The organism is Tenacibaculum sp. E3R01 (genome assembly GCF_003318185.1).
Classification (GTDB): Bacteria; Bacteroidota; Bacteroidia; order Flavobacteriales; family Flavobacteriaceae; genus Polaribacter; species Polaribacter halocynthiae.
In genome coordinates, this window is record NZ_QOCC01000017.1 from 1 (window position 1) to 57,671 (window position 57,671).

The window sequence follows — 57,671 nt, forward strand, 5'->3', positions numbered from 1 at the left end:
CTGGTTCTACTAAATTAATAGAAGATACTTTGGATTTGTTATTATTCTTATCCGTAACTTCTAAATTATAAACTCCAGATACCTCTTCTATAAACGTTGAAGTTGAAATTACCTTTCCTGTTGAATCTGTCCATTTATAACTATATGGTAAAACTCCTCCAGTTACTTTTGAGCGTAACTGGCCTGTTCCTCCATTACATAAAATAGATACTTCATCTACTTTTGCTTCTAATAATAGTGGTTCCTTGATTGTATGAGTGCTGGTTGATGTACAATTTCCTTTGTCTGATACAACCAACGTATATGTTTCGCCACTTATATTTAACAACTCATTTGTAGTGCTTCCTAATACTTTTCCTGTTGAATCTTTCCATTGGTAACTATAACCTGGTGTTCCTCCATTCACTGTTACCTTTATTGATCCATTTGATAATCCAAATCCAGTTACATCTTTCTCCTCTTCAGTTCTTATCGATAATCCGGTAGCTGGAGTTGTTACTTTTATTAATTTACTTATCTCACATAAATTCTTATCGCGAATCGTTACTGTGTAATCTCCTCCTGTTAATGAACTTATACTTGAACCTGTTGCTCCATGTTTCCAACTATATGTATAAGGTGCTGTTCCGCCTTTAGCTTCAACTGAAATACTTCCTGTTGCTCCTTTGTAACATAAAACATTTTGTACATCTACTTTAGAAAACTCAAGCTTCAAAGGTTGATTAACCACGTATTCCTTTTCAGTTTTTATTAAATTTTTATCAGTAACTTTTATTACATATGTTCCGCCAGTAATAGCATTTAAAGCATTCTTAGTTGATAAAACTGTAGCACTTCCTTTTTTATACCATTTATAGGTATAAGGAATTGTACCTCCCTGTATAGAAGCTGTTAAGTTTACATTAGAGTCTCCAAAACATAAAATATCATTTACCTGGGTTATTTTTGATACTTCTAATTTATTAGGCTGTGTTATCTTAAAAGTTTTAATCAGAGAACAATTATTAATATCTTTAATTGTTAATTCATACTCTCCAGCTTTTAAACTATTAATTGATTTATTACTACCAATTTTAGGTGTTTTCCCTTTTTCTCTCCATTCATAACTATAATTAGGTGTTCCTCCAGATACTTCAACTGAAGCTTTTCCATCATTAGTTTCAAAACCTTTTAAATTTTCTGAAGTAAAACTATCAATTGTAAGTTTTTTAACTGGTTGTTTTACTTCTATGTTTGTTAAAGTTATTTTACAACTATTTGCATCAGTTACTTCAACAGAATATACTCCTTTAGATAAATTTGATAGGCTTTTAGAAGTTGAAGAAAAACCAACATCCCCTTGTTTAGACCATTTATATGTGTAAGATGAAACTCCACCTGTTACATTTATAGTAATTTCACCATCAGTTCCTCCAAAACAACTAACATCTTTAGAAGAAGATAAATTAATTTTTAACTTTGTTGGCTCAGTTATATCCAATGTAGCAAATGCTCTTTGTCCTTTACTATCATTTACTTCAACTCTATAACTACCTCTTAGTTTATTTTTTAATTCTGTTAATTTAAAATCAGAATTTAATAAAGTTTTAGATCCTCCATTTACCAAATACCATTTATAAGTAAAATCTGAAGGAACAGAATTTAAAGGATATCCTCCTTTTACTTCAGCTAGTAAAGAAGCTGAACTTTCACCAAAACATAAAATATTTTTTGTTTGTTTTATCGTTACACTTATAGGCTTAGGTTCTTTAACTTCAAAATCTTTATTTTTTTTACATCCCTTGCTATCAGTAACCTCTATTTTATATACACCTGCATATAGACTGTTAATGTTTTTAGCTGTTTTTATAAACGCTGGAGTTCCATTTTTAATCCATTTATAAGTATAGCCTCCATTTCCTCCAGTAACATTAATAGCGATACTACCGGTTTTACCCCCCGGCACAGAACAATTTACTACTGATGTAGATGCTATATTTATATCTGATGGTTCATTTATAGTTACTGTTTTAGCTCCAACAATTACACACCCTTTTGAGTCTTTTAACCAAACAGTATAGTTTCCTTTCGTTAACCCTACTATAGTATTGTTTGATAAAGTACTTGTACTCTTATAACTTGCTTTATTATCTATTGAATATAAGTAATTCCCTGATCCTCCATCAGTAACTAACTTAATTTTACCATTATTGGCATTAAAACATGTTATATCTGTTTTTATTATACTTAAAGTAACTTTTGTCGGTTCTGTTAATTTAGTTGTAGCTGTTTTGTTAGTATGACTATCATTTACAGTTACAGAATAATTTCCTTGAATTGTATTCGTTAAAACATTTCTTGAATTTGACAGTAATACACCATTTCTTTTCCACTTATAAGTATAAGAACCAGAACCTCCTGTTACGGTAGCTTGTAAATTACCTTTACCTCCATTACAGGTAATTGCTTTAGTAACTTTTAATTGTAATTTTAATTCTGGTAATTCTTTTACTTCTATTTGTCTTGAATTAATAGTACAACCATTAGCGTCTTTAATTGTTGCTGTATAAAAACCAGCTTTTAAACCTGTTATAGTTTGACCTGCTTTTGTAAACGATGAATTTTTCTTTTTCCAAGTAACCAAATAAGGACTAGTACCACCACCTAATGTTAATGTAATTTTACCAACACTACCATTAAAAATTTTATTATCAACTACAGAAATATTTGTAACCGCTAAAAGAGCTGGTTGCGAAATTTTTCTAACGCTAGAAATTACTGAGGTACATGATGTAATATTTCTATCTCTTATTCTAAATCTATACCCAGAACTGGTATTAGCACCTAAACTAAAGGTATTACTATTTTGCCATACAGTGCTTGATCCTTTCCAAATAGCATATTGATAACTTCTAGATTTTCCTCCTGTAGCTGAAATCCTTACTGTTGATTTACCATTAAAACATTTAATAGGGCTAATATTTATATTAGAAATTTTAACTTGAGATTGTGCGTCTACTGTTATTCCTTTTTCAAGTTTTCCTTGTCTTGTATCTTTTATTAATACTACATAATTTCCAGAAGTAACATTAACGAAAGTACTGCTAGTAATGTTTGATAATGTTTTTATTGTACTTCCATTTTTCTTTATAATAACTGTATATTTCGGATATCCTCCTGAAATACTAGCTATATTAATTCTCCCTTGTCCTTGATAACAATCAGGAGTTACAGCAGATACAGAAAATACAATTGGTTTAGGATCTTTTATTTCTGGTAATGTATATTGTTGAGTACAGTTATTTTTATCCTTATAAATTATTTTATGTATTCCTGCTGGTAAACCTAATAGCATTCCTCCTGATGCTAAAATTATTCCTGATTTAATTTCTCCTCCAGATGAATTATAAATTTTATAACTATAACTAGTACCGTTTATTGAACTCCCACCAAATACCTTATTTATTCTAATTGATCCATTACTTACATTCGGTGCTCCAGTATTAGTTACCTCTCCAATAGTATGATTTATTTTTGATATTGCATTAATTCTTATATTTTTTACTAAATCAATACCTCGATTATCTTTAGCAAAACAACCTTTAGTGTCTTTAACTTTTAATTTATAATCACCTGGTGCTAAATTTTTAATTAAAGTTTGTCCAGAAAAAGTGCTAGAGCTTTCAACTCCATTAATAACATATTTTAAAGTCCCTGAACCTCCAGAGGCTATAATTTTTATTTCACCGTTTTTAGTATTATAACATGTTTCATGTTTCTCTAATAAAGCTTTACTAAAAACAATTGGTGCTGGAGTTAATATTTCAAAAAACTTATTATTTTCTTTCGGGAACTCTAATTCCTTACAAGTACCTAATAAATCAGCTGGATCAATACCTGTTCTATTTCCTGAAACTTTAATCCTATATTTACCTTCTTTAAGCTTATTCCCTCCATTATAAACCCAAGTATATTTATATAAATTATCATTTACTTTCGTAAAACTAGTTATACCTGTATTAACATTCCAAGTATTAAAGGTAGTTCCAGCATCTAATTTTCTTAATAAAGCGATGTCTATTGTTTCACCTGTTACGATTTGTCGTTTAAAGTATAATGTAAAACCATTAATTTCGTCATAACTACAATTTGGAGAATTAAAAGTAGGTTCTTTAGCTACTTCAGGTAATTCAGGTAAAAATTGTACACTTATTATATCAGATATATCTTTTTCTCCATTACATTCAGGATTAACCCGTATAGGAATTACAATATTATTTATCGCTTTTTTTTTATCTGCTTCATTTGTATATAAGTCAGATAATTGTAAATTAATAACTTCTTTACCATTCATTGATGGTATTGGTTTCCACTCTGCTACTTGTTCATATTTATTGGGGTAATTATTAGCTTTTTCTCTTACTATTCTAATTCTTTCAAACCAATAATTACAATTTCCGTCAATAGGTGCTGATGGTCTATTACCTACTGTTTCTTTCTTTTCTTTTTTACTCTTAGTAACAGTTCGCAATTCACCTGGTCCAGATCCACCTGATAAACATTCTTCAAATCGTTTATGTAAGTTTTCAATTTCATCTAACAATAATTGATACCCTAGAGTTGGTCTTGTTATCGGATTTACAGTATCTTTAAACTCCCATTTGTATACCTTTAATTTATCTTTAAATCCTTTGGTTGCAGCAATTTTAACCCCTCCTGTTTCACAAACGATTTTTGTTTTTTTTATTGATGATCCATCTTCATATTTTAAATTAACTATAGGATACACAAAATACTGTAACCAACTATATATAGTTCTTAAGTCTTTCCTCATAAAACTATGATTAGATTTACCATCTGTACATGGATAATCTACATTAAACTTAATTGGGTTTGTACGCTCACCTAAATTACATCCATCCCAACTATTTCTATCATTTACATATGAACTAAACTCTAGATAATTAACTTTCTCAGAAGCTTTAAAAGTTATGTAATCAGGATTCTTTTTATCTAAATTAGTATAATTAACAAATGTAGATGATGGTCCAAATTTATGTAAATCTTTTGTTCCTTTGTCAGATACCGCTCTCAAAATAAACCTATTACTACTTCCACAAGTTCTATGAGCCTTAGTATGTTCTATTCTAAATCGATAATCCAACCTATACATTGGGTCATCTTGAGAGAGAATTATATTACTCCAAAAAATAAAAATTATTAATAGTAAAATTCTTTTCATAGCTTAATAGTTTAATTCAATTTTTTTTAAGGGAGATTTGGCACCAGACATAAAAACGGCTTGTAATAAATAAGTATATTTCGTATTAATTATTAAGTTAGTATCCTTAAAAGTGTTTTTACTAGCATTAAAAACTCTATACATTGTTGGTTGTTTCCCTTTTTCAGCTTTATATAAAATAAATTCATTTAATTTTTTTTCTTTATAGTTCCAACTTAATTCTATAAACTTTTCCTCTCGATTTACATTACCAACAAATTTTTGTATTAATGGCTTTGAAGCGTTATTTGTTACCTTTACTTTAAGAGGTGTTATCGGTTTTGATTCTAAGCCTGAATCATCAAGAGTTAATAATGTGTATAAATATATTTTACCTTCTTTCCCTGTTTTATCAACATATTTATTAACTGGTATTGGAAATTCATCTAGTAATTGCCAAGATTCATTTACTCCCTTTTCTTTTCTGTATAACATTGTTGATATTGCATCTTTACTTGAACTTGTTATCCAAGTTAGTTCAACATTTCCTTTAATTACTTTAAACGAAGAAAACACTGGTTGTGTTGGGGGAATTATATCTGGCCTTTTTAATTTTAAAACTTCTGAATATTGTGATGGATTGTACCTTTTATCAAAAGCTTGAATTTTATAGTAAACATATTTGTTTAACGTTTTTATATTAATGCTATCTATAAAATTACTTTTATATATTGGCTCAAACGTACGTTGAATGAATTCATCATTTTTTAAATTCGCTCTAAATACTCTGTACCCTAAAAAATCTATTTCAGCATTTTGCTTCCAATTTAGCCTTACCACTCCTAAAGAATCTATAGTTCCTTGTATAAAACCTGGAACAGCAGGTGGTATACTATCATCAGTTTGAATCATTTTTGGAAAAGATTCTCTTTTAGAGCCATCAGTACCGACGGCTATAATTTTATAATAATTTACAGCTTGTAAATTGTCTATTATAATACTTCTATTATTCTTTGATATAGATTCATTTATTAATACGTAATTACCTTTGGCTTTATTCGCTCTTTTTATTTGAAAAGATTTTAATGTACTTAAGCCTTCAAAAGGAAACTCCCATTCTAATAAAGCACTTCCATTTGCTAAAAGTTTAGATTTAGTTATAAAAGGATTATGTAATAATGGTGAAACTCCTTTACCTTGAACAACATTTGAATATGGCCCTTGAATACCAAAAGGAGAAATTCCTTTTATTCGATATTTATAACCTTTATTATTTTGGAAGAGGCTATCTACATACATCATTCTATTAGAAGGCTTTATTTCTCTTTCTCCAAAATTTGCTACTGGGGTATTTGTTATAGGCTTAAAAGTTAATCCGTTATTATCTGACTTCTCAATTATGTAATTCGTGTAGTACTTTTTTAAAATAGAATAGTTCCAGCTTAACATTGCTGTTTTATCTTTAAAAACCCCAACAAACTCTAATGGTTTTGGTAAAGGCTTATAATCAATTAACCCAATATAAGCTCCTCCAGATTTAATTTGGTATTTTTTCTCTTTAGGCAGCGCTACTTTTACTGTATATAGGTAACGCTCATTTTCTTTCACAGTAATATCTACAAATCCTAATCCTGAAAATTTTGCAACTTCAAAATCTTGATCAGCTGCATATAAAGCAAAAACAAATCGTTGTTCAAATGCTTGTGCTTGATTCAAGATACTTAACACTCCATTTCCTCCTTCATTCATGTTTACTTCAAACTGATCACCATATAAAGCTTGAGCTGCAATAGCAGCATTAGTATTTTTTTTAGTAAATTCTTTCCACTGCATCATTGGTTTAGGCTTTAATGGAACAGTAGTTATTGTAATTGTTTCTGGTTGATTTACTACTTTCTTATCTCTAACAATAGTTTTTCTTTCTATTATAAAACCATATTTATTTGCATATTTCCATGCTGTAGGAGTAGTAACTCCCCAACGTAACATTATTGCTTTTTTTGTAGCAGTAGCCATTACTTTTACTGCCGGTTTGCTGTTACCGATTTCCTTTTGAGCAAAAGCAGATAAATTACTTATAACTGCTATTAATATTATCAATCTCTTCATCTTCTTTTACTTATTAATAGGGTTAATATATTTAACCACTCTATTCTTTCCTTTTTGCACTTGTCCTGGTAAAATGTATTGTAATGAAGTTTTATACTTACCTTTTCTCATATACGGAAAAGCTTCTAGAATAAGTTTATTATAACGAGGATTTGTTTCCCATGAAATATTTGAATTAAGAAGTTGAAATCTTAAATCTTCAAAATCATCTAAGTAATAATTTGTTAAGTTATATCTATAAGGGAAATATAAACTTGTTTCTCCGGTATATTCATTTTCTAAATATGTTAAATACCATGATAGAGGTTCAACTCCTTCTACTGGAGGTATTCCTACTTTATCAGTTTCTCTTGTTACAGAAATAACACCTTCTAAAGGATAGTTTTGGTATATTAAAGGGTAAATCTGTTTTTTATAATAAGAGTTATCCATCGATGCTCTAGCAACTATTAATGGAGAATTGGCTGTATATTGATTTCCAACTAATTCTGATAAATCAAAAGGTTCATTCGTATCTATAGAAGATAGTAAGCTGATTCCATAAGGATAAACCACATGTTCATATAAGTCTTTATTTTTATTAATTGCGCTCATTTTTTTATTGAACGTTTTATAAGCACTTGTTTTAAAATCATATGTTAATAATTCTCTTTCTCCATCTTTAGTTATATCTCCATTAGCTTTTCTAGATTTAACTTCAGCTGTGTTATCAGAATTACCGCCAATATTTTTCTGATTATATGACTCTTTAACATTACTATCTACTGAACCAGCTTTAGAAACTAACTTAATACTAGTTTTATATTTAGTTTGAGTAATAATTTCTTCCGGCAACTTGTATATTAATTGTTTCTTTCCTGAATTATATGTATAGTTTTCATTTAATGTAATACCAGTATCTGAGGTCATTATCATTTTTTTATCCCAATCTGGTACTGCATCAAATAAATAAGTTTGCCCTCTTTTAAGATTAACATACGCTGTTTTATATTCATCAATAAAAAAGTTGTTTTGTCCTAAAACAGGATACATATACTCAATATTATTTAATGGAATTGTTTTTGGAGCATCTCCAGTAGTAAATGTTGTTTCTTTTGTTTCAAGTGAAGGCTTCCCGTCAGATTTAATTACTTGCCAACTTCCATTTTTAAATTCTTCAAAGTGCAATTGAACATATGCTTTTAACTTTGAATGAGGTGGTAAAATTTCATGTGAATAAAAAGCAGCTGCATCATTATTGTTGCTCCATTTAACTTCTCCCTCTAATTTTTCCCCGTCTTTTGTTACAGAAAATTCATCTAATAATATTTTATATTTTCTATCACCTGTTTCATCAGGTAACTCAAATATTTTATTAATTTGTAAATTAAAAATTGCTTGTGGTGCAGCAAAAACATCCACATCTACACTTCCTTTTTTAGGCTTTAAATCACTTATTACTACAATTCCATCTAGTGGGCTTCCTCCAACAATTTCACATTGTTCACCTAATTCTATTTTAAACCTAAAACTACCTTTAATTAATCCTCCTAACAGATTGAACCTTCCTCCTAAATACCCTCTAAACCAAGCAGGATTAGGCAGTTTTGCTTGTAGTAAAACTGCTCCACCACCACTTATTATAGGTATTTTTGTTTTTGAACCAAACAATCTAAAAGTTAATCCTAACTCTCCTTGTAAATATGCATATGCTTGTCCGTTTGCATACCATCCATTCATTCCAATAGGTTCTGAAGATCCCTTACAATGAGCTTCCCCATAATCTTTTATCATTATATCAAAACCTACACCTGCATCAAAACGAGCATAGAATATTAAGAATGTTAAATCTCCAGTTGTTACACTTACACTAGCACCAAAAGCCAATCCTTTTCCAGATTCTAACATATTTAAATCACGCATGTAATCTAAATCTGCTATGTCTAATCCTAAAATATCAGCTACTATTAATGGAGGTGGTGGGCTTCCAGGTAAATTATCCCCAGTCATAAAATAGGCATCCATACTCACATTTAGAATTCCTAAATCTAACTTAATACCAATTCTATCTTTAGGTGTACCTATTAACAAATGCCATTCATCAGGTGACGCGTAAAAATCTAACCAACCAGCTCTACCATAATCACCTACACCTTTAATTAATCCTAAATTAATATATACTTCAGCTGTAGTTTGAAAAGTATCATTTACAAAATCAAACCCTATATATAAATTTGCAGCTATAGCCGCTGATGTTGGTGTTGCAGGCAAGTATGGATTTTCAATATCTTTAGCAACCTCTTTTAAATTTTCGGCTACTTTATCATAAAAATCATTAGGCATTGGAGCAACTAACTCTCCCATTCCTTTAAAATATATTTCTTGTAAACCACCTGATTTTCTAAATGCCATGCCAAACTCAACTGAAGCATGGAATAAATCTTCCGAGTTTTGAGTAATAATACCAATAGAAGCTTTCATTCCAAAAGCATTTTCTTCATAAGGCTCATAAATGATTCCTGAAGTTGACGCTCCTATTTCATTAAAAGCTGCATCTTGTCTTTTACTTACACCAGCCATTCGCATTTTATTATAAAAACCACCTCCAAACGTATTAATAGCGAACCCTGTAAATATTGGTACTCCTGAAGGTATTGTTACCTGTCCGTCAGCAAACCAATATCTAAATTTCTTAGTTCTTCCAAATAATGCTTTTACACTTACTTCAAAACCACCCAAACCTTTCTTAAATTTAGCTCCTACAGCACCGGCAAACCCTGTTCCATAAGTAGGATCTCCATCGAAAATAAAAATGGCTCCTTTTAATTGTGTCCCAGCCACATCCATTTTTATAAAAAGCTTTTCTAAAGTTACTCCATCAAACTTCCACTTATTACCAGTTTCATCTAACTTTCCTTTTATAGCTAACTGTGTTGACCCACCGTTTCCACCATCATTAGTAGAGGTTAAGTTTACTTCTAAATCAAAAAATAATTCAACGCGATTATCAGTAGGGGTTCTTAACCCTATTTTATTAATTGACACTGGAAACCCTGCCAGTCCTAACTTTCCTTTAGTTCCAAAATAAGAAACAGAAAACATGGGGGATTCTGATTGTAAAACCATATTTTCAAACTCTATTCCTTCAAAGTTTACTGTACTTTTTTCATTAGAAGTATTCTTTTTTGAAGGTTTATCATTTTTATTTGTGCCAGTTTTAATAGTAATATCACCATGAAGGCAAGCTTTAGGTTTAAACTTACCATTTTTCACCTTCATTTCTATATATGAATCTTTAGTTAAATGAACATCAGCAGCATTAAACACATCAAAATCTATATCTTTCTCTGTTCCAACAACTAATTTATATTCGTCTGGTTGAAAAACTGCATGATACTTTAAACTATCTAATTGAGATACAGGAAGTACTAATTTACCTCTAAACTCTCCTGCTTTTAAACTATTTGTTTCAATATCTAATAAAAAATAATCAAGAGAAAAATCCCAACCAGATGCATCTCCCTCTTTTAAACCAATTATATTTTCTCCTATAAACTTACCAGTAACTCCCTGTCCATCAATAATTAAATCTGTTGCACCAAAAGCTACCCTTTTATCGCTTTTTCCTTTAATTTTAAATTCTGGTGGAAGTATTACTTTTAATGATTTTACATAAACACCTCGCCATAGTGTTGGTGCATCATTATAATATTTATTTAGATAATATGAAGGCGTAGCTTCATCATTTCTCAAATCACTAAAATCAAAAACAGCAGTATTTAACTGAAATGTAGTCCCTTCTAGTCCTTTTACACCAAATTCAGGTAATGATATGTTTACCACCATATCGTTCCAGTCAGAGATTGTAGTTTTAAAATCTGCTTCAACATATCCTATTTTCTTTTTCCCGTTTTTATCAACCGGATGTAATAGTCCATTGGCAAACTTTATGTTCGCATCTATTCCCATTTCTTTAAATCCAGAACAATCAACAATTGCATAAGTTCCAGGCTCTTCAAAACTACCTCTCAATGTTAATAAAACTGCTCCATTGTTAAAATTAGTTGTAAATTGAGATATTAAATGAAGCTTAGCATCACCAATTATTCCTCCTTCATACGATAATTTAACATTAGAGGCTCCTAATATTAACATTTGATCTCCTTTGGTTGGACTGGTAGGTAACTCAACTTTTAAAAAGACTGTTAACTCTGCATAGGCTGGTTTAAAAACAGCTTTTGCTATTCCCATAGTATATTTAACATTACTAATACTAACAGGTTTTATTGCTACTGGTAATTGCCCTAAACCATCTTTAGTTAAAAACTCAATATAATTACCAAGTTCTTCAATTTTTTCAAACGTATTTGTTGCTTTATCTAACCATTCTTTGTTTTTAGCGGAATCTTGTGTAATAAAATTGTATCCACTTTTAGTAAAACGATCATTCTTAACAAAGGTTTCAGGTTTATCAAATTTTTCTAATGATGAAAAATTGCGAAGCATTTTTTTAGCTGAAAAGGTTGAAACCTTTTCATGTGTTTTTTTAGTTTTTATGCTATCTCTTTCATTTTTATCTTTTTCTATACTAAATGAAGTATTTGAAAAAAGATTAATACTTAGCAATACAATTATAAAAAAACTTAAGGGTAGTTTTTTATTCATATTTATTTAATCTTATTTTTTCTTTTTATAACTTTAAATTAATGTTTTTTCATTTACTTTATTCTATATATTCTTTTAACTTTTCTTTATTATTCTTTATTATTTTTAATAATTTGAAAATATCAATTAACCCTTCAGGATTATAAGCCTTATTTATAACAAATAATATTTTGTCAGGAATTTTTGATTTATCTTTATTTAATAATTCATAAAAAGAAGATTTCATTAAACTAAAAAGTTCAAATACGACTTTAGATACTTCTTTTGGTTCTTTTTTAATTAACCACTCTTCATTTTTAAAATAAAGCAAAGAAGTTTTAATACTTAAAACATTATCACGAGATTTTAATGAATATTTATAAATAGAATACTTTATATTATCAGTAAAAAAAACGTATCTAAATATGGGTATAATTTCAATTTCGTTATTAACTGTTATCAATTTATTAATATCTAATAAATTATTATCTAATTTTGCATCTGTATAAGTATTCTTAACATAATTGAACATTAATTGATTGGAAATTTCTTTTAAAAAACTAGCTTTTATGGGATCTCCTTTTAGCTTAGAATATTTTGCCTCTTGTGAATAGGTTTTAACACATACAAAAAAAACGATTATACTAAATATCTTCATTTTATTTAATTAATGGATCTAAAATTAATTTTAATTCTTTATCTGACATTTGTAGACTACTTGTTGAGTTTATAGCTTTTGAAAAGTCTAAAACTCCTGTTGAGTAAATATCTTTTACTTGCTCATCAAAGGCTTCAATTCCTATTTTTTTATTTCTAAAAATTGCATCCAATGCGTTTACAGATAAATAATAAAACATTAAATAAGCTTTTGATAAACTTTTACTAGGTTTAATTATAAACCATTTTTCATTCTCTTTTTTTAAAATACTACAACCAGGTTTTTTATTATTATTTTCATTTACATGATATTTTATTATTGAATATTCATTACCATTGATAGTAAAAGAAACTTTCATAAGTAATAAAAAATAGTTATCATTTTTATTATTAGCATTGTTTAATATAGCATACTTCTTAGGATTCTCTTTAATCAAATAATTATAGTTTTTTTTATCCCATTCATAATTTCTTGCAGATAATATAGATTTTAAAGTCTGTTCAGGATATTGATTTTTACATACTTCATACGATTGACAATCTCCATATAATCTATAACTGTTAGAATATTTTTTATAGTAAAAAACACCTCCTTTGAGGTTTATAGCAAAATTTGGATAACTTTTTAAATACCTTTCTTGTGAAAGAAGCAAGGTTATAGTTAACATAAAACAAAGTGTGAGTATTTTTTTTAACATTCTAATGCTTTTTTATGAATCTAAACTTATTAAAATATATTATAGGTATTATTATTACTATTATTAAACTTAAATAATCCCATTTATAATAGTAGTCCTGAACTTTTTTTCCATTTTTCTTTATAATTCTTACACTATTATTATGTAAATTTCTATAACTGACTGTATCATTCTTTTCTAAATAAAAACCATCTTTTTTATGATACTCACTAGAGTGATTTACTCCATCAAAATCTATTAATTTAACATCAACCATAGAATCATAACCTTCATAATCAGAATAAACTTTTGTGTTTTTAACTATCGCCTTGTTAAGTGTTTTATTATTAAAATGTAAAACATTCATAACCAATCTTTGAAGTGAAAAAAAGTAAAGAATAAAAAGTAAAGAATAAATAAATATTTTTTTAAAACTTATCATTTTATCAAATCTGCTAAATTAAATTCATAAATTTCAATAGAAGATTTAGTATTAACCTTAAAAAGATCATATCTAAAATCATTAGTCACAAAAACACTTGCATCTTTTGAAATATCAACATACCCATACATATCAGATGTGTAAAAAATTACTCCTACCGTACTTTTACTGTTTTTATATGGATACTCAAATGAAATACCGGTTTCAACATCTATTTTTCCATTAACACCAGCAACTGTTAATACAAATTTTGGCTTAACATAACCTCCACCACTTACTTTACTTCCTTTGTAATTTACGTTATCTGTTTCAATTTGTTTACTCCTCTTTATTTCTATTTTTCCTTTTAAACCTACACCAATCTCAAAATTGGCTCCTACAATTGTTACTTTTTTGGATGTAAAAGGTATAGGAACCGTAACATCTTTTCCACATTTTAATTTAAATAATTCAGCTCCTTTAGCTTCAAATTTAAATTTTTTAATTTCATTATAATACCTAGACACCTCATCCTCTGTATTATACTTTTCAAATGACACCTTAAATTCATTTCTACCAATAAGTCTATCTATATTTTCTAATATTGTTAATTCACAAGGAAACCCATATTTTTTTAATGGTTTAGTAACATAATTAATCTTATCAAAAGCTTTTAACAAAGGACCTAATTTATTTGCTACATCTATTCTTTCTCTACCTTCCTCAATCCATTTAATATTGTTTTTCTTTTTATTTTTATTTAAATAACCTCCTTCAACTTCGGTTTCAAAATCAACTTTACTTTCTCTAACTGGGATTCTTAAATTAACCTTACCAAATTCATGCTGTTTGACTCCATTCTTTCTATAATTCCAAACTATATCATTAGATTTAATTTCTTGAATCTTTAATTTAGGAAACGTCGTAATAGAATAATCAACGATTCTTGTTCTATCATTGGGATTAGTTATTCCTGTTGCCTTAACTAAATACAAAACCTCACCACTCTTAGCAACCCTTTTCTTATTATTAGCATCACTGGCATATAATTCTAATAATTCAAATTTTTTGCGAGGTACTTTTAACATAACTCTTATTTTTTTTGAATTTTCTTTAGGGAAATCTGATGCTTTTTTCCAATATTCAACTTGTAAAACAATACTTACGTTAATATCCTTTTTAACATTTATATTTTTACTATTTCCCTTACCTAGTGCTTTTGTAGCTGATATTGCCTCAAAATCTTTATGAAAGCTCCATTCAACCCTTGAACCTTCTTTCGTATTAACTAGTTCAAAATATTGATTAGGTAAATCATTTTTAAATGGTATTGTTATTTCATCTTTATGCTTGTAATTCTTTTCCTTATATCTTAAAAATACTTCTTCATTTTCACTTGTTTCAACATCTGTATCACCTTCAGGAGTATTTTCATCTATTCCAGGATCTTCATTACTATCAGGTGTTTCATCTGGTGTTTCTTCTCCATCTCCAGGAGTATCTGGAGGAGTATCTTCATCTTCAGTATCTTCATCTGAATTTGTATCATCAGTTCCTGAACTATCTTGATCGTTTGTTTCATTTTCTGAACTAGAATCATCAGGTAAATCAGTACTATTATCAGTCTCTGAAACATCATTAACAATCCCATCAGATCCAATATTTATATCCACAGTCATAGAAGCTCCTTCTCCGAAATTTGGATCATAAAAAGTTACTATTTCTCCTTCCGCTAACTGATTTGATGAATTTACTAGGATACCATTGTATGTAACACCAAATTTTGCAAAATTTAAATAAGGTACAACAACATATCCTTTACCAGATATAACTCCCTCCATTTGGCTGTCTATTTCAGTTAGTACCACTCTAAAATCACCTGCAGTAATTTCATTCCCTACATTTAATCCAGGGTGAGGTTCTCTATTACTAATAGCGATAGCATCTGGTACTATACCACAATTATAGTTTGCATTATCATTTTGCGTAAAATCTGTTCTTACTTTTTGAATTTTAGAATAGCCACTGTACTGAAATCTACATTTTCCTTTTACCTTATATTCATAAGTAGTACCTGGCTTTAAATCCCAAATTGTGGCCCAACCACTATTGGTTCTTTTAGTAAACCAATGAGCATCTTGCTTATCAGCTTCTCTATATGCTATAATAAACTCAGAATGTATTGTTGGATCTTGATTCCAAAATACATTTATTTTAGATGTTCCTTTAGCCTCTGCATTTACATCTTCAGGAATTTGACAGGGAGCTGTTCTTGAAAACCAAAAAACTTCACTATATCCTTGATTTTTAAAAAGCCCTATTTCTTCTAATCCTTGTAATGCTTTCGCTCTTACTCTCCATGCATACCTCTTTCCTGGTAATAATAACGGTTTATCTGGTCCGTATACTAAAGTAGTTGTTCTGGTAGTTGTTTCATAGATTGGAGCCTGTGATAAAAATGCTGTTCTAGGATCAATATGATTATCCCATACCTCAACTAATGCAAACTCATATTCAACATTACTAACATTTATATGTCTTGGCGTCCATTGAAAAACAATATTTTCAAAATCTTGAGGTTCAATATTTGCCTTATTGAAAGGCAGATTTAATATTGGAGGTTCGTTTTTAAAGATAAAAACAGTAGCGCATTTTTTACTTGACAATTTTGCTCCTGATAAATAATCATATACTTCAAAACAAAAATTATAACTTCCCTCTGGTATTGTTTGAGCATAAGTTGCTGTATTTATACCTTCTATATTCTCATATTTATAGTAAGGAGCTAACTCTTGATTTCTTAAAGTTAAAGGAACTCCACCTTCTAAATACAAGTTCTCAGCACCTAATACAAAATCTTTACTTCTAAATTGTATATTTCCTCCTTCAAAATAGGTTCGTAAACGAATTTGCCTATTACTAACAGTTATATCATTTAAAAATATTTGAACAGTTATAGGACTATTTAAACTTGTTTCATCTGCATAATTATAAAAATTCACTGGAGCAGGCGCACTAACTCTTGGTACTATAGTTACTGGATACTGTTGTGAATATAAATTAGCTACAAGTGAAAATAATGCAAAGATTAGGGGTAATATTCTTTTCATACAATAGGGTTAGTTAGTTTTTATAGATACTTTAGTTGAAGTTTATTTTTATCTATATTTTTTTCTGATTCATTTGCTAAAAACTCAATACTATTTTTTAACAAATATAATTTTATTTTTGATTTATCATCATCATTTTCAATCATTTCAAAAACTCTATTTCCAAATTTTTTATAAAATTGATTAAGATAGTTTTTGTCTTTTTTAACACTTTCTAGTGTTTTATAGTTCTTCAGCTTTGAAACAATCCATCTATGAGTTACTAATTTTTTTAATGATTTTTTTAATTTCTTATCAATCTCACTATATTCTTTTTGTAATAACTTAGAATATTCTTTTCTATCCTCTTTACTCTTATTATATAATGAATGTTTTATAGCTTCTTTTTTATCTTTTAAATATTCTAACTCCATTCTATAATCTAATCTATTAGCATCTTTTAATAAATCATTTAAAACACCATGCAAAGTAGAATAATAGATACTCAAGCTTTTTTCAGAGTCATATAGTTCTTTTAAAAATTGAATTGCTTTAATTTTATACACTTTTTTATGATCTTCTTTAGCAATTTCAATTCTATTATCATTAAATTTTCTCTTTCTCTTTAAAGGCAAATCTTTAAAAATTGAAGAGTTTAATAATAGTGCAATTTTTTGATCTACATCTTCTATTGATCCTTTATAGATTGAATCTCTGTATTTAAAATTAATAGCATCATTTTTAACTCTTTTTCGCTTTTTCTTTTTAACACGTACTCTCCTTTTCCTTTTTCTGAATTTTATATTCTTCGAATCAAAAACACCGAAATTATAAGTGTAACCAAAAGTTACTGTAAAATCTTTTTTTGAATTATTTAAAGAGCTTCTTAATTGAGCTAGCGTATTTAAGTTAAAATTATGTCGTTTTTTATAAATATAGCGTCCACTAATCCTGAAGTTAGTAATGTCGCCTTGTTTTTCTCCATTATTTATACTTTGATTATATCCTAATGAACTATTTACTTTCAGTTTTTTTTCTAAAAAACTTTTATTAGCCGATACTGTTGGCCCTATTATGACACTATTATTATCAGCTACCTTATTATAACTTCCATTTAAAGCTCCAGATATATTTAAATTAGACTCTGGGTACCCTATTGTATATACTACATTACCATTATAGAGTGTTGACTTATCCAGATTGCTAGCTTTACCATCAATCTCATTTACTGCATCTTGAAATGTTAATCCTACATTAATATTTTGTCTAGAACTTTCTGTATCTTTAAGGATATAGTTTACATTAAGATTTGCATTTTGTGATATTTGAGACACATTAGCTTTATCTAACTCTTGTTCAATTTGAGATACTCCGTTAATAAAATCGAATTGATTTTTTATATTAGTATAAGATTGAAAATTAGAATATGCTAATGTCATATTCATTTTTTTACTTGCATCAAAAGCTAAGTTAATAGAACTAACTAATCTTTTTAATTGAGTTGCTTTACTTCCATCTAAATCATCTTTTTGTAAACCTGCATTTACAGTAATAGCTAATTTATCTTTAAATATACGTTGGGATGCATTTACTGTTATGTTTTCTAAATCATTATTAAAAAAATAACCTCCTAGTGTTTGATAGTTTGGATCTATATATTCATAACCTACTCCTATACTTCCTTTTCCTATTTGATAAACAAAATTAAAATTAAATGCTTTATAATAACGGGTTGTTACATTAGAATTTAATAAAAAGGACATGAACCCATCGCTCTTTCCTCCTGCTCTTATATCTTCTGTTAAAGCAGAAAAAGCTATTTCTCCTTTTACTTTTAACCCTTTAATAACGTTTACTTCTCCATCAACACTAATTACAGTATTGTCCTTTGGTTGAATATTTTTCTCTACAGGTATTCTTTCTTTTAACGAACTTAAATCATCACTTGCTTTAAAAAATATTCCTCCAATAGAGAATTTATCAAATTTATAAGAAGCTTTAAATCCATATCCCATTCTTTTATAGTTAGCTTCTCCATTTAAATTTTCTCTACTATACTCTCTCTCTTTTAAAAGTCTTCCATACATTAAACTTACTTTAAAATTTCCTTTAGGTGACAAATCAAGTCCTAATCCAGTAAATTGATGCCCACTTAATGTATAAGGAGAAAAAGACATATTTACATCTCCAATATGAGCAGTGACCCATTTATAACTTGGATGTAAACTAAGCCTATTAAAAGAAAAAGGATTATTAGTTTGAAATTTACTGTTAGAATAAGAAAATGATAAAGGGATATTATAAACATCACTTATATTCAAATTAATATTTCCTGATAAAAAATAAGTAAAAGGTTCTCTATTAGAGTCTCCGCTATAAAAAACTGAGTTAACTCCAACACCACCTGTTAATTTAAAGATTGATGATTTACCTATTTTCTCTAAGTTTTGACTAAAAACGATAAAGGGAAATAGTACAAAAATGTACAACGTTTTTTTTAGTTCCAATTTCAGCAATTAATTGATACGCAAAGAAAACAATTTTTATTCTAAAAATAAACTAGTTAGTTAAAAAAAATTCACATTTCTTTAACAATAAATTTTTCATAAAAAAAGGCCCAAGTTTTACACTTGAGCCTTTTTAAATCAACTATTAAAAACTAACTAATCACTAACTGTTATGTTAAGTAATCAATTATAAGACGACCTGCTCTTTCAATAGTTACACTTTAATTTTACCTTTAACAGTATTTTATGATATCAACTTACTCAATAAACAAACGTTGCCCAATAAAAATAGTATTACTTTTTAAATTATTCATACTTTTAATTTCAGTTACAGACTTTCCGTATTGTTTTGCTATACTATATAATGTATCGCCAGAACCAACAATATGATTCATTTTCTCAACATTAACTACCGTTGATTTTTCATCAATAGATGAAACTTCTTTTTTTTGTTTTAAATCTTCATAGCCCACCACTATCTCATCACCTATTTCAATCTTATCAAAGTTTTCCAAACTATTTAATTGATATAACTTCCCTAAATTTAGGTTATACTTTCTTGCAATTGTACTTAATGTTTCTCCTTTTTGAACTATATGAGTTATTGTTGGGTCATATTCAACCTTTATCTTTTTTTGAGGTTTTGTAGCTGGGTTAATTGGTAAAACTTTTGATACATCGCCAGTTATTAAATTCATATAAGCTATTTTACCATTCAATGAAATTTTATCCCACCCTTTTGGCAATTTACTTTCTTGAGCGTACGTATAATTACTAATAAATAGTAGTAAATAAAATATTAAAAAAGTTTTCCTCATTATTCTTCTCTTTAACTCTCATCAAATATACTAATCTTTAAGCTATTACATTATAACAATAAAAACCCCACAAAGTATATATACCTATATGGGGTTAATAACAAAATTACGCTTTGCCTTTAATTTGTTTTAATAAATTTACCAATATGTTTTTTATTATTTCTCTTATAAGAATAAAAATATAAACCACTTTTTAAAGAGCTAACATTAAATACTTTTTTACTTGTATTTAAATTTGTTTTCTCTCTAAAAACTACAGCACCATTAATATCAAACACCTCAATTTCAGAATTTATATTAGCCTCTCTCATATTTAAATCAACAATTATTAAATTATTAATTACTGGGTTAGAGAATACTTTTACTTCTTCTTCACTTAAAACTTGCTTAGTTGTTAGTGATTTTCTAAGTTGTTGACCTAAAGAATCAAAATATGCCTTATGGCTTGTAGAAAAAGTAGAATTATTAGCTAAATCCCAATTTATAGACCAAGTCATTAACCCTCTAAATTCAGGATAAGTAGTACTAGTAGTATAAGTTCTATTTGGATACGATGTACCTTTAATTAAATAATCTAATGCTTGTTGAACTATAGCTTCTGATGTATATCCACTTCCTGCTGCTCTTGGTTCAGCTGGTAAACCTATTGCTACTTGATTTGATCTTAAACCTGGAAAATTTAACCCTGTTTGTGCTACCTTAAACCCAGTAATTAACATTTCTGCCATTGCTACATGAAAATCTGCTGTAGCTGGTTGATATATTTTACCATCTCTACCAAACATTGAACCTGTATTATAATGTTGTACATGGATATAATCCATTTGATCACGTAAAGCGTGTATTACAGGCAAGTATGCTCCAAAGATTCCTGAATAATTACCATATGCACCTTGTACATATGCCGTTTCTGGAGCCATACTTAATGTAAATTTACTTGCTCCTACATTATTTATTACCTCTTTAGTACCTTGAATAAGGTTTACTATTTTTGGTGTTGTAGGGTTTCTAAAATCCGTATCACCTGAATTTAAAGACAGAGAATTTCCTTCTAGATCAATATCTAAACCATCAAAGCCATATGTATTAATAATACTTGTCATTGATGTAACAAATTCATTTTTATCTGTTTCATTATTTAGCTCTACATGAGCATTAGCTCCTCCTATAGAAATTAATACTTTTTGACCTCTACCTTGTAAAATAGCCACGTCATTTTTAAATTCATTTATGTTTCCTCCATAAATACTAAATGGGGAAAATTTCATATCAGATTTACTACCTGTTTTTGGCTCTGCAAACGCTACACAAACAACATCCCAATTAGATGACACATCTCTTAATTTTGGAATTGTTGAGCCATTATCAAAGTTATGCCAATAACCAACTAATATTTTTCCTGATATTGGAGTTTGTGTTCCATCTGATATTACAACAGAAGAAGATGTTGTAGAATTACTCTCATTATCAGTAGCTTTTGCTGTTAATATATATTTACCTGCCTGTGCATTTACTAACGTATATGAATATGGGCTACTAGTATCTTCCCCTAATTTTGTTGTTCCATTAAAAAATTCAACTTTTGAAATACTTCCATCATCAGTTGCAGAAGCATTAATTGTAATTGAACCACCTACCGTATATACAGCTCCACTTACAGGAGATGTAATACTTACCTCTGGGCTACTTCCTGAACTACAACTTCCTACTTTAGCCCATGCATCTTGCCAATGAGCTCCTGTTCCTGGCGCATAAGCCCAAGCTGCTGATGATGAACACCATCCTGCTACATTACACTTAAATTTATCTCCTCCATTTTGCACCTCTTGATTTTGATTATATGAAGTTCCAGCTACATATTGTGTTACTCCATCACAACCAGTTCCTCCAGTATTATCTTTTTCAATCTTAACCTGTACTACTGTAGATGTAGTTGAAGCATTTTTATCATCAGTTGCTTTAGCTGTTAATGTATACGTTCCTTCTAAGGCGTTAGTTATGGTATAACTGTAAGGACTTGTTGTATCCTCTCCTAATTTTGTAGTTCCATTAAAAAACACGACTTTATTAACCGTTCCGTCACTATCAGAAGCACTTGCAGTAATTTCAACAGTCGCCCCTTCTTTAAAAGTTGCATTAGTTGATGGTGAAGTTATATTTACAGTTGGAGATACATTATCACCTCCACCAGTTCCAGTACAATCCTTTATCTTCTTCCATGGTTGACCATCACCTGTATGTGTATCTGGAGTTTGATTTTTTGTCCACCATTTCGCTTGATAGTTAACATTCTTATATTTAACATTTTCTCCTCCATTATATGTAATTGTAGCTGACCAATCAGCTATTCCACTACAATTATCTACTGTACCTCCATTTACTTTTACTGTTATTACAGATGAAGTAGCACTTAAATTTTTATCATCAGTTGCTTTTGCAGTTAGTGTATATGTTCCTACTAAGGCATTTGTTATATTATAGCTATAAGGACTTGTTACATCCTCTCCTAATTTTGTTGATCCATTAAAAAATTCGACTTTACTAATTGTTCCGTCACTATCAGTGGCATTTGCTTTTATTGTAACAGTATCTCCTTCTGCATAAGCTGCATTATTACTTGGTGAAGTTATACTTACTGAGGGTGAAGTATTTCCTCCTGTTCCACCATTAGCAAAAACTTCATTCATTTTATTAACAAGAGGCGACTTTACATTTGACCAGCGTTTCAATTTGGTTCCAAAAGATGTCGCTGAACCACTTATTTCAAGATCACCATAAACTGTCCAAACAATAGTACCTGCAAGTTCATTATCGTTTATAAATTGAGCCTTTATGCCTATAGATTCTTCATCATCATAACTTAAAAAGAAATTTCCTTTAACCAAATAAGGTACTTTAGCTTCATCATCCCACTTTCTTGTCCATCCACTATTAGGAGACAAAGCTTTTTGCTTTATAAAAAAATAATTAGGAGTACCATCATATACCTCTAACTTCCAATTAGTATAATCAGAAGCTGTTTGTATAGGTCCATCAGGTTGAATCGTTACTGCCTTTTTTACTGTTTTAGCATTTAAATCAGCAACTCCTTCAGTTACTACTCCTCTACCATAAAATGGAGCACCAAAACAAATTTTATTTTTTGGGACACCATTATCTACTAATTTTTGTAGAGTTGCTTGCCAATTAAAAAAAGAAACTTCTGCATTTGCATATGGATATACTGGTGCATTATGCCCAGCTTTGTTTGACCAACCACCATTCATATCATAGGTCATCATATTAAAGTAATCCATTGAATTAGATAATTTATTCCAATTAAAACCATCTAACTTCCTTGGGTCAGCTGACATGGCAGATGTAATTAATTTATCAGGGCCTATAGCTACTCTAATTTCTTCTACTAAGTTCTCAAAATTAGCAAAATCTGCTTGTGTACCTGTAAAGTTCATACCTGAGTATGGCCCAGGATATTCCCAATCTAAATCAATACCATCAAAACCAGTAGCAATAAGTTTTTTACAATCTTCAATAAATCTTGCTCTCTTTACTGGATCAGCAGCCATTTCTGGAAAATGCTTACACATACTCCATCCTCCAATAGAAGCCATAACTTTTACTCCTTTTTGGTGAGCTAGTTCAAGTAAACCAGGAGCACCACTTTCCTTGTGTAACGGTAAAGGTAATGGCCCACTTAATCCCCAAGTAGGATGCGTCCAAGTAGTTCCTTCCAATTCAACTTGGAACCCTTGAGCTTCTGCTCTTCTTTTTGCATCTGCGTTTATATGCTGTAAAGGATCTATTTCTCCAAATAATATATGCATATCCCAACTACTATAAATATCTTTCATAAAAATATCATTAGGTGCTTGTGTAGCTCCACTTTGATATATCTGCTTATTTCTATGATCACCACTATGTAATGAACCATCATTTGCAACTCCAAAAAATGAATAATTTAAGATCGTATATTTAGAGTAATCAATATTTAGATGCGTTAAAGCACCTTGTCCAGGAATTCCGGCTGTTGTTGTTTTCCATGCATCCCAATTTGTTATATAACCTATAACTTGTTTTTGATGATTTGACGTTGTTGCTGTTCCACCTGTGTTTACTTGTGAAAACAAGAATGTAGTCATTAGAAGAAAAACTATTGATAGTTTTTCTCGAACGAATGAGAAGGGTTTCATAAAGTTTTTAGTTTTTAAATTAATTTCTTTTTTAAGCTATAGCTTATTGATAGCATCAAAAAAAAAAATCGACAAACAACTCGAAAACAACACTCTATTACACTTTTTTATTCACGAATACTTTTATATATTCTAATTTTTATTGTAGTTTTTTTCTAATATTCACCTCTTTAATTTATTAACAATAAACTAAGTAAAATTATCATTAAATTTTGATTATCAATTCTTTATATGTAGTTTTAGAAAAACTAACTAAATTTAAAAAAATGACAAATTCAAACAAACCTAATATTCTTTTTTGGATTATTGGTATTATAGCTCTCTTATGGAACGCTATGGGTGTTAATGCGTATATTCAACAAGCCTATAAAACAGATGCTTTTAAAGCCATGTATGAAGAGGAACATTTAGAAATGATACTAAACACTCCTTCATGGGTAATGGCAGCTTTTGCATTAGCTGTTTTTGGAGGTTTATTAGGTTGTATTTTACTCTTATTAAGAAAAAAACTAGCCTTAATTGTATTTTTAATTTCATTAATAGCTATAATTATTCAAATGACTTATAATGTATTTTTAAGTAAAGCTCTTGAAGTTTACGGACCTGGTGTAGTAATAATGCCCATTATGGTAATCGTAGTTGCAGTATTCTTATATTTTTATACTAAAAAAAGTATTGATCGAGGCTGGATATCTTAAATAAAAAATAACTTATAATAAAAAAACAGTAATTAAATTACTGTTTTTTTATTGATAAAAGATGCCATTATAGATTAAATACTAAACAACTATTTACCAAATAAATCATTTTTTATTTTTGGAAGCTCCAACTCATATTTAACCACAACTGTTCTAATTATAATAATCACTGTTGCTGATATAATAAAGTGAATATCTTCATTTATATTAAAGTAACCAAGTATTAAATACACTACACCACCAGCTAAGCAAGCAGATGCATATATTTCCTTTTTAAAAATTAAAGGTACCTTTCTTGTTAAAACATCTCTAATTACACCTCCAAAAACTGCTGAAACCATTCCCATTACTAAAGCTATAAATGGGTGTAAATTATATGATAATCCTTTTTGTAAGCCCAATAAAGTAAAAACGCTTATACCAATTGTATCAAACAAAAACATAGTTTTTCGCAAGGGTGCTATTCTACTTCTAAATAAAAAAGTTATAGCAACAGCTGTTAAAATTGTCCATATATAATTTATATCTCCAATCCAGTTTATAGGGTGCGCATTTATTAGTACATCACGTACCATACCTCCTCCAACTGCAGTTACAAAAGCAATAATAATAACTCCAAAAACATCAAAATCTTTCTTTAATGCAACCAGAGCTCCACTTATAGCAAAAGCAAACGTACCAATGATATCTATTGCATAAATTATATTCATTTTAAATTGTAATTTCAGAAATTCTTATCTGTAACAATCTTTCAACCTCTTTAATACGACTTCTTTCATTTTTAAGAATCAAAGTTAAAGAAACTCCTTTCTTACCAGCTCTTGCTGTTCTTCCACTTCTATGCGTATAATACTCTAGTTTTTCTGGTAATTGATGATGAATAACAAACCCTAAATTTTGTACATCTATACCTCTAGCTGCTACATCAGTTGAAACTAATATTTGTAAATTTTCTTTTTTAAATGCACGCATAACTTTATCACGCTCCTTTTGTTGCATATCTCCTTCTAAAGCTTCTACAGAAAAACCTTCTTCTTTCAATTCTTTTGTTAGTTTTTGAGCACCTGCTTTTGTTCTTGAAAAAATGATTCCTCTTTCTGAGTTTCTTCTTTCTATGAACTTAACAATTAAATTTACTTTTTCAGGAATTGTGGTTTCAACAAACTGATGAGTGATATTAGCATTTACTAATGAGTTTTTATTCACCTCTACTTGTTTTGCTGAGGCATTCATATATTTTTTTATAATACTTCTTATTTCATCTGGCATAGTTGCTGAAAACAACCATGTTTTTCTTGTTCCAGAAGTATATTTTAAAATACGATTCAACTCTTCTTTAAACCCCATACTTAGCATTTCATCAGCTTCATCAAGTACAAGTGTTTTTATATCGTTTAAATCTACCTCTCCTCTTTCTATCAAATCAATTAAACGTCCAGGAGTAGCAATAACAATATGAGTTGTTCTTTGTAAATTTTTTATTTGGCGATCAATTTTTTCACCTCCATAAACAGCTTCTAAAAAAATTTTATCATCAACATATTTCGTAAACTTAAATAATTGTTTTTTTATTTGCTGAACCAACTCTCTAGTTGGTGATAAAATCAAAGCCTGAATAGTATTTTTTGATGCATCAATTTTATGTAAAATAGGTAAGCCATAAGCAGCTGTTTTACCAGTACCAGTTTGAGCCAATCCTATAAAATCTGAATTATTTTCTAATAAATAAGGTATCGCTTCTTCTTGTACTTTTGTTGGAATAGTTATTCCTAACTCTTTTAACCCCTTTACATACTCTTTTCTTATCCCTAACTCTCTAAATGTTGTCATCCTTAATTTATTTATAACTGCAAAGATATTGCTTATTTTTTGCCTAAAAGTAAGTTTGTTATTTCTTTAGTTACCCTTTTAGGTTTTAATTTAATTGCATCAAGTAGGCAAAATGTTGTTTGCGATTTCACTAATAAAGTTTCACCTCTATACATTTCAAAATGACGAATTGACTTTATTCCCTCTGTTTTACCAACCCACGTTTTTACTATAATTTTGTCGCCTAAAACTGCTTGGTTTTTATAATCTATTTCATGTCTTACTACAAACCAAACATAATCTGGTTTAGGAATATCTTTTATTAATATTGACCAATGTTCATTAGATATTTCTTGCATCCACTGAACATATACTACATTATTTACATGATTATATTCATCTATTTCGTTAGAAGACACAACACGTTTATTCTCGTAAAATTTCATGCAGCAAACTTACATGAATGATGTTAATATTTACTTAAATCTTATCTTCATTTTACTACTATAACATAATATTCATGATATTCGAGTACTGAAAACTACATATGAATAAAATTACTAACAAATTTGGCACTGAAAAAATAAGTAAACTTCTTTTAAAACAGGCTATTCCTGCTTCGATAGGGATTTTAGTAATGTCTTTAAATATGATAGTTGATACAATTTTTGTTGGCCGTTGGATTAGTGTTATGGCTATTGCTGCAATTACTGTTGTTTTACCTATTGCATTTCTTATTTCTTCTATTGGAATGGGTATTGGTATTGGCGGTAGCTCTATTATATCGAGAGCTTTAGGCAAAAAAAACACATACAAAGCTTATAAAGTTTTTGGTAATCAGGTAAGCTTAACTGTTGTACTATCCCTTTCTTTTGTTTTTATTGGTACCCTTTATTGTTCTTCAATTTTAGAATTATTTGGTGCAAATGGTAACATTATAGTTCCTGCTACAGAATATTTCCATGTCATTATTTGGGGAATTCCTTTTTTAGCTTTTGCTATGATGGGAAATCCAGTAACAAGAGCTATAGGTAAACCTAATTATGCTATGTTTACTTTAATTTTACCTGCAATAGCAAATATTTTACTAGATATCATTTTTATTAAATTTATGAATTTAGGCATGTACGGTGCTGGTTTAGCTACTTCAATTTCTTATGCTGTAAGCGGACTATTTATTTTATGGTTTTTTCTTTCAAAAAATACTGAATTAAAGATCATTCCAAAGTATTTTATTATTGACTTTTCCATTTTAAAAGAAATTGTTTCTTTAGGTGGTATTACAATAATTAGACAAGGTACTATTAGTGTTCTTGTTATCATTTTAAATTTTACATTATTTAAATATGGGGGTGAAATATCTATAGCTATTTATGGTATAATTAATAGAGTTATGATGTTTTCACTTTTCCCTGTACTTGGGGTTACTCAAGGTTTTTTACCTATTGCAGGTTATAATTATGGCGCTAATGATTCACAAAGAGTTAAAGAATCTATTAAAACATCTATTATATTTGGTACGGGTATCGCTACATTTATTTTTATTTTAATAATGCTATTTCCTTCTCAGCTAGTGGGTATTTTTACAGATGATAAAGAATTATTAAACCAAACTCCAAATGCTTTAATTATTGCCTTTTTAGCAACTCCGGTAATTACTACGCAACTTATAGGCTCTGCTTATTTCCAAGCGGCAGGCAAGGCATTACCTGCATTATTATTAACTTTATTAAAACAAGGGTTTTTCTTAATTCCATTAGTATATGTTTTGCCTAAATTTTATGGTATTAATGGCGTATGGATTTCTTTTCCTATAGCAGATATTTTATCTACTCTAATTACTTATTTTTTCTTGCAAAGAGAAATTCGTTTAAACTTAAAAATTAATAATTAACATTATCTTTTTTTATCATATTAAAAAAACTTGTACATTTGGAACGTTCATTTCAATTAAATGCCAAAAGTAGAAACCTTTAATAAAGAAGTTGTAATAAAACAAGCTACTGAAGTTTTTCATCGGAAAAGCTACAGCTTAACGTCTATGCAAGATCTAGTAGATGCAACTGGCTTAAACCGATCTAGTATTTATAATACTTTTGGTAGCAAGCTAGATTTATATACAGTTTGTTTAAAAAGTTATCAAACTAACTTTAAATGTAGTATAGAAAATATTTTAAAGAATATTAATTCACCTCTTAAAGCAATTGAAGCTATTTTTATATTAAATATTAAGCAAAATAAGAATAATAAAAATATAGGTTGCTTAATTAATAATTGTACTTCAGAAATGGCCAATCAAGAAGTTACAATTCAAAAGTTCTTAGATAATAATCATAAAAGCATGATTAAATTATTTCAAGATTTTATTGAAAAAGGGCAACAAGAAGGTTCTATCAACAAAAATAATACTGCATATGAATATGCTTTATATTTATTAAACTCTATTCAAGGTTTAAGTATTTCTGGAATTTTAATGAACAATTGTAAACAATTAGAAAGTATAGTTAAAACAACCCTTTCTACATTAAAATAATTTTTTTTAACCTAATTTGAAACGAACGTTTCAAATAAAACAACTAAAAATGAATAAATTACAAAACAAAGTAGCCGTAATAACAGGTGCAAATAGTGGAATTGGATTAGCAACTGCGAAATTATTCTTAAAGAATGGTGCTAAAGTTGTACTAGCAGGTAGAAGAGAAGATGCTTTAAATGAAGCTACAGATGGCTTATCTGGCGACTTTATAACTGTTGTTGCTGACGTATCTAAAGATGAAGATAACATAACACTAATTAAAAAAGCTGTTGAAAAGTATGGAAACATAGATGTATTATATTTAAATGCAGGAGTTGCACCTCTTGCTACAACAACAGACATTACAACAGCACATTATAATGAGGTTTTTGATATAAATGTTAAAGGTCCGATTTTAGCAACTAAAGAAGCTTTACCACATATGAATGATAATGGAAGTATACTATTTACTAACTCTATTGTACATCAAAAAGGCTTTGATGGTTTATCAGTGTACTCAGCTAGTAAGGGAGCCTTAAGAGCCTATGCTAGAGTATTAACATCTGAGGTTAAATCTAGAGGAATTCGTGTAAACTCAATTGCCCCTGGTCCTATTGATACACCTATTTATGGAAAAATGAACTTACCACAAGATGTTGTAGAAGAAATGGGGAAAGGTTTTGCTAGCCAAGTACCTTTAGGCAGATTTGGAACTTCTGAAGAAATTGCTAATACAGCTTTATTTTTGGCTTCAGAAGACGCTTCATATATTAATGGAGTTGAACTAGAAGTGGATGGTGGCTTAAGTCAAATATAATAATAAATAAAAAAGCTGAGATATAATCTCAGCTTTTTTTATAGTATTGACTCTCCATTTAAATTTGTAGTAAGTATATCACTCATTAAATTAAAATAAGGTCTAAGAGTTTTAAAGGAAGCATCTATTTCGTTTAAAAAGTTTTTAGACATGACTTCTTTATCTGTAAACCTTCTAATAGCTACAAAACCTTTCTTTTTAATTAAATCTATTGATTCATGTTCTTTATCAAATCCTTTAGGAGCAGTCTTTAGTTCATCTCCTTCTAATTTCCCTCCAAAATATTTTATAAAGTTTTCTTCAGCAAGTATTTCTCTTATTTCAGAAGCATCTAATTCAAACTCTTTACGGATTCTAAATAAATCTTCTTTTTCTGGTTGCCAAAAGCCTCCTCCTAAAACTGTATCTCCAGGCTTAACTTGTATAAAGTAACCTCCTCTTAATTCTTTACCTTTTCTTGAATAGGAAACTGCAAAACGAGGATTATAAGGTGTTTTATCTTTTGAAAAACGCACATCTCTATATATTCTATATACTTTTTGCTTTTCAATCTCATCATGTAACTCTAGGTTTTGATTTATCTCAGTAAATAATTCTTTCGCATTATTCAAGGAAAGGTCATACACTTTTTTATTTTCTGCAAACCAATCTCGGTTATTATTATTTTCTAAATCTTGTAAAAATTGAAAAGTTTTTTTTTCGAATTGCATCTAACTAAAATTTGATTTAAATATACAAAAAAACCCTATAGAAAATATTTCAATAGGGTTAATTATATATGTTTAATTTAACTATGTTTTATACATTAAATCTAAAGTTCATGATATCACCATCTTGAACAATGTATTCCTTTCCTTCTACTCCTAACTTTCCAGCTTCTTTAACTTTTTGTTCACCACCTAAAGAAGTATAATCATCATACTTTATAACTTCAGCTCTAATAAAACCTTTTTCAAAATCGGTATGAATTACCCCAGCAGCCTGTGGAGCAGTATCACCTATGTTTATAGTCCAAGCTCTTACTTCTTTAACTCCAACAGTAAAATACGTTTGTAAATTTAATAACTTATATGCAGCTCTAATTAAAACTGAGGCTCCAGCTTCTTCAAGACCTATATCAGCCAAAAACATTTGACGCTCTTCGTAATCATCTAATTCAGTAATATCTGCCTCAGTTCCTATTGCTAATACAATAACTTCTGCATTTTCATCTTTTACAGCTTCTCTTACCTTTTCTACATAAGCATTTCCAGAAACAGCTGAACCTTCATCTACGTTACAAACATATAATACAGGCTTAGAGGTTATGAATTGTAATGACTTTACAATCTCTTGATCTTTTTCAGAGAACTCAATAGCTCTAACAGAAACACCTTCTAATAAAGTTTTTTCAACTTTTAGTAAAACCTCTAATTCTATTTGAGCTTCTTTGTTTCCAGTTTTAGCAGTTCTTTTTACACGTTCTAAACGTTTTTGAACAGTTTCTAAATCTTTTAACTGTAATTCTATGTCAATAGTTTCTTTATCTCTTACTGGATCAACAGAAGCATCTACATGAATAATATTATCATTATCAAAACATCTCAATACGTGTATAATAGCATCAGTTTCTCTAATGTTTGCTAAGAATTGATTTCCTAAACCTTCTCCTTTACTTGCTCCTTTAACTAAACCTGCAATATCAACAATCTCTACAGTTGCTGGCATTACCCTTTCAGGATTTACCATACCTTCTAAAACTTGAATTCTTGGGTCTGGTACATTCACCACTCCTATGTTAGGTTCAATAGTACAAAATGGGAAATTTGCACTCTGCGCTTTAGCATTTGACAAACAATTAAACAATGTCGATTTTCCTACGTTTGGTAATCCTACAATTCCAGCTTTCATTATAATATGTTATTGATATTTTTTGCGAATGCAAATATAGTATATTACTTGGTTTTATGACTATAATTTGTAGAACCTAATACAACTAGTTTAACAGTTTTTTATCATATTAATATTTTTTTCACTACATTTATCGGGAATTAACTACTAATTAATGAGTAATTTATCTGATGACATTTTATGGAAATCATTAAAAGAAGGTGATCTTAAAGCTTTTTCTGTACTATTCAAAAAGTTTTATCCTCCTCTATTTAGTTATGGTCTAAAAATTTCAAAAGATCCTGTTATTACTGAAGATTCTTTACAAGATTTCTTTGTATATATATTTGAACACAAAGAAAACTTAAGTGACTTAGATAAGATTGCTCCTTACTTATTTTCTTCTTACAGACGATTTATTATTAAGAGAATAAACAAGATTAAAAAATATTCAATAGTTAGAAACATTGATAAAAATATTGTTGATATAAATTTTACCCCAGAAGAGTTTATAACTAACCAAGAATCAACAACTTTTAGAAATAAAAACCTTACCAAACTAGTCAACGAACTACCCAAAAGACAAAAAGAAGTTATTTATTTAAAATTTCATTGTAATTTAAAAGCTAAAGAAATAGCAGAAACAATGGATATTAACTATCAAAGTGTAATAAATATACTTCATAAAGCTATTAAAAATTTAAGAGAAGAAATGGCTATTTTACAATTATTAAATTCATAAATTTGCGGGATTAAAAAGAGTATATATATAAAATAATGTACTTTATATATATACACAGTTAGTATTACTATAATTTAATGGCTAAAAGGACGTATAATACAATTCATGATTTTTTAAATGATTCATCATTTAAAAACTGGGCTCATAACAGTCAGTTATCTGATATTTCTTTTTGGGATTTTTGGTTAAAAAACAATCCTTTAAAGAAAGATATTGCTTATGAAGCACGTGATATATTACTAGGCATTAATTTTAAAAAAACGTCTATACCAGAAGAAAAGTTAAATATTGAGTGGAACAAACTTGAAACTAAACTAAAAGCTACTCAAAACAAAAAAAATAATATTTTAAATAAAAAATATTTAACTCTAATTAGTGTTGCTGCAAGTATTTTAATATTGATTTCTGTAGGTATATATACTACTTTTTTAAATTCATCGTATATTACTCATAAAACAGCATATGGTGAAACGTTAGATTTAAAATTAAAAGATGGTACTTCTGTTACATTAAACTCTAACTCTAGCATTACATATAAAAATAATGATGTTAGAAAAGTATGGCTTAAAGGTGAGGCTTATTTTAAAGTTAATAAAAAAGAAACCACTAACGCAAAATTTTGGGTAAATACCGATGACCTAAAAGTAGAAGTATATGGAACAGAATTTAACGTTAATACTAAAAAAGAAAAAACAAAAGTATATTTAGAGGAAGGTAGTATTTGGTTAACCATGAATAATGGAAAATCTAAAAAAATGATACCGGGTAATTATATTGAATACTCATCTGAATATAAAAAAATAACAGTTGACGAAAAATTAATTTCAAATGAAGAGAAAACATCTTGGAAAAATGGAAAGTTAATTTTTAACAACTATACATTAGAAGAAGCATTAAACAAGGTAACAGATACCTATGGAGTAAATTTCACTTATAAAAACCCTGAAACTAAAGCGTTTTTAATTACTGGAATAGTTCCTACAACTAATTTAGATATCTGTTTAAATGCTATAAAAAAATCAACAAATATTATTATTAAAAAAGAAAATACTAAATTAGTGGTTTATAAAAAATAACCAACTACCTTTTTTAATGTCCAAAAAGAATACTAAAATACATTTTATACTATTCTTTGCTTGCCTTTTTTATTTTCTTACTAGCTATTCTCAAAATAAAAAACAGTTACTTCTTAGTGATGCTTTAAATATAATAAGCAATAAACATAAGGTGTTTTTTACCTATAACCCTGTTGTTATAAAAGATCAAAAAGTAGAAGTTCAAAACTTACAAAAGCTCCCACTAAATCAGTCAATTGAATTATTAAAAAAATTAACTTCTTACAAAATAGATTATCTAGGAAACAACTATTATGTATTGTATGCTTCAATAAAAAATAAATATTATACAAATCAAAAATCATTATACAAAACACAATTAAAACTATTAAAAGATAGTATCAATAAAAAAGAGGAAGAAGTTACAGTACGAGGAATTGTACTTAATCAATATTATCAACCAATAAAAAAAGTTAATATTATTGAAAGTAATACCCAAAATGGAACCATTTCTAGAAATGACGGATCTTTTGAGTTAAAGCTTCTTATAAATAATCCTATCATATTTACTCATATAGGATATAAAACAGAAATTGTTCAAACAAAAAATAAATTTTTAAGAGTATTATTAAAATCGGGAATTGAATTAGATGAAATATTAATAGTCGGGTCTAGAAATAATCAAAGAAAGAAAGTAGACTCACCTGTATCAACCGATGTTATCGAAATAGATAATATTAAAAAGAAAAGTGAATTTTTAGAGGTAAATCAGTTTATTCAAAATGAAATTCCTTCATTTAATGCTACTAAACAATCAGGATCAGATGGAGCTGATCATATTGTTCCTGCAACATACAGAGGGTTAGGACCAGATCAAACATTAGTTTTAATTAATGGTAAAAGAAGACATCAAGCATCACTTATCAATTTATACGGAACAAGAGGTAGAGGGAATTCTGGTACAGATTTAAATACTATTCCTGCTTCAGCTATTAAAAGAATAGAAGTTCTTAAAGATGGAGCATCTGCTCAATATGGTTCTGATGCTATCGCAGGTGTTATAAATATAGTTTTAAAAGATAATGTTAATCAAACAAATATAAATTCAACAGTAGGATTTTATAATGCAAATAACAATTCAGATCAAAGTAAAAAAGGTATTGATGGATTTACCTATAAAGCTGATGTAAATTACGGAACTAAAATTAATAAAAATGGTTTTGTAAATGTTTCAGCAGAGTTTCTTTCTAAAGATCATACATTTAGAAATGGTACAAATGTTCGACAAAAATATGGCGATGCAGCACTAAAAAGTAGTAATTTATTCATCAATTCTGAAATACCTATTTCTCCTACAATGAGAGCTTACACAAATGGAGGATATAGTTTTAAAAACACTGAAGCTTATGCTTTTACTAGAACTTCAGATAGTGAAAGAAATATAATAAGTATTTATCCAAATGGATTTAATCCAATGATTACTTCTAACATTTCAGATAAGTCATTTACACTAGGTTTAAAAGGAAAATTAAAAGGATGGAATATTGACTTTAGTAACACGTATGGAAAAAATAATTTCCATTATTTCATAAAAGAAACTCTAAATGCTACACTTCTAGATAAATCTCCAAAAGAATTTGATGCTGGTGGACATAGCTTAAGTCAAAATACAACAAACTTTGATATTTCAAAATATTTTCGATCCACTTTTAAAGGCCTAAACATTGCCTTAGGTTTAGAAAATAGAATTGAAAGTTATAAGATTTTTGCTGGAGAAGAAGGCTCTTATGCTTCCTATGACCTTAATGGTAATATTGTTAATAGTAATACACCTATTAATCAAATACCTACCTTAAACAATAAAATAAGACCTGGAGGATCTCAAGGTTTTCCTGGGTACTCGCCCTTAAATAAAGTAAACAGAAATCGTACAAGTTTTAGTTTATATTTTGATAGCGAAATAGATTTTTCAAAAAAGTGGCTTCTAACAACAGCTTTTCGTTATGAAAATTATAGTGATTTTGGAAACACTATTAATACTAAAATTGCTACTAGGTTTAAAGTTACTTCAACAACAAATTTAAGAGCATCATTTAGTACAGGTTTTAGAGCTCCTTCATTAGCTCAAATTTATTATAATTTAAAATTCACCAACTACATAGATAACAAACCTGTTGAATCATTTTTAATAGCTAACAACAACCCAATCACTAACAAGTTTGGAATTAAACAGTTAAAAGAAGAAAAAGCTGTTAACTATAGTTTAGGTATAAGTCACAAAGCAAGTAAAAATTTACAATTCTTTATCGACTCTTATTATATTTTTATAAAAGATAGAATTATTTTGAGTGGAAATTTTGATGCATCAAGTATTGACCCTAATGTTCAAAATGTTCAATTCTTTGCTAATGGGGTTAACACTTCAACTTACGGATTAGATTTTAAACTTAATTGGTGTAAAAAATTTACAGCTTCAAAACTCTTTATTAATTTTTCAGGAAATTTTAATAAGATGAAAATTACAAGGATAAACAATAAAGATCTTGATTTAAAAACATTTTTTGGAGCAAGAGAACAATATTTTTTACTTGCTTCAGCTCCGAAACATAAATTAATTTTAAATGCTATTTACAGTAATAAAAATATATCATTAAGTTCAAGTATAACAAGGTTTAGTAGTCTTAGATTACTTGATTGGCAAATAAATAAGCCGCTTAGTGATTTTAACAACTCTCCTGAAGAAAGATTATCAGCCTCAATAGATGACTATGATGCAAAATACACTTTAGATAGTCATTTTTCTTATAAATTATCAAAAAATTATTCAATTCAAATTGGTGTCAACAATCTATTTAACACCTACCCTACTCAACAAGGCGGAAATACTGATAGTGGAGGTCTATGGGATGCTGTTCAAATGGGTAGTAATGGAGCTTTCTATTACAGTAAATTTTCTGTTAATTTTTAACTTTATTTTAACTTTTTTCAAAAAAACAGAGTATAGAAAAATAAAACTCAACTTAATAATAATACAAGGCTACTGTTAATAAAATAACAAAACAGCAAAAACCTTCTTAATTATTAACTAAATTTTTATTTATGAAAAAACTTTTCACGTTACTCTTTACAATTGTATTTAGTGGTTTTACATGGGCACAAATGCAAATTTCTGGAACAGTCACAGACTCTAACAATGATGCCCTACCTGGCGCAAATATCATTGAAAAAGGCACACAAAATGGTGCAAATACTGATTTTGATGGAAAATTTAACCTGACAGTCCAAGAAGGAGCAATACTTGTTGTTAGTTTTTCTGGATATGAAACACAGGAAGTTTCAGTTAATGGTAAAAAAGTATTTAATATTGTTTTAAAAGAAGGATTAGAACTTGATGAAGTAATTATAACAGGTAGTAGAACTCCTTCTAGAAGTAATACTACAAGTTCATTACCAATTGATGTTGTTGGTGTAAAAGAACTACAAGCAACCGGTCAAACAACTTTTGATAAAGCTTTACAGTATAAAATACCATCATTTAATACAGTACAAACACCTGTTAATGATGCTACTTCATTACTTGATCCATATGAAATTAGAAATATGGGACCAAGTAGAACGCTTATACTTATTAATGGTAAACGTAAAAACTTAAGTTCATTATTATATACACAAACATCTCCTGGTAGAGGTGAAACAGGTGCTGATATCTCTGGTATCCCAACTGACGCAATTGAAACTATTCAAATTTTACGTGATGGTGCATCTGCTCAATATGGTTCTGATGCTATTGCTGGTGTAATGAATATCATTTTAAAAAAGGATTATAAAAATGGTTCTGCAACATTTAGATCTGGAATTACTGGTGAAGGAGATGGTGAAATGCTTGGTGTTAGTGTAAATAATGGAAGTAGATTTGGTAAAAAAGGTTTTATAAACTACACTATTGATTTTTCAAAAACTAAAATGGCTAACAGACCAGGTACTGTAGATGCTGAAGGTGAAGCTGCCGATTTTGGAGCTAATATTAATTTTGTAAATGAATTTTTAGGACGTAAACCAGATGCTGGTAATATTAACGCTTCTCCTCAAACTACAGCTGCAAAATTCTTAATTAACGGTAGTCATGATTTAAGTGAAAATTCTGATTTATATTTCAATGCTGCCTACGTATATAAAATGGTTAACAGTTTTGCTAACTATAGAACTCCATATTGGAGAACAATTGGTGACTTTCCATATTTAGCTAATTTCTTCCCTGGTGATCATCCAACAAATGCAGGTGGCTATGATGGATACCTTCCTACTTTTGAAGGTCTTTTAGGAGATTATAATGCTACAGTTGGTATTAAATCAACTATTAATGACTGGAATGTTGATGGTAGTATTACTGTAGGTGGTAACAAACAAACCTATACTGTAAGTAATTCTCATAATAGAAGTACAATTCTTGACTCTAATAATGAAAATATTTATAGAGAAAATAGTCCTATATCTTTTAAACCAGGAGGAACTGCTTTTAGCCATGTAGTAGGAAATTTAGATATTTCAAAAATATTATCTGATAATGTATCTATTGCACTAGGTACTGAATTTAGAGCTGAAGATTTTGAAGTAATTCAAGGTGGTTTAGCTTCTTATGATGGAATTGGTGCCGATTCATTTGCTGGTAACAGACCAGAAAACTCTGGAGAATTCAACCGTTACAACTTAGGTGGATATTTTAGTGTTGAATGGGATGCTACTAAAGACTTTCAATTAAACGGTACTGTTAGGGCTGAAAACTATTCAGATTTTGGAAGTACTTTTGTTTGGAAAGTAAGTTCTCGTTATAAGTTTGCTGATGATAAATATACAATAAGAGCATCTGCTTCTACAGGATTTAGAGCTCCTACTTTACACCAAATATATACACAAAAGAAACAATATAGCTTTGTGGCTGGTTCAGGTATTCAAGTGAGTGGGTTAATTAATAATGTTTCAAGAGAAGCTAGACAATTAGGGGTTCCTAGATTAAAAGCTGAAGAATCTACAAACTTTACTGTTGGTATTGGAGGTAAGCCATTCAATAATTTTAGTTTTACTTTAGATTATTATAACATTGAAGTTGATGATAGAATTGTTTTAAGTAATGAGCTTTCAACTACATTTGGTACTGTTAGTTATTTTGCAAATGCAATTAACACAAGAACGTCAGGATTAGATGTTGTAATTGGTTATAAAAATTTAGAATTAGGAAATGGTAAATTAGGGTTTAATTTATCTGGTAACTATACATTTGAAAATGGTAGAACTGATAACAATGGTAGTGCTTTAATTGACGCAACTCAGGAAGCTTTATTATTTACTTCAAGACCAAACACTAAATGGATTTTAGGAGCAACATATGATGTAGGTAACTTTGGATTTACTTTAAATAACACTTACTTTGGAACAACGAAGTTTAAGCAAGCTGGTATGGACAGTAACTTAAGAACTGAGTTTACTCCACAAATTGTAACTGACTTAGGTGTGAACTATAATATAGATGATAATTGGACAGTAGCTTTCAATGCTAATAACATTTTAAGCGTATTACCAGAATGGAGTTTTAAAGCTGAAAACGCAGCTGGACAAGCAATTTTAAATGACCCTGCACAAGTTAAAACACAATCCAACTTAATTACTTTTAACCAACGTTATTCTCAAATGACATATGATGGTTACCATTTCAGTCAATTAGGATCTATGTTTAACTTATCGGTTAATTACAAGTTTTAATAAGATAATTGTCTTTCATTATATTTAATTATATGCAACTAAAACCTCGAAGCATTCCCCTAGCTTCGGGGTTTTATATTAAATAATAAATTAATTGAATTGTGATATTAGAATTTTATAATTGAATTTTGTTTAGCAATATTAAATCCTCTTTCTTTAACTCTATTTTCAGCATCACTTCCCTCACCTAATAATGGATTCGTATGATTAAAATGGATAAAATATATTTTCTTTTTATCATCAATTGCTAACTCCTCAAACAACTTCATACTTTCTTCAACAAAAGGATGTGGAACTTCATTCATATCTCTGTTAATCTCTCCATTTTTAAAAAAGGTTGCATCTAAAAATGCTATATCAACTTGCTTTATATAATCAATAATATTTCTATCCCACTTTTCCCATTTATCAACATCTGGAATAAACAATGCTTTTTTAGAAGTGTTATTAATTAAATAACCAACTGTTTCTGTGTATTCATCTCTATGTGGTACCTGAATTGGAGTTATACTAATTCTTTTATTTAAAACAAGTGCTGAATCTTTTTTTAATGCCTTTAACTCAATATTATTGTTAGTTACTAACTGACTCCAAGGCCCGTTAGTTTCCAAATATGTTTTCATTCTTGGCATTGTATAAATTGGCATTTTAGTTGCGCTCATTGCTTCTCTACCTAAAAACATAATTCCTGTATAGTGTCCTATATGTCCATGAGTTAAAAAAATACCATCAGGAATATCTTTATTCTTTGTATAGGTAGATAATAGCTTAGTTTGTTTTGTAAAATCAGGTGTTGCATCAAACATCCAACTTTCATTAGTCATCGGATCAACCAAACCTATAGAACTAACCATTCTTTCCAAGCTAGAGTTTGTATAAGTTTTTAAGCAACATTCTTTTTTACAAGCTATTTGCGGATATCCAGCATCTTGTGCAACTCCTAACACTACAAAATAAGGAACACTAGAAATGTTTTTTAATTTTTCCTTTTTAGTACAAGAAAAAACACATAAAATAAAAATAATATATAGTAGACTTTTAACTTTCATATTCTTAAAATAATTCAGGATTAGCTCCTTTTATATCTTTATAAAAAGAATAAAAGTGTTCAAAATCACTTTCCATATTATCAGTAGGATAAAAAGGTTCTGATAAAATTATTTGCTTATGCTCAAAATCAAAGGCAAACATTATTATAGGTACATTGGCTCCCTTTGCTATGTAATAAAAACCTGTTTTCCATTTATCTACCTTTTTTCTTGTTCCTTCTGGTGATAAAGCTAAACGAAACTCATCATGCTTATTAAAAACATCTACAATAGCATCTACTTTATTATTACTTTTTGAACGGTCAACCGGTGCACCGCCTAACCATCTAAAAATAAAACCAAAAGGAGGCTTGAACAATGATTTTTTTCCTATAAAATTAATTTTTACTCCCCATGAGTTTCTTGCTAAGATCGCTATTGGAAAATCTTTCCAACTAGTATGTGGAGCACCAATAACTATATATTTTTTTAATTCTTTAGGAAACTCTCCAACTAACTTCCATCCTAAAATTTTGGTATATATAAACTTAGATATCATCTCTTATAAAATATGCCTCAATGATACGGTTTTCAGTAACAATAACAAACATTTTTATAATATCTTGCGTTATATTTGCTTGTTCAACTAATTTTTTCATTTAATGAGTACTACTTTACTATTAATAATCACAACAATTTCTGGATTAGTATTAGGGGTTATTATTGGCCATTTACTAGGTAAATTAGCTTTAAATAAAGCTACAGATACATTAGAAAAAGAAAACAACACCTTAGCTGTTACTATATCAAATGCAGAAGCTCAGAAGAATGAAAAAGAACAGGTTTTTATTCAACAAAAAGAAGATTTCTTAAAACGCTTGGATGATAAAACAAAAGAGAATAATGAATTAAGACGAGAAAAAGATTTCTCTGCTACTGAATTAGCTAGAAAAAATGAAGAACTAAGAAACTTACAATTAAAGTTAAACGAAAATAAAGAAGAGGTTGAGAAACTACAAGATAAGTTTACCAAAGAATTTGAAAACCTTGCAAATAAAATATTAGATGAAAAATCTAATAAATTTACAGAACAGAATAAAGAAAATATAAAAAATATACTAAGTCCCTTACAAGAAAAAATACAAACTTTTGAAAAGAAAGTTGAAGATTCTCAAAAAGAAAGTATTTCAATGCATTCAGCTCTAAAAGAACAATTACTTGGTTTAAAAGAGCTAAACACCCAAATGAGTAAAGAAACTATTAACTTAACTAGAGCATTAAAGGGAGATAGTAAAACACAAGGAAACTGGGGAGAACTAGTATTAGAACGTGTTTTAGAAAAATCAGGATTAGAAAAAGATCGAGAATATTTTGTGCAACAATCTTTTACTAACGATGAAGGTAAACGTATACTTCCCGATGTAGTTATTCATTTACCTGATAACAAAAAAATGATTGTTGACTCTAAGGTTTCTTTAACTGCATATGAACAATATGTAAATACTGATGATGCTATTGAAAAAACTCGTTTTATAAAAGAACATGTAAACTCTTTAAAACGACATGTAGAGCAACTTTCAGAAAAAAAATATGAGGATATTTATAAAATAGAATCTCCTGATTTTGTTTTGCTATTTGTTCCTATTGAGCCTGCATTTGCTGTAGCTTTAAATGAAGATAATACTTTATACAATAAAGCTTTTGAAAAAAATATCGTGATTGTTACTCCTACTACTCTTTTAGCTACTTTACGTACTATTGATACCATGTGGAATAATGAAAAACAACAACGAAATGCTTTAGAAATTGCAAGACAAGCTGGTGCTTTGTATGATAAGTTTGATGGTCTTTTAAAAGATTTGATTAGTATTGGTAAAAAAATTGATGCTACTAAAGCTGATTATAGTTCTGCCATGAACAAATTAGTAGAAGGTAGAGGTAATTTGATTACTAGTGTAGAAAAATTAAAGAAAATGGGAGCTAAAGCTAAGAAAGCACTTCCTGAAAAAATAATAGAACGAGCTCAAGAAGAGGATTAAAAAAAGCGACTTAATAATTAAGTCGCTTTTTTATTGTTTTAATATAATAGTTACATCACAAATAATCTTCTTTGATGCATTAAATCATATACTTTTTCACCTATTGCTTCTAATGCTTCATCATTAGTAGCATTTGTTATTGCTTCATCAATTAAATCAACAACAACAATCATATCTTCTTCATTTAAACCACGTGTAGTTACTGCTGAAGTACCAATACGGATACCAGAAGTTACAAAAGGTGATTCTGTATCAAAAGGAACCATATTTTTATTTACTGTTATCTCAGCTTTACCTAAAGCTATTTCAGCATCTTTACCTGTAATTCCTTTGTTACGTAGATCTATTAACATCATATGATTATCTGTTCCTTTAGAAATAATATCATATCCTTTCGCTACAAAAGCTGCAGCCATTGCTCTGGCATTTTCACGAACTTGAATTTGATACTCTAAAAAACCATCAGTTAACGCCTCACCAAAAGCAACTGCTTTAGCAGCAATTACATGCTCTAAAGGTCCTCCTTGATTTCCAGGGAATACCGATGAATTTAATAAAGTCGACATCTTTTTTGGCTTTCCACTTTTTAAGGTTAATCCAAAAGGGTTTTCAAAATCTTGTCCCATCATAATCATACCACCACGAGGTCCACGTAATGTTTTATGTGTAGTCGTTGTTACAATATGACAATGAGGTAACGGATCAGATAAAATTCCTTTAGCTATTAAACCAGCTGGATGTGAAATATCAGCCATTAAAATTGCACCTACACTATCAGCTATTTCTCTAAATTTCTTAAAGTCAATATCACGAGAATACGCTGAAGCTCCTGCAATAATTAATTTAGGTTTATGTTCATTAGCTTGTTGCTCTAAATGATTGTAATCTATAAGCCCAGTTTCTTTATCAACACCATAAAATACAGGGTTGTATAATTTTCCTGAAAAATTTACAGGTGAACCATGAGTTAAATGACCTCCATGAGATAAATCGAAACCTAAAATAGTATCACCAGGTTTTAAACATGTAGCGAACACAGCTGTATTTGCCTGACTACCTGAATGAGGCTGAACATTTACATATGCAGCTCCAAATAATTCTTTAGCCCTATCAATTGCTATTTGCTCTACAATATCAACTATCTCACATCCTCCATAATACCTTTTTCCAGGATATCCTTCTGCATATTTGTTAGTTAAAATTGATCCTTGCGCTTCCATTACCTGCTCACTTACAAAGTTTTCAGAAGCTATTAGCTCCAACCCATTTAACTGACGTTTTTTTTCATCAGCTATAAGGTCAAAAATTTGATGATCTTTTTGCATTACTATGTGTTGTTAAATTTTGTTGCCAAATGTAATCATTTTCTCAATAATTTTTATTTGGATAGTAAGTATTTTCACACATTTATACGTATTAGTTAATTATTGATACTATATTAATCTTTTGTGTGCATTTTTTTACATTTTTTAGTTTTTTACCTCTCTAAAATTCAAAAAAAATATGTAGGTTTGATAAAAAATTAAACAATACAATTAATGGAAATAACCGCAAATAACCCGAATAGAAAATCTTGGTTAACTGTAACAGAAAACTCTGATTTTCCGATTCAAAACATACCTTTTGGTGTTTTTTTAACCAAAGATGATATTATTACAATTGGAACAAGGATTGGTGACTATGCTATTGATTTAGGTGCTTTACATCAACTTGGATATTTTGAAGGCATTCCTTTAACCGATGATATTTTTTTACAAGATACCTTAAATGATTTTATTGCTGATGGTCGTAAAACTTGGCGTTTAGTTAGAAACAGAATTGCTGAAATTTTTGATGTTAAAAACAGTAGTTTAAGAGACAATGCTGAACATAAAGACAAAGTGATTTTTAGAATGGATGAAATAGAAATGCAATTACCTGTTAGTGTAGGTGATTATACCGATTTCTATGCTAGTAAAGAACATGCTACAAATGTAGGTTCATTATTTAGAGATCCTGAAAACGCATTATTCCCTAACTGGTTACAAATACCTATTGGTTACCACGGAAGAAGTTCTTCTATTATTCCTTCTGGTACTCCTATAAGAAGACCTGTTGGTCAATCTAGACCTAATGAAGGTGAAACTACACCTAATTTTGGTCCTTCAAAATTGTTAGATTTTGAATTAGAAATGGCATTTATTACAACAGTTGCAAATGATTTAGGAGAAAGAATTCCTATTGAAGAAGCTGAAGACTATATTTTTGGATTGGTTTTATTCAATGATTGGTCTGCTCGTGATATTCAAGGATGGGAATATGTTCCTTTAGGGCCATTTTTAGGTAAAAACTTTGCTTCTACTATATCACCTTGGATTGTTACTTTAGATGCTTTAGAACCTTTTAGAGTAGATAACCCTAAACAAGTACATGAACCTTTACCTTATTTACGTAAAGAAGGTAAAGATAGTTATGATATTAATTTACAAATGGCTATTCAACCTGAAGATAAAGAAGAAACTGTTGTTTGTAACTCTAACTTCAAATACATGTATTGGACAATGATTCAGCAATTAGCACACCATACTGTAAATGGTTGTCCTGTTAATGCTGGTGACATGATGGGAAGTGGAACAATTTCTGGTCCAACTCAAGATAGTTTTGGTTCAATGTTAGAATTAACATGGAGAGGTCAAAATCCTATTAAAATGAACGATGGTAGCGAGCGTAAATTTATCAATGATAATGATACAGTTATTATGCGTGGATATTCTAAAAATGACAAAGTTCGTATTGGTTTTGGAGAGTGTGTTGGTAAAATTTTACCTGCAATTGAATAAACTAAATAGTGTTATAAAAAAAAATCCAGTTCGTTTTGAACTGGATTTTTTTTTATTTTATTCTTCTTCTGGTGGTGGATGTCCAAAAATTTGTTCATACACTTCATCAAAATTTGTTCGTAAGTAAGCATTTAACTTTTTTCTATAGTCATCTTGTAACCAATCAATAAAATTATGTGTACTCTTACAAATACATTTTGAATACCTAAATATTCTATCATCTATATCTCCTCCTAACTTTTTAGCTAAAATTAAAGCATCAAAAACATCTTCACTATTTTCAATACATAATTTTGCATGATGCTCAATAGATTTCTCTAATACTTTTTTTGAAGATTGACCCGATTGTATTGTATCAACATACACCTTCTTTACATCAAAATATAAATCTTTTGAATTAGAAAATTCCTTTTTTACATCAGCAGGAAGCTCATATTTAAATTCACTTTCAAGCTCTTCATCACTTAATAAATTATCAAGATAAAAGTTAGGAGCTCTAAACATCTTTTGCCAATCTAAATCAGCACCCCAAGGACCAAATCTATGGAAGTTATTACCTAAATCAATAACATTAAATTCTGATTTATCAGGTAAAACACGCGATCCCCTACCAATCATTTGGTAATACAATGTTAATGATTTTGTTGCTCTATTTAATATAATAGATCTTACTGAAGGCTCATCAAATCCAGTAGTTAATATACTTACTGAGGTGATAATTGCATTTGGTGTTTTATGAAACCACTTTAAAATAAAATCACGTTCTTTTTTAGTATTCGTATTATCTAAGTGAGCAATAGGATATCCAGCCCTTTTAAAAGTATCAAATACATGTAAAGAAGTATTTATTCCATTATTAAAAATTAAAGTTTTAGTTCCTTTTGCACGTTCTTCATATGCCTGCAATAACTTAGAAAGCATATCTGAATTTGTATATAGATCCTCAGAAGATTTTACGGTATAATCACCATTTGCACCTACCTCTAATGAAGTTAACCCTACATTATACGAAAATACATTTGCTCTTGCTAAATATTCATTTTCTATTAAATTACCAATACTTTCACCATCAATTAACTCATCATAATTGTTCTTCATTGGTAACTTAATGTTAGAACTCAATGGAGTTGCGGTAACACCTAATACGAACGACTTATCAAAAAACTTAAACAGTTTAGTAAATGAATTATAGTGAGCCTCATCAATAATAACCAATCCTACATCCGATATATCTAACATATCATCATTCAAACGGTTATTCAAAGTTTCAACCATTGCTACAAAGCAACTAAAGTTACTTTGATCATTTAAGTCTGCTTTACTATCAATGATTTTATTATCTACATTGAATTCGCTTAACATCCTAGCGGTTTGTTTACACAATTCAATTCGGTGTGTCATTATTAACACCTTTTTTTGATAATGCTTTAAATACTGACGGGTAATTTCAGAGAAAATAACTGTCTTCCCTCCTCCTGTTGGTAATTGATACAGTAGGTGGTAATTTTCGGGGGCATTTTCAAAACTTTTAAAAATTTTGTGTAACGCTTCCTTTTGATAATCGTATAAATTTTTACCTACAATTGGCTTAGTCGTCGCTGTTTCTTTACTCAATTTTGTACTATTTTGAAGTATGCGAAAATACGACCTATTTAAGTAAATACCAGTAAAAACATTATAAAATTTAAAAAGTTTTTAAATTTATGTTAGTAATATCATAATGAGAAGCATAAGCTACAGCCACTCCTCTTTTTATAATCATTAGCTGTGGAGACTGGTGTAATACCTGAAATTTATAACCAATTTCATTAGACAATTCACGGTAATTTAATAAATCTAAATAATAAACTTTAAAATCTTTTAAACTCTCATCAAAACTACTTTCAAAACGTTGAATAACCATTCTACTAATTCCACAACGCGTTGAATGTTTAAAAATAGCTATCGGTTCTTTCTTTGATAAAATTTCAATTTCTTTAAGTTGATCCATACTTCGTAAAGGCAACCAGTTAACTAACGATTTTTCTTCTTTTTTTTCTGATGATGAATTTCCAAAAAGTGATTTTAATATTCCCATTATTGTTGTTTAGTATTTCTGTCGACTATAAAACCAAAACCTTTCAAATGTCAAAAAGTCAGTAAAAACAAGGTGATTAGCGACATTTTGACTCTTTTTATCTTTAAAAAAGTATTGGTATTAATTTTGACTAGTTCATTGTAAAATTAATGATTATGAATTTTAACAATTATACAATAAAATCGCAAGAAACTATACAACAAGCGCAACAATTAGCGCAAGAGTATCAACATAATCAAATTGAAAACGAACATATTTTTAAAGCTTTATTTTCAGTTGATGAAAATGTACTCCCTTTTATATTAAAAAAATTAAATGTTAATTTAACAATTGTTCAACAAATACTAGACAAACAATTAGATAGTTTTTCTAAAGTTACTGGTGCAAATTTAACACTTTCTCCTGAAGCTGGAAAAAGCCTTACAGAAGCTTCTGTAATTGCAAAAAAAATGAATGATGAATATGTTTCTATAGAACATTTGGTTTTAGCTATATTTAAATCAAAAAGTCAAATTTCTCAAGTATTAAAAGATCAAGGTGTAACTGAAAAAAATCTTCAAAATGCAATAGATGAATTACGTAAAGGTAATAGAGTAACTTCTCAAAATGCTGAAGAAACATATAACTCTCTAAACAAATACGCTAAGAATTTAAACCAATTAGCGCAAGATGGAAAATTAGACCCTGTAATTGGTAGAGATGAAGAAATAAGACGTCTTTTACAAATTTTATCAAGAAGAACAAAAAATAATCCAATACTAGTTGGTGAACCTGGTACCGGTAAAACTGCTATTGCTGAAGGTTTAGCCCACAGAATAATTCGTGGGGATGTTCCTGAAAATTTAAAAGACAAACTAATTTTCTCATTAGATATGGGAGCTTTAATTGCTGGTGCTAAATATAAAGGTGAGTTTGAAGAACGTTTAAAATCTGTTATTAAAGAAGTTACTACTTCTGAAGGAGATATTGTTTTATTCATTGATGAAATTCATACTTTAGTTGGTGCTGGTGGTGGACAAGGAGCAATGGATGCTGCTAACATTTTAAAACCAGCTTTAGCTCGTGGAGAACTTAGAGCCATTGGAGCAACTACTTTAGATGAGTATCAAAAGTATTTTGAAAAAGACAAAGCTTTAGAACGTCGTTTTCAAAAAGTACTAGTTGATGAACCAGATACTGAAAGTGCCATTTCTATTTTAAGAGGTATTAAAGACAAATATGAAACACACCACAAAGTACGAATTAAAGATGAGGCCATTATTGGTGCTGTAGAATTATCTCAACGTTACATTACTAAAAGATTTCTACCAGATAAAGCTATCGATTTAATGGATGAAGCTGCTTCTAAATTACGCATGGAGATCAACTCTAAACCTGAAGAATTAGATGTACTTGATCGAAAAATAATGCAGTTAGAAATAGAAATAGAAGCCATAAAACGTGAAAATGATGAAATTAAGTTAAAATCATTAAATGCTGATTTAGGAAACATTAAAGAAGAACGTAACGAATTGAATGCTAAATGGCAATCAGAAAAAAATGTAGTAGATGGTATTCAACAATTAAAATCTGACATTGAAAATTACAAACTAGAAGCTGAAAAAGCAGAACGTAATGGTGACTATGGTAAAGTAGCAGAACTTCGGTACGGTAAAATCAAAGAAACCCAAGAGAAACTTGATCAACAACAATTGGTATTAGCTAATCAACAAGAAAACTCTTTAATAAAAGAAGAGGTTACTTATGATGACATTGCTGAAGTTGTTGCAAAATGGACAGGAGTTCCAGTTACAAAAATGCTACAATCTGAACGTGAGAAATTATTAAAATTAGAAGATGAATTACACAAACGTGTTGTAGGACAAGAAGAAGCTATTGAGGCAGTGTCTGATGCCGTACGTCGTTCAAGAGCTGGTTTACAAAACCCTAACAAACCTATAGGTTCTTTTTTATTCTTAGGTACAACTGGTGTTGGTAAAACAGAACTTGCAAAAGCACTTGCTGATTATCTATTTGATGACGAAAACGCTATGACTCGTATTGACATGAGTGAATATCAAGAAAAGCATTCTGTAAGTAGATTAGTTGGAGCCCCTCCAGGGTATGTAGGTTACGATGAAGGTGGACAATTAACGGAAGCTGTAAGAAGAAAACCATATTCTGTTGTACTTTTAGACGAAATTGAAAAAGCACATCCTGACACTTTCAATATACTATTACAAGTATTAGATGAAGGAAGATTAACTGACAATAAAGGGAGAGTAGCTGATTTTAAAAACACAATTATAATTATGACTTCAAATATGGGAAGTCATATAATTCAAGAAAAGTTTGAAAACATGAAAAATGATCTTCATACTTCTATGGAGTTAGCTAAAACAGAAGTTCTTGGATTATTAAAACAAAGTGTTAGACCTGAATTTTTAAACAGGATAGATGACATTATTTTATTTACTCCGTTATCACAATCTAATATTAAACATATTGTAAAACTTCAATTGAATAATGTTAAGAAAATGGTAGCTAAACAAAACATTACTATTGATGCTACAGATGAAGCAATTAATTATTTAGCTAATAAAGGATATCAACCTGAATTTGGAGCTCGTCCTGTAAAGCGAGTAATTCAAAAAGACGTTTTAAATGCTTTATCTAAAGAGATTTTATCAGGAAAACTTACCACAGATAGCATTATTTTATTAGATGCTTTTGATGATAAACTTGTTTTTAGGAATCAATCAGATTTAATTGAAACCAACTAATTTAAAAAAGGCTAAAACATTAATGTTTTAGCCTTCTTTACTTATAAATAACCATGTACAATTCGCAGTAATCGCCCCAATAACTGGTGCCAAAAAATACAGCCATGCTATATGCATATTACCTGTAAACAATAATGGAGCTAAGCTTCTTGCAGGGTTAAACGATCCTCCAGAAATAGGTCCAGCTATTAAAATAAACCCCATAACTAAAGCCCCCAAAACAATACCTAATAAATGTGAATAATTCTTATTTTCACTAACTCCTAAAATAGTTAACATTAAAAAAAACGTTAATACTGCTTCCAATACAAAAGAAGGAATTACTCCTCCTGTTGGCAAAGTTTCTCCCAAAGTAGTTGTATTATAAAAAACAACTTTAAGTAATCCACTAGCCATTAATGCACCTAATATTTGCCACACTATATACCCTATAACTTCTTTTTTAGAAATTACTTTTCTTATTCCTAATGCAATAGTTACAGCTGGGTTAATATGAGCACCAGAAATACTTCCAAAAACATAAACTATTGCTGTTATAGTTACTCCAAAAGATACAGAAACACCCAATAAACCTATGCTATTATTAAATAACGAGTTAACAATCACTGCTCCTGTTCCACAAAAAACCAACGCAAATGTTCCAATGAATTCAGCTAAATACTTTTTCATTTTAAAAATTTAAGTATAAAAAAAGGTAGCCTACTTGCTACCTTTAATTATGTTTTACTAATTGATTTATAATATTGCACTTGCTCCTGCTTCTGCAACTGTATGATCATTTTCAACAGAACTTCCACTTACTCCAATTGCACCAATAATAGTACCTTCTGAATCTTTTATAGGTACTCCACCAGGAAAAGTTATTAATCCGTTATTAGAATGCTCAATATTAAATAAAGAACCTCCTGGTTGAGACAATTCACCTATTACTCCTGTATTCATATCAAAAAAACGAGCTGTTTTTGCTTTCTTTATTGAAATATCTAAAGAACCTAACCATGCTCCATCCATTCTGGTAAATGCAACTAAATTTGCTCCAGCATCAACAACAGCTATATTCATTTTTGTATTTAACTCCGTAGATTTAGCCTTAGCTACTTTTATAATTTCTTCTGCTTGTTCTAATACTATATTCATTTTGTAGTGATTTATATTTATACTGCAAATTTAGTACTAGAATTAACGTTCTTGTTTACTTGAAAAGGTCAAATAACTTATGAAAAAAGGTCACTTTATTTGAGATGGACTTATTCCAAATTTTGTTTTAAAAGCACTACTAAAATTAGAAAGGTTATTATATCCCAAATCCAAATAAATATCAGACACTTTTAAATTTCCTTTTTCTAAAAGTTCCTTAGCTTTGTCTAAACGTTTATTTCGAAACCATTTTCCTGGTGAAATATCATGCTCCTTAATGAAATTTCTTTTAAAAGTAGATAAACTCATATTACACAAAAAAGCAATTTCTTCAATTGTTAATGATGAGTATATATTTTTTTCAATAGTAGACTGAAATACAGATTCTTCTTTAAGAACTAAGCTACAAATATAATTTTCAAATAACTCTCCGAACTTGTTCAATAAATACAACAATAACTCTTCTAATTTTAAAGAAAGTAAATCAATCATGAATTTAGATGATGATGTAGTTATATTATTAAGAGAATTCAAATAAGTACTTAAATAGTCATCATTTTCAATTACAAAATACGGAGCTATATTTTTTGTGCTCACTTTTTTATTAATATGTTTTTTAATAAAATTCTTTAATTTATCTTCAGAAAAAAATAATAATTTACAGTAATAAACTTCATCTGTATCTAACAACTCACTCCATAAGCAATTTCCCTTTTTTATTAAAATTGATTGGGAATTATCTACTTGCACTTTACTATCTGCAAAATGAACTTGCTTTTTACCTTTTTGTAAAAAGCTAAACATGTGCATATTTAAATTTACTTTTGTTTTAATGGCATTATCAACCATTTTTAAATCGTAAATATAAAGATCAGGATTATTTGTGCCTTTGATGTAAGAATCAGGTACATTTTCTATAGTAAAGTTAGACACAACTTAAAAACATATAAAATTTAATTTAAAAATCCTTGTTCATTCATCCAATCATCAGAATAAATTTTATTCATATATCGTGATCCATGATCAGGTAATATAATTACAACAAAACTATCTTCATCGAAAAAGTTTTTATCGGCATATTGTTGAACTCCCTGTAAAACAGCTCCTGAAGTATACCCTGCAAAGATACCTTCAGTTTTCACTAACTCTCTAGCTTTCAAAGCTGATGTTTTATCAGCTACTTTTTCATAAATATCTATCACATCAAAATCTGTTGATGTAGGTATCAAAGTTTTTCCTAATCCTTCAATTTTATATGGGCAAATTTCATTAGCATCAAATTCACCCGTTTCATGATATTTTTTAAGTACTGATCCTATAGCATCAACTCCTAAAATTTTAATTTCTGGGTTCTTTTCTTTTAAAAATTGCCCAGTTCCAGAAATTGTTCCTCCAGTTCCACTAGCAGCAACCAAGTGAGTTATTTTACCATTAGTTTGTTCCCATATCTCTGGGCCTGTACTTACATAATGTGCCTCAATATTTAATTCATTAAAATATTGATTAATATATATAGAACCTGGATTTTCTTTATGCAATCTTTTTGCTACTTCATAATAAGAACGAGGATCATCAGCAGCAACATTCGCTGGACAAATATGAACTTCAGCTCCCATAGCTTTTAACATATCTATTTTATCTTGTGATGATTTATCACTAACTGCTAAAATGCACTTATACCCTTTTACAATGCTTATCATTGCTAAAGAAAAACCAGTATTTCCAGAAGTAGTTTCTACAATAATATCTCCTTTTTTTACAATTCCTTTTTTCTCTGCTGTTTCAATGATATGAAGTGCTATCCTATCTTTAGCTGAATGTCCTGGATTAAAAGCCTCTACTTTAGCATAGTGCTTTCCAGGAATATTTTTTGTTATTCTATGTAATTCTACTAATGGTGTTTCTCCTACTAAATCTAAAATTGTATTGGTAATACCAGCGTGTCTCATTCTTATCTAATATAAAAGGCGTCATTACGAGAATATATGACGAAATTTAAAGATTTTATCTATTTTCTAGTAATGACGCCCTACTCTTTCCGAGGGCAAAAGTAAAACTATTTTTCTAACTTTTCCTCTAACATTAAAAAGAACGTATATTCTTCTGCTAATTCTTTTAAAGCATCAAATCTTCCTGAAGCACCTCCATGACCCGCTTCCATATTTGTATGTAAAAACAACATATTCGAGTCTGTTTTAACCTCTCTTAGTTTTGCTACCCATTTAGCCGGTTCCCAATATTGCACTTGACTGTCATGTAAACCAGTAGTAATTAACATATTTGGGTATTCTTTTGCCACTACTTGATCATAAGGGGAATACGACTTAATATAATCATAATACTCTTTATCATTAGGATTCCCCCACTCATCGTATTCTCCAGTAGTTAAAGGAATACTATCATCTAACATTGTTGAGATAACATCAACAAAAGGAACAGCTGCAATAATTCCATTATATAATTCAGGGTTCATATTAACAATAGCTCCCATTAATAAACCTCCAGCAGAACCTCCCATAGCATACAAATGCTTTGGTGAAGTATACCCATTATCTATTAAATACTTAGAACAATCAATAAAATCTGTGAATGTATTTTTCTTTTTTAACATTTTACCATCTTCATACCACTCACGTCCTAGATACTGACTTCCTCTAATATGTGCTAATGCATATACAAAACCTCTATCAAGTAAACTTAATCGTGTAGTTGAAAAGCCATCTGGTATTGTGTACCCATATGATCCATAAGCGTACTGTAAAACTGGAGTATTTTCATCTATTTTTGTATCTATGTGATGTACTATTGATACCACTACTTTTTCACCATCTCGTGTTGTAACCCAAATACGTTTGCTTACATAATTTTTTTTATCAAATCTCCCCCCTAAAACTTCTTGTTCTTTTTTAATGTTCTTAGATTGATCTTTCATATTAAAATCAATTATAGAACTTGGAGTTGTCATTGAATTATAAGAATAACGAATAACATTTGTATCAAATTCAGGATTAGAATATACATCTGCTGAATAAGTTTCTTCTTCAAAAGGTAAATAATAATCTAAAGTATTATCCCATCTTTTAATTCTAATTTTATTCAATCCTTCATTTCTTTCCTCTAAAACAAGATACTCTTTAAAAATAGAAAAATCTTCAAACAAAGTATCTTCCCTATGTGGTATAACATCAACCCAGTTTTCTTTTGAAGTTTTCTTTTCTGGAGTTTTCATTAATTTAAAATTAGTAGCCCCATCCTTATTGGTTTTTATATAAAAATGATCTTCATAATGTGCTATATCATATTCTAAATTGCGCTCACGAGGATGAATAACCTTAAAATTTCCATTAGGCTTATCTGCTTCTAATACTTGATATTCCGAAGAAACAGTATTGTACGAACCTATTACTAGGTATTTTTTTGATTTTGTTTTAGTTACAAAAGTACCAAAGGTTTCATCTTCTTCCTCAAATACTAACACATCATCTTTAGTATCTGTTCCTAAAATATGTTTATATATTTGTGAACTTCGTAAAGTTACAGGATCTTTTTTAGTATAAAACAACGTTTTATTATCATTTGCCCATACAGATCCTCCAGTAGTATTTTCTATCTTATCAGAATAAATTTCTCCTGATTCTAAATTTTTAACCTGAATAATATATTGACGTCTACTAACTGTATCTACAGCAAAAGTAGTCAGCTTATTATTTGGAGATATACTTAGCCCTCCTAGTTGAAAATATTCATGTCCCTTTGCTTCATCATTTACATTAAACATGATTTCTTCCTTTGCCTCTAAACTTTCTTTTTTTCGGCTAAAAATAGGATATTGCTGACCTTTTTCATAACGAGTTATATAAAAATAACCATTACTTTTATAAGGTACTGATTCATCATCTTCTTTTATTCTTCCTTTCATTTCTTGAAACAACTGCTCTTGAAAATCATTAGTTTCAACAGTCATTTTATCATAGAAATCATTTTCGGCATTCAAATAATCATACACTTTTTGAGTTTGATTATCTTTAACTTCTGCATTTTTTTGCTCGTCTGTTAAACGCATCCAAAAGTAATTATCCTCTCTAATATCACCGTGTTTCTCTAACTTAGTTAATTGCTTTTCAGCTACTGGTGCTTTAATGTCTTTTTTCATTATATCATTTTTGCAGAATGCAAAAATAAGATTAAAAGCCATAGCAGGTAGCATTATTTTTTTCATTTTTATCAAGAATGATTAAAACTCTTATGAAAATACTACATTTGTTATTGAATAAATATGTAAATAATAAATCAATGTTTGGAGATATTTCTGGTATGATGGGTAAACTAAAAGAAGCCCAAGAAAAAGTAGAAGAAACAAAAAAAAGATTAAATACTGTTTTAATCGATGAAACTGTTGCTAATAATAATATAAAAGTTACTGTAACTGCCAATAGAGAAATTAAGGCTATTACAATTAATGAAACCTTACTTGAAGACCGAGAAGAACTAGAAGATTATTTAATTTTAGCATTAAATAAAGCTTTAAAAAGAGCTGGTGAAATAAATGAGCAAGAATTAGCTATTGCTGCTAAAACTGGTATGCCAAATATTCCCGGAATGGATATGTTTAAATAAAAAATATGTTTTTAAAGTTAGAAGATTACATGTTACCATGTTTAAATAAAAAACTCTTGGGAGTTGATTGTTTAGGTTGTGGTTTTCAAAGAGCGATTGTGCATGTTTTAAAAGGTGAGTTTATCGATGCTTTTAAAATGTATCCTGCAATCTATTCATTATTATTTTTTTTAATATATACTCTTCTAAATTTTAAGTTCAAATTTAATAATTCTCAAAAAACAGTTCGTTTCTTACTTTTATTAAACTTAATTTTAATAGTAGGAAACTTTATTTTAAAAATACTATAAACTATGGAACCTAAACAATTACAATACGGACCTCTAATTTATATTTTGGCTATTGTAGGACTTCCTTTATGTTGCTGTGCTGGAATTGGTATTATACCTTCTGGTATTGCCTTTTACATTGCTCATACTGAATTAAAAAAATACTACAAAGATCCTGAATCATATACTAACCAAGACAGTATTTATACTGGTAAAATAGTTGCTTTGGTTATTTTAATTATTAATGTTTTGTATTTAGCCTATACTGCTTATCAAATATACACTATAGGTTGGGACAATATCATGGAGCAATCACGACAAATGATGGAACAATACGAGCAATAAAAAATTAACCTATAAAACTAAAAACACCATTCTATTATATATATAAACTAGGATGGTGTTTTTAATTTATACTATTTTTTATCTAAGTAATTGAATACTTAAAAGATAAACTCCTTCATCAAAAAATTGTTAATTAAAACACTTCTATTTCTAAATAGAAATAATTTAAAACTCTTATTTTCGCCATTCTCCCCCACAAAATTACTTTTAATTTAGAGTACTTAAAGCGCACGAATGGATAACGAAAAAAACTGGCTACATTATTATAAAAACAGTTTATTTGATAGTGAAAACTTGGCTATTGATATTTCAAGAATCAAAAATTTATTTCATCAAAATAATGCTGATTTAACCACAGCTCTTTTAAACCCAAAACAAGCTAATGAACTATTAGATGTAGAGGAAAGAAGAATAAATAGGTTAAAAGGAATTAGTAAAAAAGATAGTCCTAAATGGCATGAAGTAAGCGAAACTCAAATTCTTATTGCCCCATTTCATTTACAATATCAAACTGATAATCCTAACTTTAAACAACGAACAATATATCCTTTTTGGGTAGCGGCTAAAGTAGACCGTTCAGGAAACTTATCTGCACCAAACGATTTGTTCCCTCTTATTGTTCGTAACTATTTAGATCCTATTGCAGATGTAAAAAATGATTTCATTTTTTCGTCCTTAGATACTGTCATGATGGCTAGAGATATTGAACAACCTGAACCTCCATATGGAAGTGAGTTAATAGGTTGGGATGATTACTGGACGTATGTAAATGAGGTCTTTTCAGAAATTACTTTTAGTAATCTATCTAATTATAAAAAAGAAAAATATACCACCGAATATAAACTCACTTATTTTTCTATTAGCTCAAAAATATCTACAGCCAAAAGTATTTTATTCTTATATCAAAACTTATTAAATGAGACTGAAGAATTACCTGTATTATCTAAAATAATAAATCCTTTTAATAGAGCCAGAAAAGAACCAATAACAGACTATGGTTTTTTAAATTATAATCATTTACATTT

The 57,671-nt window shown here is 29.1% G+C and carries 40 protein-coding genes (1 of these 40 running past the window's edge); 15 read left to right on the forward strand and 25 right to left on the reverse strand.

Annotated features, from left to right (window positions below):
- The 10 genes from DS884_RS04050 to DS884_RS04095 all read right to left on the reverse strand — a co-directional run.
- The coding region (locus tag DS884_RS04050; protein ID WP_147239370.1) for a SprB repeat-containing protein at positions 1–5,221 on the reverse strand (5,221 nt) is incomplete at its 3' end.
- A 3-nt stretch (positions 5,222–5,224) separates the two neighbouring features.
- Complete coding sequence (locus DS884_RS04055) at positions 5,225–7,309, reverse strand: hypothetical protein (RefSeq protein WP_113785881.1); 2,085 nt, start codon at positions 7,307–7,309, stop codon at positions 5,225–5,227.
- A gap of 6 nt (positions 7,310–7,315) precedes the next feature.
- The gene (locus DS884_RS04060; protein ID WP_113785882.1) at positions 7,316–11,953 is read right to left on the reverse strand and encodes a hypothetical protein; all 4,638 of its coding nucleotides are present in this window, start codon (positions 11,951–11,953) and stop codon (positions 7,316–7,318) included.
- A 58-nt stretch (positions 11,954–12,011) separates the two neighbouring features.
- Entirely contained in the window at positions 12,012–12,590 is a 579-nt protein-coding gene (locus tag DS884_RS04065) for a hypothetical protein (protein ID WP_113785883.1), read from the reverse strand.
- A 1-nt stretch (position 12,591) separates the two neighbouring features.
- Positions 12,592–13,257: a hypothetical protein gene (locus DS884_RS04070; RefSeq protein ID WP_113785884.1), complete on the reverse strand. Its 666-nt coding sequence runs from the start codon at positions 13,255–13,257 to the stop codon at positions 12,592–12,594.
- Between the two features lie 31 nt (positions 13,258–13,288).
- Positions 13,289–13,633, reverse strand: a complete 345-nt coding sequence (locus DS884_RS04075) for a hypothetical protein (protein WP_147239371.1) — start codon at positions 13,631–13,633, stop codon at positions 13,289–13,291.
- Positions 13,634–13,704: 71 nt separating this feature from the next.
- Positions 13,705–16,797 (reverse strand): fibronectin type III domain-containing protein, encoded by a 3,093-nt coding sequence (locus DS884_RS04080; protein ID WP_113785886.1) that lies wholly within the window; start codon positions 16,795–16,797, stop codon positions 13,705–13,707.
- Positions 16,798–16,817: 20 nt separating this feature from the next.
- Positions 16,818–19,265 (reverse strand): hypothetical protein, encoded by a 2,448-nt coding sequence (locus tag DS884_RS04085; RefSeq protein ID WP_147239372.1) that lies wholly within the window; start codon positions 19,263–19,265, stop codon positions 16,818–16,820.
- 275 nt (positions 19,266–19,540) lie between these two features.
- Positions 19,541–20,101 carry a LysM peptidoglycan-binding domain-containing protein gene (locus DS884_RS04090; protein ID WP_113785888.1) on the reverse strand — a complete coding sequence of 187 codons (561 nt, stop codon included), beginning with the start codon at positions 20,099–20,101 and terminating at the stop codon, positions 19,541–19,543.
- A gap of 119 nt (positions 20,102–20,220) precedes the next feature.
- Entirely contained in the window at positions 20,221–24,291 is a 4,071-nt protein-coding gene (locus tag DS884_RS04095; RefSeq protein WP_113785889.1) for a glycosyl hydrolase family 18 protein, read from the reverse strand.
- 266 nt (positions 24,292–24,557) lie between these two features.
- Between DS884_RS04095 and DS884_RS04100 the strand changes: the two genes are divergently transcribed.
- Positions 24,558–24,989 (forward strand): hypothetical protein, encoded by a 432-nt coding sequence (locus DS884_RS04100; protein WP_113785940.1) that lies wholly within the window; start codon positions 24,558–24,560, stop codon positions 24,987–24,989.
- Positions 24,990–25,078: 89 nt separating this feature from the next.
- On the opposite strand, the gene DS884_RS04105 is transcribed toward DS884_RS04100, so the two are convergent.
- Genes DS884_RS04105 through DS884_RS04115 form a run of 3 tightly spaced genes read right to left on the reverse strand, consistent with a single transcriptional unit; the run spans position 25,079 to position 27,244 of the window.
- The gene (locus tag DS884_RS04105) at positions 25,079–25,699 is read right to left on the reverse strand and encodes a trimeric intracellular cation channel family protein (RefSeq protein ID WP_093871409.1); all 621 of its coding nucleotides are present in this window, start codon (positions 25,697–25,699) and stop codon (positions 25,079–25,081) included.
- Between the two features lies 1 nt (position 25,700).
- Complete coding sequence (locus DS884_RS04110) at positions 25,701–26,819, reverse strand: DEAD/DEAH box helicase (protein ID WP_093871410.1); 1,119 nt, start codon at positions 26,817–26,819, stop codon at positions 25,701–25,703.
- Between the two features lie 32 nt (positions 26,820–26,851).
- Positions 26,852–27,244 carry an acyl-CoA thioesterase gene (locus DS884_RS04115; RefSeq protein WP_093871411.1) on the reverse strand — a complete coding sequence of 131 codons (393 nt, stop codon included), beginning with the start codon at positions 27,242–27,244 and terminating at the stop codon, positions 26,852–26,854.
- A 101-nt stretch (positions 27,245–27,345) separates the two neighbouring features.
- Between DS884_RS04115 and DS884_RS04120 the strand changes: the two genes are divergently transcribed.
- From DS884_RS04120 to DS884_RS04130, 3 genes are read left to right on the forward strand one after another with little or no spacing between them, the layout of a single operon-like run.
- Positions 27,346–28,692, forward strand: a complete 1,347-nt coding sequence (locus tag DS884_RS04120) for an MATE family efflux transporter (RefSeq protein WP_093871412.1) — start codon at positions 27,346–27,348, stop codon at positions 28,690–28,692.
- A gap of 60 nt (positions 28,693–28,752) precedes the next feature.
- Positions 28,753–29,331 (forward strand): TetR/AcrR family transcriptional regulator, encoded by a 579-nt coding sequence (locus tag DS884_RS04125; protein WP_093871413.1) that lies wholly within the window; start codon positions 28,753–28,755, stop codon positions 29,329–29,331.
- Positions 29,332–29,380: 49 nt separating this feature from the next.
- Entirely contained in the window at positions 29,381–30,130 is a 750-nt protein-coding gene (locus DS884_RS04130) for an SDR family NAD(P)-dependent oxidoreductase (protein ID WP_113785890.1), read from the forward strand.
- Between the two features lie 38 nt (positions 30,131–30,168).
- Here DS884_RS04130 and DS884_RS04135 read toward each other — a convergent pair whose 3' ends face one another.
- The gene (locus DS884_RS04135) at positions 30,169–30,840 is read right to left on the reverse strand and encodes a DUF2461 domain-containing protein (protein WP_113785891.1); all 672 of its coding nucleotides are present in this window, start codon (positions 30,838–30,840) and stop codon (positions 30,169–30,171) included.
- An 88-nt stretch (positions 30,841–30,928) separates the two neighbouring features.
- Positions 30,929–32,020 carry a redox-regulated ATPase YchF gene (ychF, locus tag DS884_RS04140; protein WP_093871415.1) on the reverse strand — a complete coding sequence of 364 codons (1,092 nt, stop codon included), beginning with the start codon at positions 32,018–32,020 and terminating at the stop codon, positions 30,929–30,931.
- 154 nt (positions 32,021–32,174) lie between these two features.
- Between ychF and DS884_RS04145 the strand changes: the two genes are divergently transcribed.
- The 4 genes from DS884_RS04145 to DS884_RS04160 all read left to right on the forward strand — a co-directional run bounded on the left by DS884_RS04145 (position 32,175) and on the right by DS884_RS04160 (position 39,553).
- Positions 32,175–32,741 (forward strand): RNA polymerase sigma factor, encoded by a 567-nt coding sequence (locus tag DS884_RS04145; protein ID WP_093871416.1) that lies wholly within the window; start codon positions 32,175–32,177, stop codon positions 32,739–32,741.
- 77 nt (positions 32,742–32,818) lie between these two features.
- The gene (locus DS884_RS04150) at positions 32,819–33,817 is read left to right on the forward strand and encodes a FecR family protein (RefSeq protein ID WP_113785892.1); all 999 of its coding nucleotides are present in this window, start codon (positions 32,819–32,821) and stop codon (positions 33,815–33,817) included.
- A gap of 16 nt (positions 33,818–33,833) precedes the next feature.
- Positions 33,834–36,764, forward strand: coding sequence for a TonB-dependent receptor domain-containing protein (locus DS884_RS04155; protein ID WP_113785893.1), 2,931 nt, complete (start codon positions 33,834–33,836; stop codon positions 36,762–36,764).
- Positions 36,765–36,895: 131 nt separating this feature from the next.
- A complete protein-coding gene (locus DS884_RS04160; RefSeq protein WP_113785894.1) occupies positions 36,896–39,553 on the forward strand; it encodes a TonB-dependent receptor in 2,658 nt (885 codons plus the stop codon).
- A 107-nt stretch (positions 39,554–39,660) separates the two neighbouring features.
- On the opposite strand, the gene DS884_RS04165 is transcribed toward DS884_RS04160, so the two are convergent.
- Positions 39,661–40,602, reverse strand: a complete 942-nt coding sequence (locus tag DS884_RS04165; RefSeq protein WP_113785895.1) for an MBL fold metallo-hydrolase — start codon at positions 40,600–40,602, stop codon at positions 39,661–39,663.
- 4 nt (positions 40,603–40,606) lie between these two features.
- Positions 40,607–41,140: a lysophospholipid acyltransferase family protein gene (locus DS884_RS04170; RefSeq protein WP_093871421.1), complete on the reverse strand. Its 534-nt coding sequence runs from the start codon at positions 41,138–41,140 to the stop codon at positions 40,607–40,609.
- A gap of 103 nt (positions 41,141–41,243) precedes the next feature.
- Here DS884_RS04170 and rmuC point away from each other — a divergent pair, with 103 nt between their 5' ends.
- Positions 41,244–42,620 (forward strand): DNA recombination protein RmuC, encoded by a 1,377-nt coding sequence (gene rmuC / locus DS884_RS04175; RefSeq protein WP_093871422.1) that lies wholly within the window; start codon positions 41,244–41,246, stop codon positions 42,618–42,620.
- Between the two features lie 50 nt (positions 42,621–42,670).
- Here rmuC and glyA read toward each other — a convergent pair whose 3' ends face one another.
- Positions 42,671–43,945, reverse strand: coding sequence for a serine hydroxymethyltransferase (gene glyA / locus DS884_RS04180; RefSeq protein ID WP_093871423.1), 1,275 nt, complete (start codon positions 43,943–43,945; stop codon positions 42,671–42,673).
- A gap of 213 nt (positions 43,946–44,158) precedes the next feature.
- On the opposite strand from glyA, the gene fahA reads away from it, so the two are divergent.
- Entirely contained in the window at positions 44,159–45,439 is a 1,281-nt protein-coding gene (gene fahA, locus DS884_RS04185) for a fumarylacetoacetase (RefSeq protein WP_093871424.1), read from the forward strand.
- A 57-nt stretch (positions 45,440–45,496) separates the two neighbouring features.
- Here the strand turns inward: fahA and DS884_RS04190 are convergent, their stop codons facing one another.
- Positions 45,497–47,053, reverse strand: coding sequence for a DEAD/DEAH box helicase (locus tag DS884_RS04190; protein WP_093871425.1), 1,557 nt, complete (start codon positions 47,051–47,053; stop codon positions 45,497–45,499).
- A 70-nt stretch (positions 47,054–47,123) separates the two neighbouring features.
- Entirely contained in the window at positions 47,124–47,516 is a 393-nt protein-coding gene (gene ytxJ, locus DS884_RS04195) for a bacillithiol system redox-active protein YtxJ (protein ID WP_093871426.1), read from the reverse strand.
- A 155-nt stretch (positions 47,517–47,671) separates the two neighbouring features.
- Between ytxJ and clpB the strand changes: the two genes are divergently transcribed.
- A complete protein-coding gene (clpB, locus tag DS884_RS04200) occupies positions 47,672–50,278 on the forward strand; it encodes an ATP-dependent chaperone ClpB (RefSeq protein ID WP_113785896.1) in 2,607 nt (868 codons plus the stop codon).
- Positions 50,279–50,305: 27 nt separating this feature from the next.
- Here clpB and DS884_RS04205 read toward each other — a convergent pair whose 3' ends face one another.
- From DS884_RS04205 to DS884_RS04225, 5 genes are all read right to left on the reverse strand, one after another.
- The gene (locus DS884_RS04205; protein WP_113785897.1) at positions 50,306–50,947 is read right to left on the reverse strand and encodes an MIP/aquaporin family protein; all 642 of its coding nucleotides are present in this window, start codon (positions 50,945–50,947) and stop codon (positions 50,306–50,308) included.
- 66 nt (positions 50,948–51,013) lie between these two features.
- Complete coding sequence (locus DS884_RS04210) at positions 51,014–51,415, reverse strand: GlcG/HbpS family heme-binding protein (RefSeq protein WP_113785898.1); 402 nt, start codon at positions 51,413–51,415, stop codon at positions 51,014–51,016.
- Between the two features lie 90 nt (positions 51,416–51,505).
- On the reverse strand, positions 51,506–52,348 hold the full coding sequence (locus DS884_RS04215; RefSeq protein WP_233487105.1) for a helix-turn-helix domain-containing protein: 843 nt from the start codon (positions 52,346–52,348) through the stop codon (positions 51,506–51,508).
- 20 nt (positions 52,349–52,368) lie between these two features.
- Positions 52,369–53,364: a PLP-dependent cysteine synthase family protein gene (locus DS884_RS04220; RefSeq protein ID WP_113785899.1), complete on the reverse strand. Its 996-nt coding sequence runs from the start codon at positions 53,362–53,364 to the stop codon at positions 52,369–52,371.
- Positions 53,365–53,471: 107 nt separating this feature from the next.
- The gene (locus DS884_RS04225; RefSeq protein WP_410529725.1) at positions 53,472–55,610 is read right to left on the reverse strand and encodes a S9 family peptidase; all 2,139 of its coding nucleotides are present in this window, start codon (positions 55,608–55,610) and stop codon (positions 53,472–53,474) included.
- Between the two features lie 98 nt (positions 55,611–55,708).
- Here DS884_RS04225 and DS884_RS04230 point away from each other — a divergent pair, with 98 nt between their 5' ends.
- From DS884_RS04230 to DS884_RS04245, 4 genes are all read left to right on the forward strand, one after another.
- Positions 55,709–56,032 (forward strand): YbaB/EbfC family nucleoid-associated protein, encoded by a 324-nt coding sequence (locus tag DS884_RS04230; RefSeq protein WP_093871431.1) that lies wholly within the window; start codon positions 55,709–55,711, stop codon positions 56,030–56,032.
- 29 nt (positions 56,033–56,061) lie between these two features.
- Complete coding sequence (locus DS884_RS04235; protein WP_113785942.1) at positions 56,062–56,322, forward strand: DUF2752 domain-containing protein; 261 nt, start codon at positions 56,062–56,064, stop codon at positions 56,320–56,322.
- Positions 56,323–56,325: 3 nt separating this feature from the next.
- Positions 56,326–56,646, forward strand: a complete 321-nt coding sequence (locus tag DS884_RS04240; RefSeq protein ID WP_093871432.1) for a CCC motif membrane protein — start codon at positions 56,326–56,328, stop codon at positions 56,644–56,646.
- Between the two features lie 234 nt (positions 56,647–56,880).
- Positions 56,881–57,671: the start of a DEAD/DEAH box helicase gene (locus DS884_RS04245; RefSeq protein WP_113785901.1), read on the forward strand. It continues 2,194 nt past the right edge of the window; 791 of the gene's 2,985 nt are visible here — the first part of the coding sequence; the start codon lies at positions 56,881–56,883; its stop codon lies off the right edge, out of view.

What these genes read in the sequence shown, in the direction of transcription:
- DS884_RS04070 (WP_113785884.1), bottom strand. Translation starts at nt 13,257, where the DNA reads ATGTTAACTATAACCTTGCTTCTTTCACAAGAAAGGTATTTAAAAAGT.
- DS884_RS04130 (WP_113785890.1), top strand. Translation starts at nt 29,381, where the DNA reads ATGAATAAATTACAAAACAAAGTAGCCGTAATAACAGGTGCAAATAGT.
- DS884_RS04080 (WP_113785886.1), bottom strand. Translation starts at nt 16,797, where the DNA reads ATGAAAAGAATATTACCCCTAATCTTTGCATTATTTTCACTTGTAGCT.
- ychF (WP_093871415.1), bottom strand. Translation starts at nt 32,020, where the DNA reads ATGAAAGCTGGAATTGTAGGATTACCAAACGTAGGAAAATCGACATTG.
- DS884_RS04135 (WP_113785891.1), bottom strand. Translation starts at nt 30,840, where the DNA reads ATGCAATTCGAAAAAAAAACTTTTCAATTTTTACAAGATTTAGAAAAT.
- DS884_RS04165 (WP_113785895.1), bottom strand. Translation starts at nt 40,602, where the DNA reads ATGAAAGTTAAAAGTCTACTATATATTATTTTTATTTTATGTGTTTTT.
- DS884_RS04100 (WP_113785940.1), top strand. Translation starts at nt 24,558, where the DNA reads ATGACAAATTCAAACAAACCTAATATTCTTTTTTGGATTATTGGTATT.
- DS884_RS04105 (WP_093871409.1), bottom strand. Translation starts at nt 25,699, where the DNA reads ATGAATATAATTTATGCAATAGATATCATTGGTACGTTTGCTTTTGCT.
- DS884_RS04110 (WP_093871410.1), bottom strand. Translation starts at nt 26,819, where the DNA reads ATGACAACATTTAGAGAGTTAGGGATAAGAAAAGAGTATGTAAAGGGG.
- DS884_RS04205 (WP_113785897.1), bottom strand. Translation starts at nt 50,947, where the DNA reads ATGAAAAAGTATTTAGCTGAATTCATTGGAACATTTGCGTTGGTTTTT.
- ytxJ (WP_093871426.1), bottom strand. Translation starts at nt 47,516, where the DNA reads ATGGGAATATTAAAATCACTTTTTGGAAATTCATCATCAGAAAAAAAA.
- DS884_RS04090 (WP_113785888.1), bottom strand. Translation starts at nt 20,101, where the DNA reads ATGAGGAAAACTTTTTTAATATTTTATTTACTACTATTTATTAGTAAT.
- DS884_RS04125 (WP_093871413.1), top strand. Translation starts at nt 28,753, where the DNA reads ATGCCAAAAGTAGAAACCTTTAATAAAGAAGTTGTAATAAAACAAGCT.
- DS884_RS04160 (WP_113785894.1), top strand. Translation starts at nt 36,896, where the DNA reads ATGAAAAAACTTTTCACGTTACTCTTTACAATTGTATTTAGTGGTTTT.
- DS884_RS04055 (WP_113785881.1), bottom strand. Translation starts at nt 7,309, where the DNA reads ATGAAGAGATTGATAATATTAATAGCAGTTATAAGTAATTTATCTGCT.
- DS884_RS04230 (WP_093871431.1), top strand. Translation starts at nt 55,709, where the DNA reads ATGTTTGGAGATATTTCTGGTATGATGGGTAAACTAAAAGAAGCCCAA.
- DS884_RS04240 (WP_093871432.1), top strand. Translation starts at nt 56,326, where the DNA reads ATGGAACCTAAACAATTACAATACGGACCTCTAATTTATATTTTGGCT.
- DS884_RS04170 (WP_093871421.1), bottom strand. Translation starts at nt 41,140, where the DNA reads ATGATATCTAAGTTTATATATACCAAAATTTTAGGATGGAAGTTAGTT.
- glyA (WP_093871423.1), bottom strand. Translation starts at nt 43,945, where the DNA reads ATGCAAAAAGATCATCAAATTTTTGACCTTATAGCTGATGAAAAAAAA.
- DS884_RS04210 (WP_113785898.1), bottom strand. Translation starts at nt 51,415, where the DNA reads ATGAATATAGTATTAGAACAAGCAGAAGAAATTATAAAAGTAGCTAAG.
- DS884_RS04225 (WP_410529725.1), bottom strand. Translation starts at nt 55,610, where the DNA reads ATGGCTTTTAATCTTATTTTTGCATTCTGCAAAAATGATATAATGAAA.
- DS884_RS04060 (WP_113785882.1), bottom strand. Translation starts at nt 11,953, where the DNA reads ATGAATAAAAAACTACCCTTAAGTTTTTTTATAATTGTATTGCTAAGT.
- DS884_RS04120 (WP_093871412.1), top strand. Translation starts at nt 27,346, where the DNA reads ATGAATAAAATTACTAACAAATTTGGCACTGAAAAAATAAGTAAACTT.
- DS884_RS04065 (WP_113785883.1), bottom strand. Translation starts at nt 12,590, where the DNA reads ATGAAGATATTTAGTATAATCGTTTTTTTTGTATGTGTTAAAACCTAT.
- DS884_RS04235 (WP_113785942.1), top strand. Translation starts at nt 56,062, where the DNA reads ATGTTACCATGTTTAAATAAAAAACTCTTGGGAGTTGATTGTTTAGGT.
- fahA (WP_093871424.1), top strand. Translation starts at nt 44,159, where the DNA reads ATGGAAATAACCGCAAATAACCCGAATAGAAAATCTTGGTTAACTGTA.
- DS884_RS04115 (WP_093871411.1), bottom strand. Translation starts at nt 27,244, where the DNA reads ATGAAATTTTACGAGAATAAACGTGTTGTGTCTTCTAACGAAATAGAT.
- clpB (WP_113785896.1), top strand. Translation starts at nt 47,672, where the DNA reads ATGAATTTTAACAATTATACAATAAAATCGCAAGAAACTATACAACAA.
- DS884_RS04095 (WP_113785889.1), bottom strand. Translation starts at nt 24,291, where the DNA reads ATGAAACCCTTCTCATTCGTTCGAGAAAAACTATCAATAGTTTTTCTT.
- DS884_RS04075 (WP_147239371.1), bottom strand. Translation starts at nt 13,633, where the DNA reads ATGAATGTTTTACATTTTAATAATAAAACACTTAACAAGGCGATAGTT.
- DS884_RS04155 (WP_113785893.1), top strand. Translation starts at nt 33,834, where the DNA reads ATGTCCAAAAAGAATACTAAAATACATTTTATACTATTCTTTGCTTGC.
- DS884_RS04150 (WP_113785892.1), top strand. Translation starts at nt 32,819, where the DNA reads ATGGCTAAAAGGACGTATAATACAATTCATGATTTTTTAAATGATTCA.
- DS884_RS04220 (WP_113785899.1), bottom strand. Translation starts at nt 53,364, where the DNA reads ATGAGACACGCTGGTATTACCAATACAATTTTAGATTTAGTAGGAGAA.
- DS884_RS04145 (WP_093871416.1), top strand. Translation starts at nt 32,175, where the DNA reads ATGAGTAATTTATCTGATGACATTTTATGGAAATCATTAAAAGAAGGT.
- rmuC (WP_093871422.1), top strand. Translation starts at nt 41,244, where the DNA reads ATGAGTACTACTTTACTATTAATAATCACAACAATTTCTGGATTAGTA.